At 60.3% G+C, this 57,671-nt stretch carries 51 protein-coding genes and 4 pseudogenes (1 of these 55 running past the window's edge); 32 read left to right on the forward strand and 23 right to left on the reverse strand.

From position 1 onward, the window contains the following. A partial coding sequence (locus AC1Q6I_RS27670; protein ID WP_492618410.1) for a hypothetical protein occupies positions 1-297 on the forward strand: 297 nt, incomplete at its 5' end. A gap of 324 nt (positions 298-621) precedes the next feature. Here AC1Q6I_RS27670 and AC1Q6I_RS27675 read toward each other — a convergent pair. Further along, positions 622-1,146, reverse strand: coding sequence for a hypothetical protein (locus tag AC1Q6I_RS27675; RefSeq protein ID WP_173903819.1), 525 nt, complete (start codon positions 1,144-1,146; stop codon positions 622-624). A 546-nt stretch (positions 1,147-1,692) separates the two neighbouring features. Here AC1Q6I_RS27675 and AC1Q6I_RS27680 point away from each other — a divergent pair. From AC1Q6I_RS27680 to AC1Q6I_RS27720, 9 genes and pseudogenes are all read left to right on the forward strand, one after another. Then, positions 1,693-2,421, forward strand: coding sequence for an HNH endonuclease (locus tag AC1Q6I_RS27680; RefSeq protein WP_256581265.1), 729 nt, complete (start codon positions 1,693-1,695; stop codon positions 2,419-2,421). Positions 2,422-2,833: 412 nt separating this feature from the next. Continuing rightward, positions 2,834-3,058, forward strand: coding sequence for a hypothetical protein (locus AC1Q6I_RS27685; protein ID WP_102624491.1), 225 nt, complete (start codon positions 2,834-2,836; stop codon positions 3,056-3,058). Positions 3,059-3,791: 733 nt separating this feature from the next. Next, entirely contained in the window at positions 3,792-3,992 is a 201-nt protein-coding gene (locus tag AC1Q6I_RS27690) for a hypothetical protein (RefSeq protein ID WP_102624492.1), read from the forward strand. Positions 3,993-4,320: 328 nt separating this feature from the next. Further along, entirely contained in the window at positions 4,321-5,475 is a 1,155-nt protein-coding gene (locus tag AC1Q6I_RS27695; RefSeq protein ID WP_102624493.1) for a Fic family protein, read from the forward strand. A 527-nt stretch (positions 5,476-6,002) separates the two neighbouring features. After that, entirely contained in the window at positions 6,003-6,869 is an 867-nt protein-coding gene (locus AC1Q6I_RS27700) for an SDH family Clp fold serine proteinase (RefSeq protein WP_102624494.1), read from the forward strand. A gap of 17 nt (positions 6,870-6,886) precedes the next feature. Beyond that, positions 6,887-7,081 (forward strand): hypothetical protein, encoded by a 195-nt coding sequence (locus tag AC1Q6I_RS27705; RefSeq protein ID WP_102624495.1) that lies wholly within the window; start codon positions 6,887-6,889, stop codon positions 7,079-7,081. A gap of 445 nt (positions 7,082-7,526) precedes the next feature. Continuing rightward, positions 7,527-7,792, forward strand: a pseudogene (locus tag AC1Q6I_RS27710) (Arm DNA-binding domain-containing protein); the annotation flags it as partial. A 745-nt stretch (positions 7,793-8,537) separates the two neighbouring features. Beyond that, positions 8,538-9,581, forward strand: a complete 1,044-nt coding sequence (locus tag AC1Q6I_RS27715; protein ID WP_069075225.1) for a methyl-accepting chemotaxis protein — start codon at positions 8,538-8,540, stop codon at positions 9,579-9,581. Between the two features lie 68 nt (positions 9,582-9,649). Further along, a pseudogene (locus AC1Q6I_RS27720) lies at positions 9,650-10,346 on the forward strand (PDC sensor domain-containing protein); the annotation flags it as partial. Positions 10,347-10,630: 284 nt separating this feature from the next. Here the strand turns inward: AC1Q6I_RS27720 and AC1Q6I_RS27725 are convergent. From AC1Q6I_RS27725 to AC1Q6I_RS27755, 7 genes are all read right to left on the reverse strand, one after another. Further along, positions 10,631-11,983 (reverse strand): OprD family porin, encoded by a 1,353-nt coding sequence (locus tag AC1Q6I_RS27725; protein WP_024073253.1) that lies wholly within the window; start codon positions 11,981-11,983, stop codon positions 10,631-10,633. 262 nt (positions 11,984-12,245) lie between these two features. Next, entirely contained in the window at positions 12,246-13,013 is a 768-nt protein-coding gene (locus AC1Q6I_RS27730) for an ABC transporter ATP-binding protein (RefSeq protein WP_024073252.1), read from the reverse strand. A 6-nt stretch (positions 13,014-13,019) separates the two neighbouring features. Next, a complete protein-coding gene (locus AC1Q6I_RS27735; RefSeq protein ID WP_024073251.1) occupies positions 13,020-14,351 on the reverse strand; it encodes an ABC transporter substrate-binding protein in 1,332 nt (443 codons plus the stop codon). A 49-nt stretch (positions 14,352-14,400) separates the two neighbouring features. Continuing rightward, complete coding sequence (locus tag AC1Q6I_RS27740; RefSeq protein ID WP_024073250.1) at positions 14,401-15,468, reverse strand: branched-chain amino acid ABC transporter permease; 1,068 nt, start codon at positions 15,466-15,468, stop codon at positions 14,401-14,403. 21 nt (positions 15,469-15,489) lie between these two features. After that, positions 15,490-16,371 (reverse strand): branched-chain amino acid ABC transporter permease, encoded by an 882-nt coding sequence (locus AC1Q6I_RS27745; RefSeq protein WP_102624497.1) that lies wholly within the window; start codon positions 16,369-16,371, stop codon positions 15,490-15,492. Positions 16,372-16,373: 2 nt separating this feature from the next. Beyond that, positions 16,374-17,174 (reverse strand): ABC transporter ATP-binding protein, encoded by an 801-nt coding sequence (locus tag AC1Q6I_RS27750; RefSeq protein WP_102624498.1) that lies wholly within the window; start codon positions 17,172-17,174, stop codon positions 16,374-16,376. An 8-nt stretch (positions 17,175-17,182) separates the two neighbouring features. Beyond that, complete coding sequence (locus AC1Q6I_RS27755; protein WP_024073247.1) at positions 17,183-18,274, reverse strand: AMP-binding protein; 1,092 nt, start codon at positions 18,272-18,274, stop codon at positions 17,183-17,185. 432 nt (positions 18,275-18,706) lie between these two features. Here AC1Q6I_RS27755 and ssuD point away from each other — a divergent pair, with 432 nt between their 5' ends. The 8 genes from ssuD (at position 18,707) to pgeF (ending at position 28,455) form a co-directional block, all read left to right on the forward strand. Then, complete coding sequence (gene ssuD / locus AC1Q6I_RS27760) at positions 18,707-19,852, forward strand: FMNH2-dependent alkanesulfonate monooxygenase (protein ID WP_024073246.1); 1,146 nt, start codon at positions 18,707-18,709, stop codon at positions 19,850-19,852. After that, complete coding sequence (locus tag AC1Q6I_RS27765; RefSeq protein ID WP_102624499.1) at positions 19,849-20,694, forward strand: amidohydrolase family protein; 846 nt, start codon at positions 19,849-19,851, stop codon at positions 20,692-20,694. Before ssuD ends, AC1Q6I_RS27765 begins: the two co-directional genes overlap by 4 nt. Before the next feature lie 79 nt (positions 20,695-20,773). Beyond that, positions 20,774-21,946, forward strand: a complete 1,173-nt coding sequence (locus AC1Q6I_RS27770) for an acyl-CoA dehydrogenase family protein (protein ID WP_069075231.1) — start codon at positions 20,774-20,776, stop codon at positions 21,944-21,946. Between the two features lie 214 nt (positions 21,947-22,160). Next, positions 22,161-23,588, forward strand: coding sequence for an LLM class flavin-dependent oxidoreductase (locus tag AC1Q6I_RS27775; RefSeq protein WP_069075232.1), 1,428 nt, complete (start codon positions 22,161-22,163; stop codon positions 23,586-23,588). A gap of 31 nt (positions 23,589-23,619) precedes the next feature. Next, positions 23,620-24,870: an acyl-CoA dehydrogenase family protein gene (locus AC1Q6I_RS27780; RefSeq protein WP_024073242.1), complete on the forward strand. Its 1,251-nt coding sequence runs from the start codon at positions 23,620-23,622 to the stop codon at positions 24,868-24,870. A gap of 193 nt (positions 24,871-25,063) precedes the next feature. Next, positions 25,064-25,843, forward strand: a complete 780-nt coding sequence (locus AC1Q6I_RS27785) for a PhzF family phenazine biosynthesis protein (RefSeq protein WP_024073241.1) — start codon at positions 25,064-25,066, stop codon at positions 25,841-25,843. 36 nt (positions 25,844-25,879) lie between these two features. Continuing rightward, positions 25,880-27,709, forward strand: a complete 1,830-nt coding sequence (gene ggt, locus AC1Q6I_RS27790) for a gamma-glutamyltransferase (protein ID WP_093235691.1) — start codon at positions 25,880-25,882, stop codon at positions 27,707-27,709. A 23-nt stretch (positions 27,710-27,732) separates the two neighbouring features. Beyond that, positions 27,733-28,455: a peptidoglycan editing factor PgeF gene (gene pgeF, locus AC1Q6I_RS27795; RefSeq protein ID WP_102624501.1), complete on the forward strand. Its 723-nt coding sequence runs from the start codon at positions 27,733-27,735 to the stop codon at positions 28,453-28,455. Between the two features lie 55 nt (positions 28,456-28,510). On the opposite strand, the gene ddlA is transcribed toward pgeF, so the two are convergent. Together ddlA and AC1Q6I_RS27805 are read right to left on the reverse strand one after the other, a co-directional pair. Next, positions 28,511-29,605: a D-alanine--D-alanine ligase gene (gene ddlA, locus AC1Q6I_RS27800; RefSeq protein ID WP_102624502.1), complete on the reverse strand. Its 1,095-nt coding sequence runs from the start codon at positions 29,603-29,605 to the stop codon at positions 28,511-28,513. Between the two features lie 43 nt (positions 29,606-29,648). Continuing rightward, positions 29,649-30,287, reverse strand: a complete 639-nt coding sequence (locus AC1Q6I_RS27805) for a LysE family transporter (RefSeq protein ID WP_024073237.1) — start codon at positions 30,285-30,287, stop codon at positions 29,649-29,651. Positions 30,288-30,425: 138 nt separating this feature from the next. Between AC1Q6I_RS27805 and AC1Q6I_RS27810 the strand changes: the two genes are divergently transcribed. After that, positions 30,426-31,235, forward strand: coding sequence for an AraC family transcriptional regulator (locus tag AC1Q6I_RS27810; protein WP_102624503.1), 810 nt, complete (start codon positions 30,426-30,428; stop codon positions 31,233-31,235). Between the two features lie 40 nt (positions 31,236-31,275). Here the strand turns inward: AC1Q6I_RS27810 and AC1Q6I_RS27815 are convergent, their stop codons facing one another. The 3 genes and pseudogenes from AC1Q6I_RS27815 to AC1Q6I_RS27825 all read right to left on the reverse strand — a co-directional run bounded on the left by AC1Q6I_RS27815 (position 31,276) and on the right by AC1Q6I_RS27825 (position 32,426). Next, the gene (locus AC1Q6I_RS27815; RefSeq protein WP_024073235.1) at positions 31,276-31,851 is read right to left on the reverse strand and encodes a flavin reductase family protein; all 576 of its coding nucleotides are present in this window, start codon (positions 31,849-31,851) and stop codon (positions 31,276-31,278) included. A 50-nt stretch (positions 31,852-31,901) separates the two neighbouring features. Then, positions 31,902-32,008 (reverse strand): annotated as a pseudogene (locus tag AC1Q6I_RS27820) (methyl-accepting chemotaxis protein); the annotation flags it as partial. 85 nt (positions 32,009-32,093) lie between these two features. Continuing rightward, entirely contained in the window at positions 32,094-32,426 is a 333-nt protein-coding gene (locus AC1Q6I_RS27825) for a DUF2790 domain-containing protein (protein ID WP_102624504.1), read from the reverse strand. Between the two features lie 225 nt (positions 32,427-32,651). Between AC1Q6I_RS27825 and AC1Q6I_RS27830 the strand changes: the two genes are divergently transcribed. From AC1Q6I_RS27830 to AC1Q6I_RS27840, 3 genes are all read left to right on the forward strand, one after another. Further along, the gene (locus AC1Q6I_RS27830) at positions 32,652-33,971 is read left to right on the forward strand and encodes an OprD family porin (protein ID WP_024073233.1); all 1,320 of its coding nucleotides are present in this window, start codon (positions 32,652-32,654) and stop codon (positions 33,969-33,971) included. Positions 33,972-34,310: 339 nt separating this feature from the next. Then, positions 34,311-34,985: a heavy metal response regulator transcription factor gene (locus AC1Q6I_RS27835; protein WP_024073232.1), complete on the forward strand. Its 675-nt coding sequence runs from the start codon at positions 34,311-34,313 to the stop codon at positions 34,983-34,985. After that, positions 34,982-36,385 carry a heavy metal sensor histidine kinase gene (locus tag AC1Q6I_RS27840; protein ID WP_102624505.1) on the forward strand — a complete coding sequence of 468 codons (1,404 nt, stop codon included), beginning with the start codon at positions 34,982-34,984 and terminating at the stop codon, positions 36,383-36,385. The genes AC1Q6I_RS27835 and AC1Q6I_RS27840 overlap by 4 nt, the downstream gene beginning before the upstream one ends. A gap of 115 nt (positions 36,386-36,500) precedes the next feature. Here AC1Q6I_RS27840 and AC1Q6I_RS27845 read toward each other — a convergent pair whose 3' ends face one another. The 4 genes from AC1Q6I_RS27845 to AC1Q6I_RS27860 form a co-directional block, all read right to left on the reverse strand. Then, positions 36,501-39,644 (reverse strand): CusA/CzcA family heavy metal efflux RND transporter, encoded by a 3,144-nt coding sequence (locus AC1Q6I_RS27845; RefSeq protein ID WP_024073230.1) that lies wholly within the window; start codon positions 39,642-39,644, stop codon positions 36,501-36,503. A gap of 18 nt (positions 39,645-39,662) precedes the next feature. Beyond that, positions 39,663-40,769, reverse strand: coding sequence for an efflux RND transporter periplasmic adaptor subunit (locus tag AC1Q6I_RS27850; RefSeq protein ID WP_102624506.1), 1,107 nt, complete (start codon positions 40,767-40,769; stop codon positions 39,663-39,665). A 17-nt stretch (positions 40,770-40,786) separates the two neighbouring features. Then, positions 40,787-42,010 carry a TolC family protein gene (locus tag AC1Q6I_RS27855; RefSeq protein WP_146015767.1) on the reverse strand — a complete coding sequence of 408 codons (1,224 nt, stop codon included), beginning with the start codon at positions 42,008-42,010 and terminating at the stop codon, positions 40,787-40,789. Between the two features lie 108 nt (positions 42,011-42,118). Continuing rightward, positions 42,119-43,024, reverse strand: a complete 906-nt coding sequence (locus AC1Q6I_RS27860) for a cation diffusion facilitator family transporter (protein ID WP_024073227.1) — start codon at positions 43,022-43,024, stop codon at positions 42,119-42,121. A gap of 216 nt (positions 43,025-43,240) precedes the next feature. On the opposite strand from AC1Q6I_RS27860, the gene AC1Q6I_RS27865 reads away from it, so the two are divergent. After that, complete coding sequence (locus AC1Q6I_RS27865; RefSeq protein WP_102624507.1) at positions 43,241-44,611, forward strand: GntT/GntP/DsdX family permease; 1,371 nt, start codon at positions 43,241-43,243, stop codon at positions 44,609-44,611. A 3-nt stretch (positions 44,612-44,614) separates the two neighbouring features. On the opposite strand, the gene AC1Q6I_RS27870 is transcribed toward AC1Q6I_RS27865, so the two are convergent. Further along, positions 44,615-45,904 carry an MFS transporter gene (locus AC1Q6I_RS27870; RefSeq protein WP_102624508.1) on the reverse strand — a complete coding sequence of 430 codons (1,290 nt, stop codon included), beginning with the start codon at positions 45,902-45,904 and terminating at the stop codon, positions 44,615-44,617. A 185-nt stretch (positions 45,905-46,089) separates the two neighbouring features. Between AC1Q6I_RS27870 and AC1Q6I_RS27875 the strand changes: the two genes are divergently transcribed. Continuing rightward, a complete protein-coding gene (locus tag AC1Q6I_RS27875) occupies positions 46,090-47,508 on the forward strand; it encodes a short-chain fatty acid transporter (RefSeq protein WP_024073224.1) in 1,419 nt (472 codons plus the stop codon). Between the two features lie 37 nt (positions 47,509-47,545). Here AC1Q6I_RS27875 and AC1Q6I_RS27880 read toward each other — a convergent pair whose 3' ends face one another. Both AC1Q6I_RS27880 and AC1Q6I_RS27885 read right to left on the reverse strand, forming a co-directional pair. After that, positions 47,546-47,890, reverse strand: coding sequence for a HepT-like ribonuclease domain-containing protein (locus AC1Q6I_RS27880; protein ID WP_024073223.1), 345 nt, complete (start codon positions 47,888-47,890; stop codon positions 47,546-47,548). Continuing rightward, positions 47,887-48,177, reverse strand: a complete 291-nt coding sequence (locus AC1Q6I_RS27885; RefSeq protein WP_024073222.1) for a nucleotidyltransferase family protein — start codon at positions 48,175-48,177, stop codon at positions 47,887-47,889. The genes AC1Q6I_RS27880 and AC1Q6I_RS27885 overlap by 4 nt, the downstream gene beginning before the upstream one ends. 143 nt (positions 48,178-48,320) lie before the next feature. Here AC1Q6I_RS27885 and AC1Q6I_RS27890 point away from each other — a divergent pair. From AC1Q6I_RS27890 to AC1Q6I_RS27905, 4 genes and pseudogenes are all read left to right on the forward strand, one after another. Then, a pseudogene (locus AC1Q6I_RS27890) lies at positions 48,321-48,598 on the forward strand (hypothetical protein). A 94-nt stretch (positions 48,599-48,692) separates the two neighbouring features. After that, positions 48,693-50,393 (forward strand): acid phosphatase, encoded by a 1,701-nt coding sequence (locus AC1Q6I_RS27895; RefSeq protein WP_102624509.1) that lies wholly within the window; start codon positions 48,693-48,695, stop codon positions 50,391-50,393. A 122-nt stretch (positions 50,394-50,515) separates the two neighbouring features. After that, positions 50,516-51,685 (forward strand): hypothetical protein, encoded by a 1,170-nt coding sequence (locus tag AC1Q6I_RS27900; protein WP_024073219.1) that lies wholly within the window; start codon positions 50,516-50,518, stop codon positions 51,683-51,685. A 142-nt stretch (positions 51,686-51,827) separates the two neighbouring features. Next, positions 51,828-52,352 carry an SET domain-containing protein gene (locus AC1Q6I_RS27905; RefSeq protein ID WP_024073218.1) on the forward strand — a complete coding sequence of 175 codons (525 nt, stop codon included), beginning with the start codon at positions 51,828-51,830 and terminating at the stop codon, positions 52,350-52,352. Here AC1Q6I_RS27905 and can read toward each other — a convergent pair. Next, entirely contained in the window at positions 52,349-52,993 is a 645-nt protein-coding gene (gene can, locus AC1Q6I_RS27910; protein WP_010213394.1) for a carbonate dehydratase, read from the reverse strand. The two genes, AC1Q6I_RS27905 and can, sit on opposite strands and share 4 nt — an antisense overlap. A 154-nt stretch (positions 52,994-53,147) precedes the next feature. Here can and AC1Q6I_RS27915 point away from each other — a divergent pair, with 154 nt between their 5' ends. Beyond that, a complete protein-coding gene (locus tag AC1Q6I_RS27915; protein WP_024073217.1) occupies positions 53,148-53,450 on the forward strand; it encodes a hypothetical protein in 303 nt (100 codons plus the stop codon). A gap of 121 nt (positions 53,451-53,571) precedes the next feature. On the opposite strand, the gene rimI is transcribed toward AC1Q6I_RS27915, so the two are convergent. Beyond that, positions 53,572-54,024 (reverse strand): ribosomal protein S18-alanine N-acetyltransferase, encoded by a 453-nt coding sequence (rimI, locus tag AC1Q6I_RS27920; RefSeq protein WP_003188286.1) that lies wholly within the window; start codon positions 54,022-54,024, stop codon positions 53,572-53,574. After that, positions 54,017-54,760, reverse strand: a complete 744-nt coding sequence (locus AC1Q6I_RS27925; protein ID WP_051448866.1) for a hypothetical protein — start codon at positions 54,758-54,760, stop codon at positions 54,017-54,019. The genes rimI and AC1Q6I_RS27925 overlap by 8 nt, the downstream gene beginning before the upstream one ends. Before the next feature lie 187 nt (positions 54,761-54,947). On the opposite strand from AC1Q6I_RS27925, the gene mksB reads away from it, so the two are divergent. The 3 genes in view from mksB to mksF are tightly spaced (each overlapping or abutting the next) and all read left to right on the forward strand, a layout consistent with a single transcriptional unit that may run on beyond the window. Then, positions 54,948-56,225: an Mks condensin complex protein MksB gene (gene mksB, locus AC1Q6I_RS27930; RefSeq protein ID WP_069075245.1), complete on the forward strand. Its 1,278-nt coding sequence runs from the start codon at positions 54,948-54,950 to the stop codon at positions 56,223-56,225. Further along, positions 56,215-56,922, forward strand: coding sequence for an Mks condensin complex protein MksE (gene mksE, locus AC1Q6I_RS27935; protein ID WP_024073214.1), 708 nt, complete (start codon positions 56,215-56,217; stop codon positions 56,920-56,922). Before mksB ends, mksE begins: the two co-directional genes overlap by 11 nt. After that, a protein-coding gene (mksF, locus tag AC1Q6I_RS27940) for an Mks condensin complex protein MksF (RefSeq protein ID WP_024073213.1) crosses the window boundary here: on the forward strand, positions 56,919-57,671 show its 5' portion. 2,088 nt of this gene lie beyond the right edge of the window; 753 of the gene's 2,841 nt are visible here — the first part of the coding sequence; the start codon lies at positions 56,919-56,921; its stop codon lies off the right edge, out of view. Before mksE ends, mksF begins: the two co-directional genes overlap by 4 nt.

The following is a 57,671-nucleotide window of genomic DNA, read 5'->3' on the forward strand; positions in this document are numbered from 1 at the left end:
CTGCTTCATCGGGAAACTCGGTGGGTGGGGTCGCGGTATTTTGCCAAATCAGAAAGTTTTTTTCAGAGTTTCCCTAGAATTGCGAAAGAAGAGCCCAAGGCTCAATGGATGAGATCACTACGGGACCGAGCGGCGCAGTTGGCTTCGATGGCTCATGATCAAAAATTATTTACTTCAGAGATTGCCTCCGTAGTAGATCGAACACGAAGCCTACTCAAGCTTCCGATTACCCAGCCATTCGTGCCGTTGAACAACGAGACCTCCCTCACCGAGTCGCCCGACGCCCGCCAACCTTGATAATTGTTAACAGGCTAGGGGTTGGGCAACCGCTCACGGGACTAACTTTTGCTAACAGTCCGCGAGCGCTCTCATCGACTCCAGGCCGATCCGATGTCAACATTTCTCAACATCACGCCAGGCCCCGCACTCGATCCAATGTCAGGTTTTGTAAGGTTCCGATGCGCGCTCGATGACAAGTAGCTTCGGCAGGCCAGTGGCAGGACCTGACCCAAAAAAAAGGTTAAGTTTTGTTAAGTCGCCGGCGCTGACCAGATCGGGCGTATCCACACCAGACAAATGGCAAAAATCATCTTTCTCTTTCGGGCATACGGTAGACGACCGTTAAATAAAGTCCCGCCGTACCTTGCGCAGCACTTCAGACACCTCACGAATTACGTAACCGCAACCCTGTACGAACGCATCGTCCACTTCGATAAGTGTCGCCACCTCAGAAACGTCACCCTCAAAGAAAAACGCCTCATCCGGGAGTTTCATCCGGAATGGTAGGGACTGAGCCTTGGCAACAAGCGCGTCATAGCTGCGACCTCTTCCGTGTTTAAGCACATTGATGGCTGCCACTAGGTCCTGAAAACGCTCCTTCAGTTCGGCTTCGCCTTGCTGGCCCAACATGGCTTCCACTTCGCGGAATCCATCCCTGCAATTGAGACAGCCTTGTAAAGTGGCTTCGAAGATCGAGAACATCCCAACCGCAAAGATCATTTTCTGCAGCTGTATCATCTGGAGAGCTTTCACTAGGGGGGTAGCCGCACTCGTGTGTAGAGCCTCAACCGTTCTTTCATTTGCGCCCCGCAACGCCTCAAGGGTAAACGCTGCGCAATGTTCAGCAAGCTCATCAAAACTATGCATAGGTCTTCTCATGTATGAGTTGGCAGGCCGGTCTGACTGAGAGACGACTTATCCGGATGCCGTTGGTAACTCCTTTAACCCAAGCAGCTTCTCTCAAATAGCACTGGACCTGCGTGAAGGTCCAGCCGTCATGTAGTCGCTCAGCGCCAGCATGGCCCCTAGATTGCACAGCAATCTTCGCAAATTGCGCACAGGAAGTACGCAGCTCAGTACGCACGGTTGGTACGCATTTTGGGTGCGCACCGGCAGTAGGTTCGCACTGAGGTTCGCAACAGCCAACGCGTGAACCATGCCGCCCGCCAGTTATCAAGAGTTATGGTTCCAGGCGCTGGTTTCCACTGTGGTTTACAGCGTTTTGCAGTGGTTTCCACTGGCAACCGGAAGAATCGCCTACCCACACACGACCGTACTTAGGAACTGCCGCATTTGGCGCGCGCTGAGTTAAATCGTTAGCGACTCATCTCCAGACCTGAGGGTTCGGATATGATCGTGGCTAGACTTTTTCTGAGCAGAAACGATATGCCAAGGACGAAGGTAACAGAGGATATGTATCAGGCGGCGTGTCGCCTGGGGGCCGATGTTTGGAATCTCAAAACCACGGATGCTAAGGCTCGTAGGGAGCTACAAGATGACTTCGGTTTCAAAACAAAGACCGCTAATGCCTACCTTCGCGCATATGATGGTCTGCGCAGCGGCAGAACCCTCAAGCTGACACCTCAAGTAGAGGCGCTCCGGTACATGATTTTGCATTTGACTACTAACATAGGCGCTTCAGCCCTGCTCCCCGCGTTGCAGTCGTTGAGTGGACACATTGAGTATCTCGACTCTTTTGAATCTACCAAGCTGGCCGAAAACTCCTCACTACGTCTTCTATACGAGGAGCTACTGCCAGGGTTATCACCCATGGTTAAGCTCTCCGATGAAGACGATCTATTTTCGCAGCAGGTAGCTCAGTCAATTGCAGACACTGCTGCTAAACGAGCCCATCGTCTTGAGCGAGCCAACCCTGTTCCTAAAGCAAGACATCTCATAGTAAAAACATTTCGCCGTAATCCTGATGTCGTGGCTGAGGTTCAGCTTCGGGCGAACGGAACCTGTGAGGGGTGTCGCTCACCCGCCCCATTTGAGCGGCCGGATGGAAGCCTCTACCTGGAGGTTCATCACATCAAACGCTTAGCTGATGGCGGACACGATACCGTAGCTAACGCCATAGCCTTGTGCCCGAACTGTCACCGGGAACGGCACCACGGCCGCCAGCCAGATCCGGCACTATAGTTCTCTCCACTTTGACCACACTTTGACGAAATGCGAGGCAGCCATCAGACCAGACCCACGCAGGGTGGGCGTCTGAGGCTTATCGCGTGACCAGCACGTCAAACAAGCGCACCGTGGCCACTGATACCCCTGACAGACCCCAGACGGATACGGCACTTTCGGCCCGCCTACTCTTACCTGGCCTTTACCGAATCGCTGGCGAATGTGAGACAGGCATGAGACGGATTCGGCGAGCGTGGCCGCCTGAGAACCCGCAGTGGCCCCTGTCGGCGGGGCTCACGCATTAGAATGCGGGGAAATCCCGTATTACATCACCAGGCTACTTTGCCGCCGGCAGACGCAAACCACGTACAGGTGATTCCAGGCATTCACGGCGCCGGTGCTACGCTCTCTCGAAACACGGAGAGCCACCATGACGGACACCAAATTGATCGCCAGCCTGTTCGACGGCCTCACTCAAAACCAACTTGCCCTGGGCGCCGCGGTTGAGGAGCTTTCTAACTGCGTCGAGCAGCGCGGATCGGCGGACATTGCCAACAACGTGCGCGGCGCGCTGGAAACGCTCGATGAGAACCTGGTGTTCATTCGCCAGGGCATTGCTGAGCTGGCCGTCGCCGGCAGTCTGGGCCAGTCGTGACGCTGGTTAGGATTCTGGACAGGCTCTGGACGGCTGGAGAAGCCGCAGTTCTTCCGGCCCGGCCCGCAGGCCAAAGCAGATCGGGATGCGGCCCGATAGCTACCTCGTCCAGAAACAGGGGCGAGCCGCGACATTCACTGACGGGAAATCCTTGACCAGCCTTGACGGAACCTTGACGAGACTTTAGACAGGTCTTGACGGATTTATCTGACGTCACCAGCAGCTGGATCGTTCAAAGCCAAGCAGGGCAAGGCTTTGCGGGCATTCTCGCAGCTTGGCCAGCACCATCCTCGTCAAGAATTTATGAGGTGGCCGTCAAGGCTGCTGTGTATGAATATCAAGGCCCACGCTGGCGGGATGGGGTGGTGAAATACCGGGTCAGACAAATGCTCAGCGCGTCAAGCAATACTAGACAGACCCTAGACGGATTTTTCCAGAGAGACCGCGGCCGAACGCCTCGCAGCCCAAGCAACAAAACGCTTACAGCTTTAAAAGTAGCTTGATGGCGCTTGATGCTCGTCAAGTATTTACCCGGGTTTCCAGCGACCTGACAGCAGGTCGGAGCAGGTGGTAAACGAGTCGTTCACCCTGGAGCGGAAACTGGTCAGCGCACCAGCCTAGCCAACACACGGTTTCAAGGTAGTTGCTCACGCTCGCTGGTAACATCTGCAGGTCATCTGCTGGCCCCAATTCGTTCAGGCGCCAGCATCAACCGCGCACCGAGGATAGAGCCGTGTCCGTTATTGACTGTGATTATCTACCAGCCGACAAGGTGGTGTTTCCGCCGGAGCTGGCGCTGCTGATCGTCAGGAAGGCCAGCGCAATGGCGGCAGCATTCGAGGAGCAAGCGCTCGACCAGCTCACCAAGGACGCCCGGCGCGCCCTATCGCGAGGAACTGAGCCAAGACGAGTCATCAGGGAAATGCGCTTGTAGGCGGAAAATGGAACTGTCGTGGCCTCGGTAGTTTTTCAAGTACCTACCATACCGGAATGGGAGGTCAGCCATTGCTGCCTGACTTGAAGGCTGACGCCGATCACGACGCTCAGAGGCGTCATCATCCCGACGTGCTGAAAGCGTGTCCTAGCCGTAGAAACCCCGCTAACTACCGAGGTTTCTCACTTAATCATTACTCATTTTTGAGTTAGCTTAAGGCTGAATTCCAGATAATGTTTAGCGTATGCTAAGCGCATACCGTTAATTACGGTGGTCTCCCTGGTTTTTTTCAAGATAATTTTTCGGCCGGTTTGAGATAATTTTCTATATGCCTACGTTTACCCACCACGACCTTGAGCTTCTCAATCCCTCCTTCGACTCGGACCTAGTCGATGTACTGAGCGAGCTGGAGCATCTGCGTCGTCTAAGGCTTGAAGGCGATACGCCGCCGCAGGTGTTCTACCAACTCAAGTCGCTTTTCCATGCGCTGGAAAGCCTAGGCTCTGCGCGGATAGAAGGCAACCACACTACTTTGGCGGACTACATAGATAGCAAGGTAGGAGGTAAGGCCCAGGACACTGATCAATTGCGCGAGGTTGCCAATATTGAAAAGGCAATGGATTACATTGAGCAGATCATGACGCCAGGCGCTGCGCTTACCGAGCAGACGATTCGAGAGCTACACGCGATGACCGTAGACGATCTGGTTCGTGAAGGCGACAAGACGCCAGGAGCCTATCGCAGCGGGGGTGTCAGAATATCCCAGTCTGATCACCTACCACCCAACTTCATCCAGGTTCAGGCTTATATGCAGGAACTTGTCGAATTCGTGAATCACGAAGACTCCCCGAAATATGACCTCATGAAGGTCGCACTCGCTCACCATAGATTTGGATGGATACATCCATTCGGCAATGGCAATGGTCGCGTGGTCAGGCTGCTGACCTACGCACTCCTGATGAAATATGGTTTCAACGTCAGCACAGGGGGCCGCGTCCTAAATCCTACGGCCGTATTCTGTAATGATCGTGAGCGCTATTACGCAATGCTGGCCACCGCCGACAGAGGAACAAAGGAAGGGCTAGAGGAGTGGTGTACATATGTGCTGGAAGGCATTCGTACTGAGCTGGAGAAAGTCGATCGCCTCACGGACTACGCATATCTGACCAAATGCATACTCGTCCCTGCCGTGGCCTTCGCACGGGAGCGAGAATGGATCACTGAGACGGAAGAGGCAGTGCTATCGGCCGCAATAAAATTGAAGGTCGTAAAATCTGCTGATGTAGCAGCCGTACTCCCTCAGCAGACGAGCAATCAACGGACTTACCTGATCAAAAAACTGGTAGACCAAGGGATGCTTTTACCGCTAAGCGCAGGCGCGAGGCAGTACACAATCGGATTTTCTAACAATTATCTAATTCGAGGTGTGATCAAGTCACTCAGGGAGCAAGGGTTCATACCTGAGCCGCTGGAAAAACCATAAGCATCGATATAAAGAAACTGTGAGCGGAAATAGCCCCTCCCTATGCCACTTGAGGCTGACGCAACTTGATGACCACTACCCTGATCCGGGGTGGTGCTGGCGCGGGGGAATGGCAAGAACGCCTCGGTGTGGTGGAAGTGCCAAACTACTGCCGCACCATCTCCGCAAAATATGGAGATGCCTCCTGAATAGCGATAGGCCAGATAAACGATCCCTTTCGTTCTTTCAAGCAGCTTGTCCAAGACCTCGACGGCAAGGTCAGCACCAACCGACACGCCACCAACGCGCACATTGACCTGGCCATTGGGATTCGGCCTGGGCGTCTCTCGGAATGGGTTCATTCTCAGCCTATGGCTGGAAAAGAGGCCAGCGTACGCCAGCCCAATCCTTGCGCTCGCATCTTGAAGAAAAGGTAGCAAAACCCTCTTGGGCTGCAGACCGACGGTGGCGTGTTGACATTACGCATTGATTGGCGCAAAAGTTCAGCTATAACAAACACACACGCATGCGCATCAGGGAGAGATAATGTGCCAAGCCTCGACATCCATGTTCTTGGTGTCCTAAGCCACTACCGAAATATTATTTCCACGCACTTTAACTGCCCGGTTTTGTCATATACCGGTCCTATTCACCCTGCGGTTCAGGGGGCTTACGTTGCTGCGGTTGAAGAGGTCGTACGTCAGGTACAGCCAACGCACGCCGCAGGAAGGATATGCATTGTGCTTGCGACACCAGGTGGTGTCGTGGAAGCAGTTGAGAAAATGGTTGAAGTAACACGACACCATTTCTCAGAGGTGTTTTTTGTCGTCCCCACCGCAGCTATGTCAGCCGGCACCATTTTCTGCATGTCTGGCGACAAAATTTTCATGGACTACACCTCATCTCTAGGACCTATTGACCCTCAGGTTCCTCTATCAGACGGTCATCTCGTTCCTGCCCTCGGCTACATTGATAAGGTCAACGAATTGATCGACAAATCAGCGCAGGGCAAGCTCACTGACGCTGAATTTATGATGCTGCAGCGCCTTGATTTGGCAACGCTACGTAGATATGAGCAAGCCAGAGACCTATCGGTGAGCCTACTCAAGCAATGGCTCGTCAAATACAAATTCAAGGACTGGGCGCAGCATTCCTCAACAAACCCTGGCCAGGCGGTAACCGATGAGGAAAAGGAGCAGCGCGCAGAGCAGATCGCTAAAGACCTGAGTGACAACAATCGCTGGCATTCTCACGGTCGCATGATTGGAATCAACACGCTGACCAGCGGTCTCAAATTGAAGATTGAGGACTATACGCAAGAAGCTGAGCTCAGGCAGAATCTGCGCGTCTATTCTGAGCTGCTCGCTGAACATGCTGAACGTCAGCAGTCATCGTTCATGCTTCACTACAATTAACCCAACGAGGAACGATAATGACTCTCGATAAGCGCACTGCGCAGGCTCTCTCAAAAGAAGCTGATCGCCGTTCCGGGCAAGACGTACAGCGATTGAATGAAATTAATGACAGATTCGAAAGACTGGTCAAAGCGGGTGCGGTTCAGCCTGAGCGATACAACATTGCTCCCATCAATCCAAGCTCGATGCTGAACGCCTACACGGTAGCCTGATTGGACAAGCAACGCTAAGAGCCCCGTCAAACGGGGCTTTTTTTTGGGCTGAAAAGTAATACCGGTGAATAGCGCTTATTGTGCACATCACTGAAATATGATGTGCCACATCCCACCACTCGTCTGATTCTCAAGTCGAAGCCTGCGGAGTTTTCAGACACCTCTGCAGCTAGGTGAATTACGGAAGAACCGCGCCAGCAACTGGCACCATGTATCCCAGCATGTATCCCTAACAAAAACAAAAACTAAAATTTCAATAAAATACAAGCATTTACAGATTCAGTTCAAATGTCTGTGTATCTACAGCAGTCTATGAATCACCTCAAGAAGCCCGCCTAGTGCGGGCTTTCTTGTTTCTGGCTGTTCACCTCTATCCCCCTATCATCCCCCTCCGCCTATGCCCACGTGTATGTTTCACAAATAATTGAACTGAAGACATACAAGGATGAAACGCACCGATATCAGGCGACGCGCCCTCTCGCTGGCACGACACTTTCCAGCCTGGAGCCTGAGGCCGGGGCATACCGCGAACTAGACAGGCCAGGGCTGTATTTCAGGGTCAAGCCAAACGGCCAAAAGTCCTGGGAGTTACGCTACAAGAAGCCGGACGGCAAATGGTCATGGCTTGGTCTTGGCGGCTACCCGGAAGTGGGCGGCGCTTTCGCTCGGCAGAAAGCGGCTGATCTACGCGCAGACGCATCCCAATCAAGGGCCGGTGGTGCGCAGCGATTCATCCTTACTGGTCGCGCTTCACTATGAGAACCGTCCCGATCTCGTAAAAAATCGCGCCGAGAACAAGCGAAATTCCATAATTCGCCAGCACATTTGGCAAAGGATCACCTCGGTAGAGTTTCCAAAGGTGAAACGCTGCCATACCAATTGCGTAACCCCTCATATACTGCCAAAAACTAAGCTTCATCGTCTTTTCCCTTAGCTGATGATATTCCTGATGATCCGTGCAAGACCAAGTGGATTTCACGGGTAGCAACCCAACTGACAACCAGAACCAGAGCTATCTATCCGATCTGAACGATGCTCATGTGATTGCTCCACCCGAAGCAACTCCCTGCACTGCACTGAGTTTTCTGAATGAAACCGTCTAGGTTCGGCGCTTGATGCGCACAGGGTCAACCCTATGCGGCACGGCTGCCCTGCCCTCCTAGGACTGACCACGTCAAGAATGCCGTATTCAAACTGCTGAGTCTCTAGGCTCTTGCCAGCGCTCAGGGGTGCCCCATTCCTTACGACCCAAGCCAAGAGGGATCCGGGGCTTGAATATTTGGATTTATTTTTTTCGGATTCACCTAATGGCCCAATGAAATCAGCCGATCTTGTTGTGAGAGGGGTCCCAACCTTCATTCGATTAGAGGGCAGCTATAGCCCAGTTTTGTATTTTCTTCGTTCATTGATAAGCAACCCACTGCCGCCATCAATAACTGGTAGAAGCAGAAAGAAAATGATCGAACCCGAACGGATCGTCTCCCTTTCCCGGGAAGTGGAGTCTCTGGCGAATCGTGGTGTCAGTGATATACAGGCAATCACTCGCCAAACTCGGTTGCTGGCAATCAATGCACTCATTGAAGCCGCGCATGCAGGCAAGGCCGGGATGGGGTTCTCGGTTGTGGCCGAAGAAGTCAAAAATATCTCCGAACGTATCTCGAAAATTGCCAGCGGGCTGACCGAAGACTTGCAGGTTTCGGTCAATGAACTGACAGCGCTCGGTCGCGGTATGTGCTTTGACGTACGGGGTCAGCGATTGGCTGATCTGTCGCTTAACATGATCGAGATCATCGATCGAAACCTTTACGAGCGCACATGCGACGTGCGCTGGTGGGCAACTGATGCATCGTTGGTAGACGCGCTGACCAATCGCTCACCAGAAAGCTGCGTCTATGCCAGCGAACGCCTTGGCATCATTCTCGACAGTTACACCGTGTACTTAGATATCTGGGTCGCTGACAGCAGTGGACGAATCATAGCGTCGGGCCGACCGGGGACCTTTGGCAGAGTCATCGGAGCCAATGTCGCGAACGAGCCTTGGTTTAAAAGAGCAATGCTTCACTCTTCAGGTGATCAGTATTTCGCTGGCCAAGTAACTGCCGAGCCGCTTCTGAACGGCTCACAAACCTGCGCATTCAGTGCTGCTGTGCGCAGCAAGGCCGGTAAACAGACGCCTGTGATTGGCGTTATCGGGATTTTTTTCGACTGGAAAAATCAAGCCGATTCCGTTCTAAAAGGAGTTCGCTTGAGCGAAGAAGAACGCCCGCGAAGTCGATTGATGATAATCGACGACAACCACAGGATAATTGCTAGCTCAGATACACAGAATCATCTGGGCGAAAGCGTCGAGTTAAAGACTAAAGCCACCCAATCGAGCGGATACAGCGTCCTGAGTAAAAACCTCATTCAGGGCTACTCGATAACGCCAGGCTTTGAAACATATCCGGGTATGGGGTGGCTAGGCGTAATCGAACAGCATTTGCCCTCGATTGACGCGTAACCCAAAGCGCTTGAGCGTTACCAACGCGCTGGACGAGCACTGCTAGCTCGCTTAGCAGATCTCTAAGCCTGGAAAACTATTTGACTGAAATGGGTGACTCTACCTCCACCAATATTCGCAACCTGCTGGAGGGGCGGATTAATTTGGTGAGGAATCTGGCGCAGAACATTGCCAGGGAGCCTGCCAATGCCGAGACGCTGATGGATGAGAGCGTCGTGACCTCAAGTTTTCTCACCTACTACCTAGGCAAGGTCGACGGCAGTTTCAGTATTCGTCCGAACACCAAGATGCCCGATGGTTATGACCCGCGCTCCCGCCCTTGGTACAAGGACGGTATGAACGCCAGCGGCGCCATACTGACTGAGCCCTATATTGATCTGGCCACCAACAAGATGGTCATTAGTGTCATCAGTAAGGTTTCCAGCAGCATCCGGCGATCTGGCGCTGGATGGCCTGATGGAACTCATCAACTCGTTGAACTTTGGCGGCATGGGGTATGCGTTCCTGGTCAACGAGCAGGGCAAGATACTGGTCCATCCGGACAAAGCGCTGGTCATGAAGTCGCTTTCGGATTTGTACCGTACACACACACCGAAACTTTCCGGCGAGCTGACCGAGGTCCAGTTCAACGGGCAAGCCCGCTTGCTGACCTTCGCACCAATCAAAGGGCTACCTTCCGCCAACGGGTACATCGGCCTCTCTATCGATAAAGACAAGGCTTACGCGACGCTGAGCCAATGCCGATATTCGGCGGTGATTGCCACCAAAGATGCTCGAGGAGCGACAAGTCGGCGCGCGGGATTCGGTCAGCACCATGGGCGACAGCCAGCGCCATAGCCAAGACAGCATGGAAATCGCCAACCTGGTCGGCGAGCGCTTGAACAGCAGGCGGCACGGCTGAAGCATCTGGTGTGCAGTTTCCGCATCTGACCTATTCCAAGCACCGATCCATAGACGTTCACAGCCGCCTATGAATCCCCAAGAAGCCCGCCTCGTGCGGGCTTTCTTGTTTCTGCCATTCCACTCTGTGGCAGGAATGGATGGCGCGGTTACAGCATGCGCAAATCCAACGGGTATTCGACGATGACCCGCAGCTCGTCAACGTTGGAGTCGTAATTACCGAAATCGCCTCCCACACGGTGCGTGGCTTGAAGTACCTGAAGCTTCAAGTCCTTTGCCGGGCCGCTCTGAACGACGTAGCTCGCCCAGAAATCGCGCTCCCAGTGCTTGCCGTCACTGACGCTATTGAACGCCGTGTAGCCGCCCGTTGCCCGTGTGCCATCAATGTTGTCACCGCGCAGGTAGCGGCCCGTGAGGCTAAGCCCCGGTAGACCCAACCCGGCGAAGTCATAGGTATAGCTGGCCTGCCAGGAGCGTTCGTTGGGGTTGTTGAAGTCCGACCATTGGGAGGCGTTGTCGAGTTCCAGGTCGTAGGTGTTCCACACGTAGTCGAACGGCGAGTCACCGCGCACTTGCTCGTATGCCAGCAGAAAACGGTTGAATCCGACATTCAGCCCCAGGTGAGTACTCCAGCTATCGTTATCGATTTTCCCGAGCAAGGCCTCGCCACTGTCACGGGTGCGGTAGTAATTGAGCCCCGTATCCCACGTGATGGTGGGGGTGAGCCTTTGCTTGAAGTCGACCCGGGCAAAGGACTGGTTCCAGACGTTATCCAGGCGGCTGGTGTGCAGCTTGAAACTCCAGTTGTCGTTGAAACGATAATCCGCGCCGATGTACTGGACATTATCCGCCCCGGTCAAGCGACCACCGTAGACCGTGCCCAGGTCGCCGCTATGGTTGACGCCGCTGCGATCGCTGGACGCCGTCAGTTTGCCGCCCTCAATTTTCAAGCCGGCGATGGAGGTGTTGTCGAAGATCAGACCCGTCAGGGTTTGCGGCAACAGGCGGATATCACCGGCATGGAGTACCGGGCTGGTTGGGGATACATCGCCGTATTTGACCACCGTATCGAACGCTCGCACCTTCACGGCGCCGCCGGCCTTGCCCCACTCATCCTTGGGCTCGCCGTTATTGTCGCCTTTACGCGGAATCAACCCCGGCCCGCCGACACCGTTGCCCACCACGCCATCACCGCCGTCGAGCTTGACCCCGAACTGCCCGTAAGCATCGACCCCAAAACCCACGGGGCCCTGGGTAAAGCCGGATTCAAAGCGCCCGATCACCGCATGCGCCCATTCCGCCCGGCGACTCTGGGGCGCGCCCGTGTGAGGGTTGGTTGCACTGCTGCCATTTCGGAAGTCCTGACTGAAATAGAAATCCCGGTTGAGAATGTTCAAATGGCTATCTTCAATAAATCCATTTTCATTTTTATCACTGTCGGCCCATGAATAACCGGGCGTGGTAACGGCAAAAAACGCAGACAAAGCGGCCACTTTACGCATGATGTTCTCTTCAAATTATTAAGGCGGTAGGGATGCAAAAAATGCTGATCCTTTCGCAACAATCCGAAAATCATGCCAATCCAATAACAGCATATATTTCAATTAGTTAGACCAACTTAAAGACTATTTTTCGGGCGTATTAATCCGCACTTTGTGAACTCGGTGTTGCACTGCAAACACTTGGCACACGTTAAACTTGTCTGGCGCACAAACAAAAAAAGGAAAGGCTTATGGCCTTTCCTTTTTCAACACGCAACACCGCCTAAGCCTGCGCAGCGCCCAGGTAATAGTTCTGCATTTGCTTACGTGTCGCCAGTTCGGCTGCCGAACCTTCATCCACTACCCAACCGTTCTCCAGCACAAACGCGTAATGCGCGTAATCCAGGGCGATGTTGATGTTCTGCTCGGCCACCAGCAGGCTCAACCCCTCATCGCGATTGAGCCGGGCAAGGATCTCGAAGATTTCTTCGACCACCTGGGGCGCCAGGCCCATGGACGGTTCGTCCAACAACAACAGGCACGGCTCGGACATCAGCGCGCGACCGATGGCGACCATTTGCTGCTCGCCACCGGAGGTCAGGCCCGCCAGGCGTTTGCGCAGCAGGCGTAACCTGGGGAAGTAGCCGTAGATGCGCTCCAGACGCTGGTTCAATACCTTGCGCGACGGTCGCCCGGAAAAGCCGCCGATCAGCAGGTTCTGCTCGACCGTCAGGTGGGTGAAGCAATGTCGCCCTTCAAGCACCTGGGCCAACCCCGACAGCACCAGGTTGGCGGGGTCGCTATCGGTGACCACTTGCCCTTGGTAAACCACCCGGCCCTCGGTCACTTCGCCGCGCTCTGCGCGCACCAGGCTGGAGATGGCCTTGAGGGTGGTGCTTTTGCCCGCACCATTCGCCCCGAGCAACGCCACCATCTGCCCCTTGCCGACCTTTAGCGTTACGCCGCGCAAGGCGAGGATCGACTGTTCGTAGAAAACAACGACCTGCTCGACGCTCAGCAAGGGCGGGGTGGCGTATAGGCTCTGGCTCATCGGACCTTATTGCTCCTGGCTGCAATTGCGCGGGGTGATGCCTTTTTCCTTGGCGTACTGGGCGGCGGAAGCCTCGATGATCGGCCGCAACAACGCACGGTCGGCCTGGACCCAGTCGCTGATCAGGTTCCAACGCTGGCCGTCCCATTGCTGAAAGCGCACCGCACCGCCGCCTTCATGATCGGCGCACGACAACTTCAACGGCTGCACCAGGCCCTTGGCGCCCAATGCCTGCAAGCGCGCATCGTCGAGGTTCAGGTGTTCGAAGCCCCAACGCACCTGCTCGCCGGTCAATGGCTTGGCGCCGTATTTTGCCTGTGCAAGGCGCACGGCTTCGACGTTGAGAATGCCGTTCACCACACCGAGGTTGTAGTACACCGTACCGAAGCGCTTCGGATCGGCCAGGTTGCCCTTGCCGGCGTCCACCACGCTTTGCTTGATGCCCTGCAGCACCGGGAAATCTGTGCCGGAAGGGTGGGTAGTGATGGAAATGAAGCCTTTGGCGGCCGCGCCTGCCGGCACCACGTCCTCTTCCGAGTTGCTCCAGATGTTGCCGATGATGTGATCCACCGGGTAACCGACCTTTTGCGCGGACTTCAGCGCCACCGGATTCATCACCCCCCAACCGCGCAGGATCACCCAGTCCGGCTTGAGGCGACGGATATTGAGCCACTGCGATTGCTGCTCGTTGCCGGGGTGCGGCACTTCCAGCAGGGTCAGTTCGAAACCGGCGTTTTTCGCCAGGGTTTCCAGGACGCCATTGGTTTCCTTGCCATACGGCGAGCCGTGGTAAAGCACGGCGATCTTCTTGCCTTTGAGTTTGTCGGCCCCGCCTTCGCGCGTGCCGATGTAGTTGATGATTGCCGAGACTTCCGAATACGGGTTGAGCTGCAGCGGGAACACGTAAGGGAACACGCTACCGTCGGTGGAGTCGGTGCGACCGTGGTTGATGGTGATCAGTGGCAATTTGTCGGCGGTCGAACGTTCCAGCGTCGCGTAGGCAATGCCCACCGACAACGGGTTGGTCGCGGCGGCCGGCGCACCATTAAGGCCACCCTTGAGGCGCTCGTAGCATTCCACGCCCTTCTCCACCACATACTCCGTTTCGCACTCGCTCCAGGTCAGCTTGACGCCGTTCACCCCACCCTTTGCGTTGATGTATTGCAGGTAGTCGATAAAGCCGCCGAAGAAGCCGGTGCCACCGGCGGCGTAGGGTCCGACCCGATAGCTCTGCAAGGGGAAGTACTGTTCGTTGTCGGCGTGAGCGCCGGCACTGAGCCCGGCGGTGATCAAGGCCAAGCCTAATAGCAGGCGACGCAGCGGTGTGCGGTGAGTCATGAAGGCAATTCCTCGTGAACGAAGGATGGGGGGTCAGGGATGAGAACAATCAGTAACGCAACGGCCAGATCCGGGCCCGTTGGCGAAAGCGTTGCCACAGTCGGGCCAGGCCCTCGGGTTCCTTGATCAGGAAAGCGATGATCAACGCGCCAAAGAGCATTTTCTGGATGTTTTCCAACTGACCGGAATCGATCAGCCCGCCGGGCAACAGCCCGAAGAGGTTGGCCAGCAGAATCGGGAACAACACGATGAAAGCGGCGCCCAGGACATTGCCGAGCACACTGCCCAGGCCGCCGATAATGATGATGAAGAGCACTTGAAATGAGCGGCTGAGATCGAAGCCGTGGGGCTCCACCGTGCCCAGGTAGGCAAACGCCCACAGCGAACCCGCAACCCCGAGGTAAAAGCCACTGATGGCAAACGCCAGCAGCTTGGCCTTGAACAGGCGGATGCCGATCACGGCGGCGGCGGTGTCCATGTCGCGCACAGCCATCCAGTTGCGGCCCAACTCGCTGCGCACCAGGTTTTTGCCCAGCCAGAACAGCACCACGACCACCGCCAGGGTCAACAGATAACGCCCACGGGGCGAACTGAAATCCAGCCCCGCGATGAGCAGCGGTGGCGAGGTGATGACCCCGGAGGCGTTGTCGTTGGTAAACCAACTGAACCGGGTCAGTACCCACTCCACCACGAACTGCGCGGCCAGGGTCGCCACCAGCAGGTAAAAGCCCTTGATCCGCAGGCTCGGCAAACCGAAGACCACAGCCACCAGCGCAGCGATCACCCCACCCAGCGCGAAACTCACCAGCAGCGGCAAACCCGGCACGCGCAATTGCAGGTTGTAGGCGGCGAACGCACCCACCGCCATGAACGCCGCCGATCCGAGGGACAGCTGCCCGGCATAACCGGTCAACAGGTTCAACCCCAGGCCCGCCAGGGACAACACCAGCAGCGGCAGCAGAATCGCGCTGAACCAATAGTCATTGCCCAGCCAGGGCACCGCAATGAAGGCAAACCCCAAGAGCAGCCACAGGCCCACGCGGTCCTGGCGCAAGCGGAACGTGCGCCGTTCCATCGCATAAGAGGTGCTCAGTTGACCGGCTTCTCGATAAAGCATGAAGGCATTCCTTGAAAAAAATCAGACCCGTTCGATCGCCCGCTCGCCGAACAACCCGGCAGGCCGCACCAACAGAAACAGCAAGGCGAGGACGTAAGGCACCCAGTTTTCGATGCCGCTGCCGATGACCGGGCCGAGGTAAATCTCCGCGACTTTTTCCGCCGCACCGATGATCAGCCCGCCGACAATCGCCCCGCCGATGGAGGAAAAACCGCCGATGATCAACACCGGCAAGGCCTTGAGCACCACCAATGACAAGGAAAACTGCACCCCCAGACGAGCGCCCCAGAGCAACCCGGCCACCAGCCCGACAAAACCTGCCACCGCCCACACCAGCGCCCAGATGCGTGGCAGGCGGATGCCCACGGCCAGGGACGCCAACGGATCATCGGCAACCGCGCGCAGCGACAAACCGACTCGGGTCCGGTTGAACAGCAGCGACAAGGCGATCACCAAAGTGGCCGCCGTTCCGGCAGCAAACAGGTCGAATTGCGAGAGCAACATGCCGCGGATTTCCAGCGGCTCATCGGCGATGCCCAATTCCAGACCGTGGACTTGAGCCCCCCATAGAAACTGCGCAAAACCTTCGATCATGTAGGACAGCCCGAGCGTGGCCATGAACAGGATGATCGGTGCTCGATTGACCAGGGGCCGCAGCACCATTTTTTCGATCAGCAACGCCAGCACCACCATGCTCGCCAGCGTGATGACAAACGCCCACGCGAACGGGAAGCCGCGTTCGAGCAGGCTGACAAAGGTCAGCGCGGCGAACAGCACCATCGACCCCTGGGCGAAATTGAACACGCCGGAAGCCTTGTAGATCAGGACAAAACCAATTGCCACCAGGGAGTACATGACGCCCGCCAGCAGCCCGCCAATCAGCACCTCGAAGAAAAATTGCATGTTCAGTGGCTCTCCGCACGGGAACGCCGCGTGCCCAGGTAAGCGGCAATCACATCGGGATTGGCACGCACTTGCTCGGGCGTGCCATCACCGATCTTGCGGCCGTAATCGAGCACGACCACGTGGTCGCACAAGCCCATGACCACCCCGATGTCGTGTTCGATCAGCACCACGGTGGTGCCGAACTCGCGGTTGATGTCGCGGATGAATTGGCTCATCTCGTCCTTCTCTTCAGCGTTCATGCCGGCCATGGGTTCATCCAGCAGCAGCAACCTCGGCTCAGCGGCCAGGGCGCGGGCCAGTTCGACACGTTTCTGCAAGCCGTAAGGCAGCTTGCCCACCAGCACATGGCGCCAGGGGTGGATGCGCAGGAACTCGATGATTTTTTCCGCGCGACGGCGCTGCTCGTCGTCCTCGCGAGGCGCACGGCCCAGGCGCAGCACCTGCTCGATCCAACTGCTGCGGAGCTTGAGGTTGCGGCCGGTCAGCACGTTGTCGAGCACGCTCATGCCCTTGAACAGCGCGATGTTTTGAAAGGTCCGCGCAATACCGCGCTCGGCGGCCTGGTGCGGGCGCATACGCCGCCGGGCCTGTCCGGCATAGGTGACAATGCCGCTCTGGGCCTGGTAGACGCCGTTGATCACATTGAGCAGCGAACTTTTGCCCGCGCCGTTGGGGCCGATCAATGCACAGATTTCCCCGGCCTTCACGGCGAAACTGATGGAGGTAATGGCCTTGACCCCCTTGAACGACAGGGAGATGTCATCGAGCCGCAGTAATTCGGATTCAGTGGTTGCGCTCATGGGGCTCGTCAGACGGATTGAGAAATCAGGGGGATGCGGGTATCGGCAGGTTCCTGCCGGGCGGAAGGTTCCTGCCAGTTGCCTGGGTGGATGCCCAGGGCACCAAAAAAAGCGGCGCTCTCTTGGCTCAGCGCGGGGCCGACCAGCAACGGCACGCGCAGGCGGCTCATGCCCAACACATCGAGCAAGGGTCTGCGGATCAGCCAGTAGCCGAGCCAGCGGCGGAAAGCCTGCGCGTCCGGCACCATCGCCCAGCGGTACAACCGATGACCGAGCGTGCCGGGTAACGGCAGACGCTCTCGCGCCCACTGCTCCAGACGGGCATAGGACTCACGCGTGCCCAGCACCAGGGTTGGCCCCAACTCACGGCGGTCGGTGTCGCGCGTGGCCATGGCTTCCGGGAAATTCAGGCAGAACCCGGCGCAGAGCCAGGGCGCCAGCAGGTAACGCGCCTGACCGCTGGCGGCGAACACACGGGCCGCCAAGGCTTCTTCGGCGCCGCTCAGGTGCTCGCGCGCTACCAGCTTGCGGGCGCCCCCCAGCAGCTGCGCATGGCTCAACCGTAGGGAAGGCCCGTGCGTATCGGCATGGAACACGAAGGCGATAGCCGCCGGTTCAGTCGCGCAGACCGGCGGTTCCGCCGCCACGCCAGAGAACAAATCGGCGTAAGCGCTCAACCCCTTCCCTTCACCGGCATTCAGGCCGCGCCCGTCGAGGAACAGCAGCACACGGGGTGGAAGATCGGCATGCCGGACCTGCTGCACGGCATCCAGGGCTTCGGCCAGCACGAAGCTCGGTCGCAGGCGGGCCAGCAATGCGCGGTTGTCGCGTTCGGGGTCCAGCAACGTGACACTGCCGCCCAGCCACTGCGCGGCCAGGGCCAGCAACAAAGCTTCGGAACGCGCCTGGCTGATGATCAGTAAATCGTCGTGGCGACCGAACCCGCGCTGATGCAGCGCTGCCGCAAGACGGCCAACATCCTGCGCCAACTCGCTCCAACTGCGGGCGTGCCAGATGCCCAGGCGCTTGTAGCGCAGGGCTACCGCCGAACCTCGGGTTTGGGCTTGCTGTAACAACGCCAGCGGCAGTGTCTGGGCCATGGGGACTCTCCTTCAGAGTGCTATACAGCCACTTTTGCAGTCTCCATGCCAAGATTTAAATTGTTATTTATCAACTAGTTATATTCATTTTGCGGAAACAATCATGTATTGATTTGGCACAGCCTGCTTAAAGCCTGTTGCCCAGCGAACACTTCTCTCTTTGCGCACAACTGTTTGCCGGGCAACAGCGTTTCAACACTTGCCCGCTTCCAGCGACAGTCATCGCCCCACATAAACCAATCATCACCTTATAAATCAATAAGTTAACGAATTGGTACGATGCTTGCTCTCTTGGAACTATCGGCCACAGCCACAGACTTGTTCCAACAAGCGCCTCTATAGAGCCGTGCCGGCCCTGCGTTGCACAACCTGCTGCCGTCTTACCTTACCCAAGGCAGCGGGCTTCTTATTTTTGCAGCGAGGAGCGTGTTGATGAGTCTTGATATCTTTTGGTTTCTGCCCACGTCCGGCGACACCCGTTATCTGGGCCGATCCGACAGCGGCCGCCCGGCCACCAACAAATACATGCAGCAAATCGCGGTAGCCGCCGAGAGCCTGGGCTATGACGGGGTGTTGATTCCCACCGGCAGCAGTTGCCTGGACCCGTGGATTACCGCCGCCAGCCTGGTACCGGTCACCCATCGCCTGAAGTTGCTGGTGGCGCTGCGCACCTCGCTGGGCAACCCCACGGCGTCGGCCCGTCAGGCGGCCACACTGGACCAGGCCAGCAACGGCCGCTTGCTGCTCAACGTCGTACCCGGCGGCGATGCCACCGAGTTGGCCGCCGACGGTATTTTCCTCGACCACGACCAACGCTACGAAGCCGCTGGCGAGTTCCTGACCGTTTGGCGTCGCTTGCTCAGTGGCGAGGTGGTGGATTTCACCGGCAAGCATGTGCGCGTCGAAGGGGCGCAGAACTTCTTCAAACCCATACAGCAACCGCACCCGCCCCTGTATTTTGGCGGGTCGTCCCCTGCTGCCCATGAACTGGCGGCCCAACAGGTCGACGCCTACCTGACCTGGGGCGAACCGCCGGCGGCCGTGGCCGCGAAAATCGCCGATGTGCGCGAGCGCGCGAAAAAATATGGGCGCACGCTGCATTTCGGTGTGCGCCTGCATGTGATCGTGCGTGAAACCAACGAGCAGGCCTGGGCGGCGGCCGAAGAACTGATCAGCCACCTCGATGACGATGTCATCGCCGACGCGCAAAATAATTACGCCAAGATGGACTCCGAAGGTCAGCGCCGCATGGCCGCCCTGCATGGTGGACAGCGCGACAAGCTCGAGGTCTCGCCCAACCTGTGGGCCGGTGTCGGCCTCGTGCGCGGAGGCGCCGGCACGGCGCTGGTGGGCGACCCTCAGACCGTGGCCAAGCGCCTGCAGGAATATGCCGACCTCGGCGTAGACCGCTTTGTACTGTCCGGCTACCCGCACCTGGAAGAGGCTTTCCGCTTTGCCGAACTGGTGTTCCCACTGTTGGGCAAACAGCCTGTCACGGTCCGCGACCAAGTACTCACCGGCGGCGCGTTCGACGTGCGGGCCGGCCACACATCGGTCAAGGACGAGGCCACGGCATGAACGTGATTGATATGCGCTGCCGCCCGGCGTACCTGCACGATTTTTTCGGCGCCACCCCAGGCAGCGCCGAGACCGCCACCGCCCGCTGGCTGAACCGGCGGGTGGGCACGCGTGGCGACGACGAGCACTTCGCCCGCTCGCGCACACCCCAGGGGTTTCTCGATGAAGTGCGCGACGCCGGGTTGAGCCGGGCGGTGGTGGTCGGTCGGCACACGCCCGGCCAGCATCTGCCCAACGACCTGATTCACAGCATCGTGCGCGACCACACTGAGTTGCTCGGCATCGCCAGCATCGACCCGGCGCTGCAGGGTATCGACGGCGCGCTGGGCGAGATCGAGCGCGCCATCTCGGCGCTGGGCCTGGCCGGGATCGACCTGGAGCCAGGGTTTGGCGAACCGGCCAGGCAGCCGGATGACCCGTTGTACTGGCCGATCTACGAGCATTTGCAGGCACACGGCATTCCGCTGTTTCTGATGAGCGGGCCGACCACCCCGGACCCCGCCTTCAACAACCCCGAACACCTGGCCAAGGTCGCCCGGGCGTTCCCGCAGCTGTCGATCGTCTGCTACCACGGCTACTGGCCCAACGTGCAGCAAGCGCTGGGCGTGGCGTTTCGCTACCCGAACATCTACCTGGTGCCGGACATGTACCTGTTCCAGCCCGGCAGCGACGCCTACGTGCAGGCGGCCAACGGCTTTCTGGCAGAGCAGTTGCTGTTCGGCTCGTCCTATCCGTTCCGCCCGATTCGTCAATCCATCGAGGATGTCCTGCGCCTGGGTTTCAAACCCGAGGTACTCGACAACGTCCTCTACGGCAATGCCGCCCGGCTGTTTGGGCTGTAGAACACCTCGCGCTACACGCTGGGACCGGCCGTCATCCAGGGGCGGCCCGGCGCCGTTTTCAACTTCAAGGAGTTCCCCTGTGACCACCCCCAACGATCCTGTGCTCGTCGCCCGCCGCCTGGCGGCCGACTGGGCCAGTACGGCTGCCGAGCGTGACGAGCGCGGCGGCACGCCGAAACGCGAGCGTGATGCCCTGCGCGACAGCGGCCTGTTGACCCTGAGTATTCCCCGTGAATTCGGCGGCCTCGGCGCCAGTTGGAGCGACACGCTGAACATCGTGCGCGAGTTCGCCAAGGTCGACAGTTCGATGGCCCACGTGTTTGGTTTCCAACACTTGATGCTGGCCACTGTGCGCCTGTTCTCGCGGCCCGATCAGTGGCAGCCCTGGCTGGAACAAACCGTCCGCCAGCGCTGGTTCTGGGGCAACGCCCTCAACCCGCTGGACACCCGTACCGTGGCCACGCGTATCGACGGCGGGCGGGAGTTTTCCGGGATGAAGAGCTTTTGCTCCGGCGCCAGCGACTCCGACCGGCTGATTGCCTCGGCGTTGGAGGACAGTGGCGCAGGCAAACTGCTGATCGCCGCGATCCCTACCGACCGCGTCGGCATTACCCTGCTCAACGACTGGAACAATATGGGCCAACGCCAGACCGACAGCGGCAGCGCCCGTTTCGAACGCGTGCGGGTGGCCGAGGATGAACTGCTGCTGGACCCGGGCCCGCTGAGCACGGTGTTTTCCGGGCTGCGGCCGCTGTTGGCGCAACTGACGTTCGTCAACCTGTTCCTGGGCATTGCCGAAGGCGCCTTTGAGCAGGCGCAGCACTACACCACCCACGAAGCACGCGCCTGGTTCAAGTCCGAGGTCGACCGGGCGGTCGACGACCCATATGTGCTAGCCCACTACGGCGAGTTCTGGGTCGGCCTGGAGGCGGTACGCGCCCTGGCAGAACGGGCCAACGCGTTGTTCGACAACGCCTGGAACCGCGGCGAACAGCTGCGCGCCGAGGAGCGCGCGAACCTGGCCCTGGCCATCGGCAGCGCCAAGGTCCATGCCACCCGGGTGGGCCTGGACCTGAGTTCGAGGCTGTTTGAGGTGACAGGCGCCCGCGCCACCCATGCCTCGCGGCGCTTTGATCGCTACTGGCGAAACCTGCGGACCCAAACCTTGCACGACCCGGTGGACTACCGCATCCGCGAACTCGGCGAGTGGGCCTTAAAGCAGAAACCGCCAACGCCGAGCTTCTATTCCTGAGGCTCGCGATCACGGCCAGGCAGGGTCGGTGTTCGCCACCATTCACCAAAACAACAAAGTGTTACCCAGTGATAGGCGCCCAGCCCAAAAGCCGGCAAAAACCCAGGTATTACAGCCCTTTAGCACTCGGCATGAACTATGCAATCACCCCTTTAAACCACGATTGGACCGCCGTGCGTGCCCCATGAATCAAGACAACTGGAGTTAATCGACTATGGCTTCCCGCATAATCCTCAATGCGTTTGAAATGACCTGCGTGAGTCATCAGGCCGCGGGCACCTGGCGTCACCCAGACAGCCAGGCATGGAAATACAAAGACCTTGATTACTGGGTGGAGTTGGCCAAGCTGCTTGAGCGCGGCTATTTCGACTCGGTGTTTATCGCTGACGTCGTCGGCGTCTATGACATCTATCGCGGCTCGGTGGAAACCTCCTTGCTTGACGCCGATCAGGTGCCGGTCAACGATCCCTTCTTTCAAGTGCCAGCCATGGCCACCGTCACCAAGCACTTGGGCTTTGGCGTGACATCGGCGCTGACCTATGAACAGCCTTACGCCCTGGCGCGAAAGTTCTCGACCCTCGACCATCTGACCAAGGGCCGCGTGGCGTGGAACGTGGTGACCTCGTACCTCAACAGCGCGGCGGTCAACCTGGGCCTCAAGCAACAGATCTCGCACGACGAACGCTATGACATCGCCGATGAGTTTCTGGACGTGACCTACAAACTGTGGGAAGGCTCCTGGGATGAAGACGCGGTGCTGCGTGACCGTGAGCGCGGGATCTTTACCGACCCGAGCAAAGTCCACCCGATCGGTCACAAGGGCAAATACTACGATGTGCCGGGCATCCATTTGTCCGAGCCGTCGCCACAGCGCACCCCGGTTATTTTCCAGGCCGGCGCCTCCAGCCGTGGCCGCGCCTTTGCCGCCAAGCACGCCGAAGGGGTGTTCATCAGCCCGGCCACCGCAGAACAGGCGCGCGAGGTGTCCGATGACATCCGCAACCGCGCCGTGGAAGCGGGCCGTAGCCGTGATTCGGTCAAGGTGTTCACGCTGTTGACGGTGATCACCGCTGAAAGCGATGAAGCCGCGCAAGCCAAATACCGCGACTACCTGAGCTATGCCAATGGCGAAGGCATGTTGTCGTTTTATGGCGGCTGGACCGGCATCGACTTTTCCGAATACGACCCGGACCAACCCCTGGAGGCGATCGACAACGACAGCATCCGCTCGGTGCTGGAACTGCTCGCCACCGCCGACCCCGACCGCAAGTGGACGCCACGCGACATCATCAAACACCGCAGCATCGGCGGCCTAGGCCCGGTGTTGGTGGGCGGCCCGAAAACGGTGGCCGACGAGATGGAGCGCTGGGTGGACGTCGGCGGTATCGACGGCTTCAACCTGGCCTATGCGATCACCCCGGGCACGTTCGAAGACCTCGTTGAGTTCATCGTTCCGGAGCTGCAACGCCGGGGCCGTGTCCGCACCTCCTATGAGGGCGACACCCTGCGCGAAAACCTGCTCGACGGCACTTCGCCGTATGCCGCCGACGACCATCCGGCGGCACGTTATCGCGGTGCATTCAAAACCGGCGCCAACGCCACCGATCACACCAAACCGTCCAAATTCTCTGACCTGACTTGACGCTTATCTGCGCTGAAGAGGAATCCATTCCATGTCCAGTTTCGCCACGCTGAACACACTGTCTGTCGGTACGGATTACGCAGCGCTCGCCGCGCGTTTTCGGCCGATCTTTGCGCGTATTGCCGAGGGCGCGGTCGAGCGCGAACGCACTCGCACACTGCCGTTCGAACCGATCAAATGGCTCAAGCAAGCCGGGTTCGGCGCCGTGCGTGTCCCGGTCGAATTCGGCGGGGCCGGCGCCTCGCTGCCGCAACTGTTCCAACTGTTGATTGAACTGGCGGCTGCCGACTCCAACGTGACACAAGCCCTGCGCGGGCATTTTGCGTTTGTCGAAGACCGCCTCAACGCCCAGGCATTCAGCCCGCAGAACGCCTGGTTCGGGCGGTTTGTGGCCGGGGAGCTGGTCGGCAATGCCTGGACCGAAGTCGGCGACGTGAAGATCGGCCAGGTGATTACCCGCATCAGCCGCCAGGGCGAGCAATGGGTCGCCAACGGCACCAAGTTCTACAGCACCGGCAGCCTGTTCGCCGACTGGATCGACCTGTACGCCCAACGGGATGACACCGGTGCCGATGTGATCGCGGCGGTCCGCGTGCAGCAACCGGGTGTGCGTCAAAGCGACGATTGGGATGGCTTCGGTCAGCGCACCACCGGCAGCGGCACTTCCGTGTTTGAAAACGCAGTGGTTGAAGACGACCACCTGATCGACTTCTCCACGCGCTTTAAATACCAAACGGCGTTTTACCAACTGACCCTGCTGGCCGTCCTGGTCGGGTCGGGGCAGGCGGCCGTGCGAGAGGTGGCCCAACAGGTACGTGTTCGCACCCGGGTGTTCAGCCATGGCAATGCCGCGGCGGTGCGTGACGATGCGCAGGTGCAGCAGGTGGTCGGCAAGGCCTCGGCGCAGGTCTACACGGCCGAAGCGGCTACCCTGCGCGCCGCACAGGCCTCACAACGCGCCTACGTGGCGCACTTCGCCAAGGATGCGCAAGCCGAACGCGAGGCCAATATTGCGGCAGAGCTGGAGTCGGCCCAAGCGCAAGTGGTGATTGCCGATCTGGTGCTTCGCGCCACCAGCGACCTGTTCAACGCCCTTGGCGCATCCGCCGCACGCACGAGCCTGCAACTCGACCGACACTGGCGCAATGCGCGCACAGCGGCCTCACATAATCCATTGATCTATAAAGAGCGGATCATCGGTGACTGGGAGATCAATGGCACCGAACCGCCCTACGTGTGGCAGATCGGCGGTGGCGGCCAGCAAAACCACGCGCAGAAATAGCGCCGGACTGTGTAAACCGCGACCTGAAAATGCCCCGGCCTGTCGGGGCATTTTTTCTGAGACACAGAAAAAACTCCGCCGCCCCCTTCCCTGCAGCTTGCATGCGCGCAAAAAAACACGCCTTCTGTATTTTGACGCTCCCCAGAGCCCGCTGTTAGTGTCCAGCCTCCCACCACGCATGGAGTACACCACGGTGAAACTGGACATCTACCAAGTCGACGCCTTCAGCCAACACCCCTTCGGCGGCAACCCCGCTGCGGTGTGCCCACTGACCGAATGGCTGAGCGACGCGCAACTGCACAACATTGCCGCCGAAAACAACCTCTCGGAAACCGCGTTCTTCGTGCCCCGTGGCGACTTCTATGAGTTGCGCTGGTTCACCCCGCAAGTCGAAGTGGACCTGTGCGGCCATGCCACGCTCGCGGCGGCGTGGGTGTTGATTCACCAGTTGCCGGATGCGCCTCAAGTGCTGCGTTTTGCCACTCGCAGCGGTGAGCTGCGGGTCACGCGCGAGGGTGATGAACTGGCGATGGATTTCCCTGCCAAAGCGCCGCAACCCTGTGAGCCGCCCGCCGGGATGTTGAGCGCCCTGGGGATTGAAAGCGCCGAGGTGTTCGGCACCGATGACTACATCGTGTTGCTGGAGGACGAAGCCCAGGTCGCCGCGCTCACGCCAGACTTTGCGCGACTCAAGGGCCTGCCCAAGCGTGGGATTGCAGTGACGGCCAAAAGCGCGCGATTTGATTTTATCTCTCGTTGGTTCGGGCCGAACGTGGGCGTCAATGAAGACCCGGTCACCGGTTCGGCGCACACGTCGCTGGCACCGTTCTGGGCCGAGCGCCTGGGCAAGTCGACCCTCACGGCGGAGCAAGGCGGCACACGCAAGGGCCAGTTGCGTTGTGCGCTCAAGGGCGACCGGGTGATCATTTCCGGCAAGGCGGTGCTGTATATGCAAGGCACGATTTACCTGTAGAACGCAGTAACCCACGAACAACAGATCATTCTCAAAATGAACGGAGTTCAGCGCGTGTTTTCGATTTACCGCCGTCAGTTGACGATCATTGCCGCAGCCCTGGCCCTCGCGGCCTGCCACCCCCCCGTCAACGAACAGCCACCGGCGCCGGAGTTGGGGTCGGGCTATCGCGCCGACCTCACCACCCAGCACGCCCAGCACCATATGGCGGCCGCCGCCAACCCGCTGGCGGCCGAGGCCGGGCGTGAAATGCTGCGCCAGGGCGGGTCTGCCATCGACGCGGCGATTGCCATGCAGGCCGTGTTGACCCTGGTGGAACCGCAATCGTCCGGCATCGGCGGTGGTGCGTTCATCATGCTGTGGGACGGAAAAAACGTGCACGCGTATGACGGCCGTGAGACGGCACCGGCCGGGGCGACTGAGCGCTTGTTCCTGAAGGCCGACGGCCAGCCGATGGCGTTTACCGATGCGCAGATTGGCGGGCGTTCGGTGGCGACGCCCGGTGTGTTGCGTGCACTGGACATGGCGCACAAAAAGACCGGACGCCTGCAATGGGCCAAGCTGTTCGAGCCTGCGATTCGTCTGTCGGAACAGGGCTTCGCGATTTCCCCGCGCTTGCACAGCCTGATTGCCGCTGACCGCTTTATCCCGCACTCGCCAGACATGGCCGCCTATTTCTTGAATGCCGATGGCACGCCGAAAGCCACCGGCACCCTGCTGAAAAACCCGGCGCTGGCCGCCGTATTCAAGCGCATCGCCCAGGATGGTCCGGACGCGCTGTACAACGGCCCGATTGCCGAGGAGATCGCCCGCAAGGTGCAGGGCAACCACAATGCAGGCAGCCTGTCGGCAACCGACCTCAAGGGCTACGCGGCAAAGGAACGCGTGCCGCTGTGTAGCGATTACAAGCGCTGGAAAATCTGTGGCATGCCACCACCGTCGTCGGGCGGGATTGCCATCGCGCAGATCATGGGCACATTGCAGGCGCTGGAGGCCCGCGACCCACGCCTGGCCATCGCCCCCATGAGGCCGGTGAAGAGCGCTTCGCCGGCCGGCCTTGAGCCGGTACCCGAAGCCGTGCACCTGATCGCCGAAGCCGGTCGCCTGGCCTTTGCCGACCGTGCGCTGTATGTGGCCGATGCAGACTTTGTACCGGTGCCCGTGGCCGGCCTGGTCGCGCCGAGCTACCTGGCCCAACGCGCCGCGCTGATCGGTGAACGCAGCCTGGGCATCGCCAAGCCCGGCCAGCCGGCCGGTATCCAGGTGGCCTACGCCCCCGACCGCTCGCCGCTGCGCATCTCCACCTCGCAGGTGGTAGCGGTGGACGACTGGGGTGGCGCCGTGTCGATGACCACCACGGTGGAAGCCGCGTTTGGCTCGCACCTGATGGTCCAGGGCTTTGTACTCAATAACCAGATGACCGACTTCTCGTTTATTGCCGAAGAAAACGGCCAGCCGGTGGCCAACCGCGTACAACCCGGTAAACGCCCGCGCTCGGCCATGGCGCCGACCCTGGTGTTCGACCGCCAGAGCGGTGAGCTGCTGGCCACACTGGGCTCGCCGGGCGGGTCGCAGATCATCGAGTACGTCAGCAAGTCACTGGTGGCCATGCTCGACTGGAACCTCGACCCGCAAGCCGCCATCAGCCTACCCAACTTTGGCAGCCGTAATGGCGCAACCGAACTGGAAAGCGGTTTGTTCAGCCCCGTGTTGAAACAGGCACTCAAGGACAAGGGCCATGCGCTGAGCGAGATTGAGATGACCAGCGGTATCCAGGCGATCATTCGCACGCGCGACGCCCAGGGTAAGGTATCGCTGAGCGGCGGCGCGGACCCTCGACGGGAAGGCGAGGCATACGGTGACTGAGGTCAATCAGCGGAGAAAGCCCCTTGCAGCAGGCCAATAATCTCGGCGCCCTCGCGGGTGTCGACCATGGTTTTTGTTTGATCGACGACCCATCGCGGCCAGATGAAGTATTCATCTGCAAGCAAGTGCACAGCGCCGCGGTGATTGAGTGGCAGGCGGGCCAGGTGGCCAATACGATCGAGGCGGATGGGGTACATACAGGCCATCACCAGCCGATCGCAGTGATCACCGCCGATTGCCTGCCCATTCTGTTCGCCGCCAAAAATGGCGAACGCGTAGCGGCCGTTCATGGCGGCTGGAAAGGCCTGCAACGCGGGATTGTCGCCACTACCGTGCAGCACTTTGCCGACGCAGGGATTGGCGTCGATCAGTTGCTGGTCGCCATCGGGCCATCGATCAAACCGTGTTGTTATGAAGTGAGCGAAGGGTTCATTGCCGAGTTCCAGGCTGACCAGGGCCACTTATGGCAACACGACCGGGCGCCATGGAGCATTGAGCAACCACGACCGCTGCTGGCGCCGCACATCACGCCCCCCCAAGCAAGACACACAGACAGTGCCTGGTTTGACCTGAGCCGGTATGGGCTGATGCTGCTGCAAGCGGCCGGGGTTCGGCGCGAACAGATCGAGGTGAGTGAAGTGTGTACGTATTGCACGTCGCCGCTGTTTGCCAGCTACCGCCGAAGGACCCATCACCCGCAGGAGACGAAGACGCTGATCTACTCGTGGATCGCTCGCAAACCCTGAGCGCGTACATCCCACCTGTGGCGGGGCCACTCGTCACAGCGCCCTCTCGGTATGTTCAGCGGCTGATTTTCAAGCCCTTGCGCCCCGCATGCCGCTCCAGCGCCAGCTCGATCAACCGGCTCACCAACTCGCTGTAACTCATCCCCGCCGCCTGCCATAACTTGGGGTACATGCTGATACGGGTAAAACCGGGCAGTGAATTGATTTCGTTGATCAACACTTCACCGTCATCGGTGAGGAATACATCGACCCGAGCCAACCCTGCGCACCCGAGCACCTCAAACGCCTCGATCGCCAGGCGGCGAATTCGCTCGCTGGCTTCAGTGCTGATATCGGCCGGGACCACCACCTGGGCGGCCTGGTCGTCGATGTACTTGCTGTCGTAGGAATAGAACCCGCTGCTCACCACGATCTCGCCGCAGCCGCTGGCGATGGGGTTATCGTTGCCGAGTACGGCGCATTCGATCTCGCGCCCCTGGACAGCGGACTCCACCAGCACTTTCTCATCAAAGCCCAAGGCCAGTTCGACGGCCGCGTGGTATTCGGCTTCGTTGGCGACCTTGCTCACCCCCACCGAGGAGCCTTGGTTGGCCGGTTTGACGAACATCGGCAGGCCTAGCGTATTCACGGCCGTTTCAAACGAGGTGCGGGCCGCGTTACGGCGCGTGAGGGTGATGAACGGGGTGACGGCAATGCCGGCGTCGCGCAGCAGGCGTTTGCTGACGTCCTTGTCCATGCACACCGCCGACCCCAGTACGTCAGAGCCGACAAAAGGCAAGTCGGCCATGCGCAGCAAACCTTGCAGGCAGCCGTCCTCGCCGAGGGTGCCATGGACGATGGGGAAGATCACATCGATGTGTTCCAGCAAACCACTGCCTGAGGTTTCCACCACTTGCTGGTTGGCCTTGCCGGGCACCACCGCCAGTTCACGATTGGATTGGTTGAGGGCGATCAGGGCCGGGTTTTCCTGGTTGATCAGGAAGTTCGAGGTGTCGTTGAGGTGCCAGTGGCCGGCCTTGTCGATGCCGATCAGGATGGGCTCGAAGCGTGACCGGTCAAGGGCATCGACAATGTTGCGCGCCGATTGCAGCGAGACTTCGTGCTCGGCCGAACGGCCACCAAAAATAATCCCTACGCGCAACTTGCTCATGATCCGCCTCGCTTTTGAAAGTAAGGCTTCTTACCACGGGTGGTCAGCGATTCGCTACCAGATGTGCGCCAAACAGCATGTAGCACCCACCGGCAAAGCGGTCGAGCCATTTACGCGAACGGCTGTAGAGGTTGGCCATGCGCGCGCTGGAAAACACCAGCGCCACGCTGGAGTACCAACTGAACGACAAGGTCGCCATGGTGATCACCGCCAGGGTCAGCAGCATCGGAGACGGTGACGGCGGCATGGTGGATGCGAAGATGGTCGCGACGAACAGTGCGGCCTTGGGGTTCGACAGGTTGCCCAACAAGCCCAGGCGCCAGGCGGAAAATAACGAACGCCGGGGTTCGTCCGGCAACAGGCTCTGGCCCATGGCCGGAGCCGAGCGCTTGAACAGTTTCAACCCGAGGTAGATCAGGTAGCAGCCGCCGATGATCTTGAACGCCAGGTACAGCATCGGCGCGGCGGTAAACAGCGACTTGATGCCCAGGCCACCCGCCAACCCCCACATGATCGTCCCGGTGGCCACACCTGCCGAGGCCACCACGCCATGGCGGCGCGAACAGCTGGCGGCGAGCTGCGCCGTGTTGAAGAAGTTGGGGCCGGGCGTGACCACTGCCACCGTCCACAGCAGGGCCAGCGAGACCAGCGGCGCCACGTAGGCGGGGTTGAGAACATCCATGGGAGCAACTCCATCAGCACAGGGCACGAACCGCGATCATAGGCCTCGCCTGCCCCCTGCACAATCGTACAAGACCCCGGCAGACAAGGGACGCAGACTGGGTTAACGTGTTTCCACCTCTTTTTGTGACAAGTCACCATGGGTAAACCCACCCCCACTCTCGACTGGCTGCACCGCGCCCCGCACGCCAGCGGCCTGGACCGTATCGAGGCGTACTTTGCCGGCTTCGCGTTCGACCCGCATCGCCATGACACCTACGCCATCGGCCGTACCTTGTTCGGCGTGCAGAGTTTTCATTATCGCGGCGACATGATCCACAGCCTGCCCGGCACGACCATGGTGCTTCACCCCGATGAGACCCACGACGGCCACGCCGGCAGTGACGAGGGCTTCAAGTACCGGATGATTTACGTAGAGCCGTCGCTGATCCAACAGATCCTCGGCGGCAAGCCGTTGCCGTTTATCCCCAACGGTTTATCCACCGACCCAAGGCTGTTCCGCGCCAGCGAAGTGTTATTGCAAAACCTGGATAACCCTATCGACCCGTTGCAGGAACAGGACGCGATGTTCAATCTGGCCCACGCGCTGAGTAACGCCTCCGGTGCCATTATCAGCCGCAAGACCTTCGATTACGTGGCCGCCGAGCGCGCCCGCGAATTTATCCACAGCGCCCTGGGCCGCAGCATCACGCTGGATGAAATCGCCGATCACGCCGGGCGCGATCGCTGGGCCTTGTCGCGGGATTTCCGTTTGCTGTTCGGCACCAGCCCCTACCGTTACCTGACCATGCGCCGGCTGGATCTGGTGCGTCACTTGCTGGCCCAGGGCCAATCATTGGTGGATGCGGCGATGACCGCCGGCTTCACCGACCAGAGCCATATGACCCGGCAATTTCGCAGCACCTACGGCATGCCGCCATCGCGTTGGGTGAAGATGCTCGGGCGCTGACCGCGCCCGCGTTGAAACACGCTCAACCACGGGGACATGCCTAGAGCTGATGCCCATCAATCGGCTGGCCGATGGTGAGGAAATGCCCACCCGCCACATGGTGCAAGGTGCGCAGCTCATCAAAACCTTCGAAGTGCCAGCGGCCATCACTGAACACGCGCTCGTCGGCATAGGCCGCGACCACTTCGCCGAGGAACAGGTCGTAGGTCTGCTGGTTGTGGGGTTCGGGCAGCAGCCGGCATTCCAACCAGGCGACGCAGCCTTCCAGCAACGGCGCGTCGGTGTATTCCCCTTGGAAAGTGTGCAAGCCATAGGCGGCGAACTTGTCGCGCTCGGTGCCGGTAGTGTTGCCGACAGTCTGCACCAGGTCGGCCTGCGCCGCGCAAGGCACTTGCAGCACGAAGGTACCGGCGCCTTCCAGCAGTTGGCGGGTCCAGGTGGCTTTGTCCAGCACCACAGCGACTTTCGGCGGTTCAAAGTCCAGCGGCATGGCCCAGGCGGCGGCCATAATATTGCGCTGGCCATTATGCGCCGCGCTGACCAGCACGGTCGGGCCGTGGTTGAGCAAGCGGTAGGCCTTGGACAGCGGAACGGGGCGACGGTGGGTAGGGCTCATGGAGGGTCGGCTCTTCAAACGTGAAAAAGCCTACGATACCTCAAGCACAAGCCCTGCGGGTCGGCTCGCGCCGCCTTGATGGCCGCGTTGAGCGCCAGCAGGTTGGTCTGTTCGGCGATGCACTGATGGTCTTGACGATGCTGCCGATCACTTGGGACTGGGCATTCACTGCCCTGCATCGGCGCTGCCGGCGTTTTCTGAAGAGCCGTTCCAGGCTGCACCCCATTGTTTTTCCAGAGCCATTAACTGCCGTTGTTTCGGCACACGCCCATCACTTGGTATTCCAGGGTATTGAGCTTGCCGTTGGAGTCTTCATAGGTCATCCGCGACGGTACAGCGTTGCACGAGCGGATCGGCGGCGTCACGTTGACCACCTTGGCAATGTCCAACTCCAGGCCATAGCGATACGCCTGCACCTCGGGCGCCGGCTTGCCCTGTTTCGCGGCGTAGGCGGCCATGGCTTGTTCGTTGCGCTCCATCATCAGGGCGAAGGTACGGTCACCGCCGCCTTCGGCCAGCGCACCGAATGACAGAACGGCAATGAATACACCCAGGGCAGTTTTATAAAAGTTCATCACAGGTTCCTCGACTGAAAGTTCAGTGCCGAGATTAACCAGCGAACCCTGACGCCATGTTCACTGGAACATTACTTATCTGTTAGGTGGCCGCAAGTTTCCAGAATTGTAATGTCCGCGCCACGCAGCCGTTATCTTCGGTTTGCAACTATCAGCCTGGGCCAGATCAATAAGAACGCCCACCTCCATAAGAAGCTGATAACTGCCAACACCGAGGAGCTGAACATGCGTATCCGTTACGTCACACTTCCCCTTTCACTGTGTGCGGCCTTGCCCCTGGCAGCCGTGGCCGTGGAAGACACACCCGAAGGCTTTATCGAAGGCAGCAGCGTGAACGTGCTGGCGCGTAACTTTTACTTCAACCGCGATGATCGCAAGGGCCAGTCCAGCCCCACCGGCAATGGCTATTCCGAAGCCTGGGCCCAGGGCTTGATCGGCAAGTTCGAATCGGGCTTCACCCAAGGCACCGTAGGGTTCGGCCTGGACGCCTTTGCCATGGTCGGCGTAAAGCTCGACTCGGGCACCGGCCGCAGCGGTGGCAAGGGGTCGTTCGGCGTCCTGCCGGTGGACAGCAGCAACCACCCCGAGGACAACTACAGCAAAGTCGGCGGCGCCGCGAAACTGCGCGTGCTGGATACCGTGATCAAGGCCGGTGACGTATTCCCGCTGACCCCGGTGGTGGCCTACGGCGATTCGCGTGTATTGCCCGAGAGTTTTCGCGGTGTGACCTTGCAGAACACCAGCCTCGAAGGCTTGAGCGTGCAAGGTGGGCGCCTGAGTGGCATGAGCCAGCCCAACGAGAGCGGCATGAACAAAGGTTTCGCGACGTTTTATGCCGGCCCGGTCGACTCGCCCTGGATCGGCTATTTCGGCGGCGATTACCAACTCAACAAGCATCTGAGCGTCAGCCTGTACAGCAGCCGCCTGAAAGACGCCTGGGACCAGTACTACGTCGGCAGCGCCGCCAGTTACCCACTCAATGACGACGTCTCGCTGTTTGGCGACGTCAACTATTACAAGGCGGTGGATGAAGGCAAAAAGCTGCTCGGGCAATTCGACAACAACATCTGGAGCGCCCGCCTCGGGGTGAAGGTTGGCGCCCATAGCCTGGCCGTGTCGCACCAGCGCAACAACGGCGATGACGACTTCGATTACCTGCGCCAGTCGGACTCGATCTTCCTCAACAACTCGATCCAGTACAGCGATTTCAACTCGCCCAAGGAGCGCTCGTGGATGGTGCGCTACGACCTGGACATGCAGGCCTTCGGCATTCCCGGCCTGTCATTCATGACCCGTTACGGCAAGGGCACCGACGCCGACTACAGCAACGCCAACGCGGTGTATATGCGCCGCGATGGCGCCGGCAACCCGCTGACCGACCAACGTCGCTGGGAGCGGGATATCGAAGCCAAGTATGTGGTGCAAAGCGGCAATTTGAAGGATCTGTCGCTGCGACTTCGCCAGGCCACCGTGCGCTCAAGTTCGTTTGAATCCGACTTGGAAGAAGTCCGGGTGATTGTCGAATATCCCTTGGCGGTGCTCTAAGACACCCGCTTACATTAACTTGCCGATGCCCTACATCTGTTCACAAGTTGAAGTCTGTCAGAACTGTAATATCGGCCTCACCTTCCCGTTAAGTTGCACTTTTTATACTGCACATCGAACACATCTCATCTCTGCGGCTTTTGTGTAGCTCCTTTGGAACAGAGATGAATTTTTACGCCCCAGCCGGGGCGTTTTTTTTGTGTGCCGGTTCAGTGACGAATCGTCGCACCGGCCTGACGCGGCTTGACCCTAAAGTTACTTCAGGCTTCAGAGTTTTCCTACGCCCATTCAAGCCTCTATGAGGTCATCTCCTTTCGTTTCACTTGAAGGTAAATCCCCATGCGTATCCTTGTGGTTGAGGACGAGCAGAAAACCGCCGACTACCTGCAGCAAGGCTTGACCGAAAGTGGTTATGTCGTCGACTGTGCCGCCAGCGGCATCGATGGTCTGCACCTGGCCAGGCAGAACACCTATGAACTGGTGATCCTCGACGTCAACCTGCCCAACACTGACGGTTGGGAGGTACTGGAACAACTACGCCGCGACGGCAATCAACGCGTGATGATGTTGACCGCGCGTGGCCGGCTGGCCGACAAGATCAAGGGCCTGGACATGGGCGCCGACGATTACCTGGTCAAGCCCTTCGAGTTTCCCGAACTGCTGGCCCGCGTGCGCACCTTGCTACGGCGCAGCGAACATATTCCGTTGCCCGACGTGCTGCGTGTCGCGGACCTGGAACTCGACCCGCGTCGGCATCGCGCCTATCGCGGCAGCCGGCGCATCGACCTGACCACCAAGGAGTTCGCCCTGCTGCACGTGTTGATGCGCCAGGCCGGTGAGGTGATGACCCGCACGCAGATCATTTCCCTGGTCTGGGACATGAATTTCGACTGCGACACCAACGTAGTGGAAGTCTCCATCAGCCGCCTGCGTGGCAAGGTCGATGACCAGAGTGAGGTCAAGCTGATCCATACCATTCGCGGCGTCGGCTATGTGCTGGAGGCGCGCCCATGAGGACCAGCAGCCTGTCGATGCGCCTGGGCCTGACGGTCAGCCTGATGGGCGCCGGCCTGGTCGTGCTGTTGGCGACCCTGGCCTACCTGGCCTTGACCCACGAACTGGAGAAACTTGCGCGCAGGGGGCTGGAAAACAAGCTGGAGCAGCTGGAGCACAGCCTGCGCCAGGGCCTCAACCTCGACGACATCAGCGCCCGCCCCCATTCGCTGCTGGACCTGATCATGGGCCACGACAACATCTACCTGACCATCATGGGCACCGGAGCCGATGCGCCGGTCTTGCTGAGCGTCGGTGCCAAGCCCCAGCAGCCGCTGTTGCTCGACGTACCCGCCGGCAAGGCCCTGGCCTACCTGAACTGGGTGGACGACCGTGGCAACCGTATCCTCAGTGCCACCCGCCTGCTGCCATTGCACAGCGGGGAAAACGTGCGTGTGTTGCTGTCACTGGATCGCTCCGATGACGAGGCGTTGCTCAGTGCCTACCTGCGCTCCACGGTGATCGCCCTGCCGCTGCTGCTGATCCTGATCGGCATGGGCGCCTGGTGGCTGGTGCAACGCGGGCTCGCCCCATTGCAGCAGTTCAGCCGCGTGGCGGCCAAGGTCAGCACCCAGGACCTGACCCATCGCCTGAGCCTGGACAACCTCCCCAAGGAGCTGGGTGAGTTGGCCCAGGGTATCAATTTCATGCTGCATCGCCTGGATGACGGTGTACGGCAGTTGTCGCAGTTCTCCGACGACCTGGCCCACGAACTGCGTGCGCCGTTGACCAACCTGATGGGCAAGGCCCAGGTCACGTTGTCCCGCGACCGCCCCTTGGAGGAGTACAAGGCCGGGCTGGAATCCTGCACCGAGGAAATGGAGCGCCTGTCGCGCATCGTCTCCGACATGCTGTTTCTCGCCCAGGTCAGCCACCCAGCGGCGCGGGCCGGGTTTAGCCCGGTCTCGTTGGGCGAGGAAGCGCAACGGGTGATGGAGCTGTTCGCCCTGAGTGCCGAAGACAAGCACCTGACCCTGAACCTGCGCGGCGACGCCTGGGTCATGGGGGATCGCCTGATGATTCAGCGAGCCATTTCCAATTTGCTGTCCAATGCCATTCGCCATACGCCCGAAGGCTCCAGCGTGTTGCTGCTGGTGGAGACCTACGACCAGAGCGTGTCGTTGTCGGTGGGCAACCCGGGGCGCGGCATCGAAGCGCACCACTTGCCGCACCTGTTCGAACGCTTCTACCGCGCCGACAGCAGCCGTACCCGCGCCGAAGGTGGCACCGGGCTGGGGCTGGCCATTGTGCAGTCGATCATGCACCTGCATCAGGGGCACGCCGACGTCAGCAGCCAGCCCGGGCGCTTCACGCGGTTCAACCTGGTGTTTCCCCAGCACCTGAAAACAGCGCAGGTCTAGAGTGGGAGGGGGCTTGCCCCCGATAACAGTGTGTCAGCTGACACCTGTATCAACTGACCCACCGCCATCGGGGGCAAGCCCCCTCCCACATGGTTTTGCGGTGTTTTTAAAGAAGTCAGGCAGCCTCCTCTTCACGGCGATGTGCCCACTGGTACAACGCCGGCAACACCAGCAAGGTCAGCAACGTAGAGGAGATAATCCCGCCGATCACCACCGTCGCCAACGGTCGCTGCACCTCGGCGCCGGTGCCAGTGGCCAGGGCCATGGGGATAAACCCGAGGGACGCCACCAGCGCCGTCATCAAGACCGGACGCAGGCGGGTCAACGCCCCCTCATTGATCGCCATTGACAACGAACGTCCTTCCTCACGCAGGTTGCGGATAAACGCGATCATTACCAGGCCGTTGAGCACCGCCACCCCGGACAACGCGATAAACCCCACCCCCGCCGAGATCGACAGTGGAATATCCCGCAACCACAGGGCCATGATCCCACCGGTCAATGCGAACGGAATTCCGGTAAACACCAACAACCCGTCCTTAAGGTTGTTGAACATCATGAACAACAAGCCGAACACCAACAGCAACGCCACCGGCACCACGATGCGCAAGCGCTCGGAGGCTTCCTTCAACTGCTCGAACTGGCCGCCCCAGGTGGTCCAGTAGCCCGCCGGTACTTTGACCTGGGCGCTGATGGCCGCCTCGGCCTCGTCCACGAACGAGCCGATATCCCGCCCACGCACGTTGGCGCTGACGATCACCAGGCGCTTGCCGTTCTCGCGGCTGATCTGGTTGGGGCCGAGCACCAGGTCCAGGCTGGCGACCTGGGACAAGGCGATAAAGCCCAATTGCGCGGACGCGCTACCCGCCAACGCAGGCACCGGGATCAGCAGCCGCGACAAGCCGTCGATATCGGTGCGCAGCGCATCGGACAAACGCACGACCATGTCGAAACGGCGGTCACCTTCGTACAGCGTGCCGGCCTGGCGCCCACCGACGGCGACCGCAATGGTGTCCTGCACATCCCCGACGTTCAGGCCAAAACGTGCGGCTTTGTCGCGGTCGATATTGATGGTCAGCACGGGCAGGCCGGAGGTTTGCTCCACCTTCACCTCCGAGGCGCCGCCAAGCCTTTGCAAGGTCTCGGCGATTTCCCCGGCGGTGGCGTTGAGCACCGCCATATCATCGCCAAACACCTTCACCGCCACGTCGCTGCGCACCCCGGAAATCAACTCGTTGAAGCGCAGTTGAATCGGTTGCGACAACTCGTACGCACTGCCTGGCACGATTGCACTGGCGCGCTGGATATCGGCGATCAGGGCATCCCGCGACTTCTTCGGATCAGGCCACTGATCCTTGGGCTTGAGCATTACGTAACTGTCGGAAATATTCGGTGGCATGGGGTCCGAGGCAATCTCGGCAGTGCCGGTGCGGGCAAACACCCGCTCGATTTCCGGCACCTGGGCCATCAAGGTTTTTTCCAACTGCTGCTGCATCTGCACCGATTGCGTCAGGCTGGTACCGGGCACGCGCAGGGCCTGTTGGGCGAAGTCGCCCTCGCTGAGGCTGGGGATAAATTCACTGCCCATGCGGCTGGCCACCACCCCTGATGCAACGATGGTCAACACCGCCAGGCCGAACACCAGTGGCCGGTGTGCCATCACCCAATCGAGCACCGGCGCATAGGCGCGGCGCGCACTGCGCATCACCAGGTTTTCTTCCTCCTTGACCTTGCCGGTGACGAACAACGCAATCGCCGCCGGCACGAAGGTCACCGACAGAATCATCGCGCCAAGCAGGGCGATCACCACGGTGAAGGCCATGGGATGGAACATCTTCCCGGCGACACCGGTGAGGGCGAAGATCGGCAGGTACACCACCATGATGATCAGTTGCCCGAAAATCAGGGCGCGGCGGGCTTCCTTGGCCGCGGCGAAGACTTCGTGCAGGCGCTCGCTGCGCGTCAACAGGCGGCCGTGCCGTTGCTGGGCATGGGCGAGGCGGCGGATGGCGTTCTCGACGATCACCACTGCACCGTCGACGATAATGCCGAAGTCCAGCGCGCCGAGGCTCATCAGGTTGGCGCTGACTTTGTTGGTGAACATCCCGGTAAAGGTGAACAGCATCGCCAGGGGAATCACCATCGCGGTAATCAACGCCGCGCGGATATTGCCGAGGAACAGGAACAGCACCGCGACCACCAGCAGCGCGCCTTCGAAGAGGTTTTTCTTCACGGTGGCGATAGCTTTTTCGACTAGGTTGGTGCGGTCGTAGACCGTGACGGCTACCACGCCTTCGGGCAGCGAACGGTTGATTTGCTCCAGCCTCGACGCCACCGCCTGGGACACGGTGCGACTGTTTTCGCCGATCAGCATGAACACCGTGCCCAACACCACCTCACGGCCGTTTTCCGTGGCGGCGCCGGTACGCAGCTCACGGCCGATCTCAACCTGGGCCACATTGCGCACACGAATCGGCGTGCCATCGGCCGTGGTGATCACGATGTTGGCGATGTCATCGATGGACGCGACTTGCCCCGGTGCGCGGATCAGCAACTGTTCGCCACTGCGCTCGATATAGCCGGCGCCGACGTTGGCATTGTTGCGCTCCAGCGCCGTGACCAGATCACTCAAGGTCAGGTTGTAGGCGGCCAGACGCTTGGGGTCGGGGGCAATCTGGTACTCCTTGGCGAAGCCGCCGATGGTGTTGATCTCGGCCACGCCCGGCACGTTGCGCAGTTGCGGCTTGATGATCCAGTCCTGGATCACCCGCAGGTCGGTCGGGGTGTAGGGCGTGCCGTCGTCCTTGCGTGCGCCCTCTTCGGCTTCCACGGTCCACAGGAAAATTTCCCCGAGCCCGGTGGAAATCGGCCCCATCGCCGTTTCGATGCCGGTGGGCAACTGCTCACGGGCCACTTGCAGACGCTCATTGACCAGTTGGCGAGCGAAGAACAGGTCGGTGCCGTCCTTGAAGATCACCGTTACCTGGGACAACCCGGCGCGCGACAGCGAACGGGTCTGCTGCAAGCCGGGCAAACCGGCCATGGCGGTTTCGATGGGAAAGGTGATGCGCTGCTCGGTTTCCAGCGGCGAAAAACCCGCGGCCGCGGAGTTGATCTGCACTTGCACATTGGTGATGTCGGGCACCGCGTCGATCGGCAGTTTCTGATAGCTGGCGATGCCGACACCGGCCATCAACAGCACCGCCAGCAGCACGATGATGCGCTGCTCGATGGCGAATTGGATAAGGCGCTCAAACATGAGAAATCACTCGCAGGATCAATGGGCGTGTTCGGCCGAGCCTTTGCCCAGTTCGGACTTGAGGATGAAGCTGCCGACGGTGGCCACTTGCGCCCCGGCGTCGAGGCCCTGGCGTACCTCGACGTAGCCGTTTTCGCTGATACCCAGTTCCAGATGGCGGGTGACGAAACCGTCTGCGGTGCGCACAAACACCGAGGGCTTGTCCTCGACGGTCTGGATCGCGGCTTGCGGTACGGTGACCTTGGCCGGGTAGGTATCCGTGGCAACTTGCACGGTCACAAACAGCCCAGGGCGCCAGGCATCATCGGGGTTGGGCACGCTCACGCGTACGGTGGCGGTGCGTGTCTGTTCACCCAGCAGGTTGCCCACGTAGGCCACGGTGCCGAGTACTTCGGTGCCCATTTCCGTGGAGCTGACCTTCACCGGCTTGCCGACGCGCACCTTGTTCAAGTCCTTGGGAAACACGCCGAACGTGACCCACACCTGGGACAGGTCCGAGAGGGTGAAGGCGTTGCTGGTCTCGCTGACCACCTCACCGACGCCAAGGTGTTTTTCCACTACCACGCCCGCAAAAGGCGCGCGCAGCTCATAACGATTGCCGCCCACCAGCACGGCGCTGCCGCTGAGAGCAGTCATCTTCTGCCGCGCGTTATTCAGGGCAATTTCGGCTTCTTGCAGGGTCTGGCGCGCCAGCAGGTAATCTTGCTCGGCGGAGATTTTGTCCTGCCACAGTTGGCGTTCGCGCTGGAAGGTGGTGCGCGCCAGTTCGACCCGGCGCTCGCTGGCCGCCAGCTCGCTGCGCTGATCGGAAATCTGTTGGCTGGCGATCACCGCCAGCAACTCGCCCTTCTTCACCGCCTGGCCAAGGTTGACCTTCACCGCCTCCACCACGCCGGCCGCGCGGGGCACGATATGCGAGGTGCGGTCTTCGTCGAAACGCACCTCCCCCGGCAATGACAACAGCGTGCTGATCGGCCGGGGTTGGGCCTGGGCCAGTTGAATACCAGCGGCTTCGATTTGCTGCGCGGTGAGCGCCAACGTGCCCTCTTCCTCCTCGGCGCTTGCAAAGCTGGACAGCATCAGGCCAAGGACGACAGCAAGCGCCGCGCCGTGTGTTTTGTTCATAGCAGACTCCAGGAAAATCAGAACCGGGCGAGGTCGCCGTAAATCCGTTCGATACGTACCCAGGCCTCGGTGGCCTGGGCGGTCGCCGTGAGGTATTGGGTGCGCGCGGCGATCAAGGTGCGCTGGGCGTCGAGCACGTCGAGGAAGTTGAACTTGCCCATCTCGAAGCCGCGGGTGGCAGCGTCCACCGCGCTCTGGGCGGCGGGCAGGATCTGCTGGTTGAACGCGCGCACTTCGGTATTAGCGGTTTGCCACTGGTCCAGGGCCTGGCGGGTTTCGGTGCGCAGGCGCAGTTCGGCGGCATTGCGCTGGTCACGGGCCTGGTCGGCGCGGCGCGTGGCGGCGAGCACGTTGCCCTGGTTGCGGTTGAACAACGGGATCGGCATTGACACCCCCACCAGGTTCACCCGCTCGCGCGCGCTGGCGTCGTATTGGCTGCCGATGGACACATCCAGGTCGGGAATACGCTGGGCTTTTTCCAGGCCAATGCTGGCTTCGCCCTGCAGGATCTGCAGTTCGGCCAGGCGCAGTTCAGCGGTCTGTTCAAGGCGCGCCAGCAAGTGCGCGGCGGGCGGCAGTGGCGGTGTGGCAGGGCCTTGGGTGGCGACGGCCTGGAAGTCGGTCGCCGCACTGCCGGTGCTGGCGGCGAGGCGGCGATAGGCGTCGGTCAGGCCCATCTGCGCGCGGTTGAATTCAAGGCGGATCTCCGACAACTGCACCTGGGCGCGAGTGGCCTCCACCGGCGACGACTTGCCGGCGGCGACGCGACCGTTGGCGACCACCAGGCCGCGTTCGGCCAAGGCCAGCGAGCGTTGCGCCAGGTCGAGGCGTTCCTGGGCGCGCAGGGCGCCGTAGTAACCCTCGATGACATCGGCGCGCAACCCATTGCGGCGCTGTTCCAGGCTCAGCGCGGCGGCGTCCTGGGCGCGGGTGGCCACATCAATGCGCGCACCGCGCTTACCGCCCAGCTCCAGGGTCTGGCTGAGTTTGACGCTGGTGGTGCGGGTACTGCGGCGGGTGTCCTCGGCATCCCAGGATGCCACGGGGTTGGGGATCAGGCCGGCTTGTTGGCGAGCGCCCTCGGCAATCCCGATTTCCCAGCGCGCGGCGGCCAGGTCCGGGTTGTTGGCGAAGGCTGTTTGCAGGGCGGAGTCGAGGGTCAGGGTCTGCGCACCGACCCCTTGCGCCGTCGCCAGCAACAGGACGAGCGAGCACAGTAATGTTCTTGCACACGTTGGCATAACGAAAGTTCCAGGCCCATGAATGGCGGATAAATCCAAGCCGGGGCACTGTAGCGTTCGGTACTTATCAGGGCGGTGGGCAGAACATTACAAATCCGTTAGCCAGGATCAGGCATGCACCTCGTCATGTTCGTCATGCTCAAAGCCGTCGCCTTCGACCTGGACCGTCGCATGGGAAATATCAAATTGCTCATGCAGCAATTCCGTCACCTGGGTGAGGATGTGTTGTTCCGTGCCGGACGCCGAATCCGCCACCAGGTGTGTGCTCAGCACGTTCTTGCCACTGGTGAGCGCCCAGATATGCAGGTCGTGCACGTCCTTGACCCCAGGCACACTGCGAATAGCCTGCTCCACCTGATCGATATCGATACCGTCCGGCACGCCCTGCAGCAGCACGTTCATGCTCTCCTTGAGTAACGTCCAGGTGCGGGGCAACACCCAGAAACCAATCGCGGCCGCGACCAGCGAGTCGACCCAGCCCCAACCGGTAAACAGAATCACCACCGCCGCGATGATCACGCCAATGGAGCCGAGCATGTCGCTCCAGACCTCCAGGTAGGCGCCCTTCACGTTCAGGCTTTCGCCGCTGGCGGCGCTGAGCAGGCGCATGGCGATCAGGTTGACGATCAACCCCAGCACGGCAATCACCAGCATGCCGGTGGACTGGATCTCGGCGGGTTCACGCAGGCGTTGATACGCCTCGTAGAGGATGTAGAACGCAACGGCGAACAACAGCAACGCGTTGAACGCTGCCGCGAGAATTTCGAAACGCGCATAGCCGAACGTGCGCTTGCGGTCGGCGGCGCGCTTGGCCACTTGGATCGCCACCAGGGAAATGCCCAGGGCCAGGGCGTCGGTCATCATGTGTGCGGCATCGGATAACAGCGCCAGGCTGCCGGTGATAAACGCGCCGATGACCTCGGCAATCATGAAGCTGCCGGTCAAGCCGAGGGCGATCCATAACAACCGTTCGTGACCGGCGCGTACCTGGGCGTGGCTATGTCCTGCGCTCATGGAAAATCCTCTTGAGACGGGTGCGGCGGATCATAGCGCTATAGGCCAACGTCACCGCTACAGGTTGCAAAATTGTCATCCGCGCGCCAGCAGCGCGTCATCCTTGGTGCACCAAAAGTGCACTTGAACGCTCTGGAACAGTTGTATCAGGTATGCTTTTCGAGCAGGAAACAAAAAGAAACATATTTCCCAACCTGTTCGATAAGGAGTCCCGTCTTGGTGTTATCGACTGCTGCGTGGATGGTTCACGACACCCGCCTCATGTTTTGCGTCCTGTTGGCCATCGCCAGCATCATCGTGCTGATCAGCGCGACCAAGTTGCCGCCGTTCCTGTCGATTCTGATCGGCACCTTTATCGCGGGTGTCGGCGCCGGGTTGCCGCCCGAAGAAGTTGCCAAAGCCTTCAGCAAAGGCGCCGGGGCAATCCTCGGTGAAGCCGGCATCATCATCGCGCTGGGCTCGATGCTCGGCGCGTTGATGGCCGAATCCGGCGCGGCCGACCGCATCGCCACCACCTTGCTCGGATTGGGCAAGGGCAAGTCATTGCCGTGGGTAATGGCGCTGGTGGCCATGGTGATCGGCCTACCGCTGTTCTTCGAAGTGGGGCTGGTGATGATGGTGCCGATCATCTTCGTGATGGCCAAACGTTCGAACCAGCCGCTGCTGAAAATCGCCATCCCGGCGCTGGCGGGCATGACCACCCTGCACGCCCTGATGCCACCGCACCCAGGGCCGCTGATCGCGGTGGGCGCGTTGCACGCCGACCTGGGCCTGACCATGTTGCTGGGCTTCTGCCTGGCGGTGCCGGCGGTGATCCTGGCTGGGCCGCTGTATGGCAACTGGTTGTCCAAGCGCCTGCACGTGGATGAACCGGCCGACATCGGCGCGCTGTTCAGCGCACCGCCCAAGGCCCCGCGCCAGCCGAGCTTTGGCGTATCGTTGCTGATCATTTTGTTGCCGGTGATTCTGATGCTCGGCAGCACCCTGGCCAAAGTCGCGCTGCCGGGCGACAGCACGCTCGGCTTGACCTTGAAGTTCCTCGGTGAACCGCTGATTGCCCTTGGCCTGGCGGTCATCGCCGCCGTCGTTTGCCTGGGCTGGGCCGCCGGCATGCCACGCGCCGATGTTGGCAACACCCTGCGCAAGGCCCTCGCACCTATTGCCGTACTGCTGCTGACCATCGGTGCCGGCGGCGGCCTCAAGCAAACCTTGCTCGACGCCGGCGTCAGCCAGACCATCAGCAAGGTCGCCGAAGGCGCGCACATGCCGTATCTGTTGCTGGCCTGGCTGATCGCCGTGGCCCTGCGCCAGGCCACCGGTTCAGCCACGGTGGCAACCACCACCACCGCCGGCATCCTCGCACCGATGATGGCTGGGCTGGCGGCGACGCAAAGCTCATTGGTGGCCCTGGCCATCGGCGCCGGCTCGGTGTTCTTCTGCCACGTCAACGACGCCGGGTTCTGGATGGTCCGTGAGTACTTTGGCCTGCAGTTGAAGCAGACGATTTGGGTGTGGTCGGTGTTGCAGACCATTGTGTCAGTCGTCGGTTTGGTCGGTACGCTGCTGCTGTGGCACTTCTTGACCTGACGCTCAGGCAGTCAAGGTGTGGCGCTTGCCAAACAGCGCCACACTCCCAACCCCCACCGCGCCCATCACCACGCAATACCCCACGCAAATCCAGGGGCTGGTCGGCATCAACGCGATCAACATCAGCGGCGTGGTACTCGCCCACACTGCATAGGCGATGTTGTAGGTGAAGGAAATCCCCGATACTCGCACCTGCGCCGGAAACAGGCCGACCATCACCGACGGCACCGCGCCCACAACACCGCAACTCAAGCCCGCCAGCGCGTACGCGGCGCCGAGCCAGATGCCGCCGCTGATCAGGCTGGCGTACAGCACGAAAATACCCACCGGCAGCAGCAGACTGTAGACCAGCACCGCGCGCCAGGCGCCGATGCGGTCCACCAACAGGCCGGCGAGCACGCAGCCGATGTTCAGGAACACGATGCCCAGGGCGCTCAAGGCGAAGGTGTGGCTGGGCGTCATGCCGAACGTTTTCTGCATCATGGTCGGGGTGATGACCACCAGGACCACCACCGCGGAAGTGAGCACGCAGGTAAGGATCATCGCCGGCAGCAAGACGGCGCGATGGTCGCGCAATACGGTGCGCAGCGGCAGTTCGGCAGCGGCTTGGCGGCGAGCCTGCATTTCCAGGAACACCGGGGTTTCGCTGAGCCAGCGGCGCAGCCAGACGCCGATCACGCCGAATACGCCGCCGAGCAGGAAGGGGAAACGCCAGGCGTAGTCGAGGATTTCAGCCGGGGTGAAGACCTGCGCCAGCAACGTGGCCGTCAGCGCACCAAGCAGGTAGCCGAAGGTCAGCCCGGCTTGCAGGAAGCCCAACGCGTAACCACGGTGATGACGTGGTGCATGTTCGGCGACGAAGGTCCAGGCGCTGGGGACTTCGCCGCCCACCGCTGCGCCTTGCAATACGCGCAGTACCAGCAGGATCAGCGGTGCGAAATAACCGATTTGCGCGTAGGTTGGCATGATCCCGATAAGCAGGCAGGGCAATGCCATCATCAGGATGCTCAGGCTGAACACGCGCTTGCGCCCCAGATGGTCGGCGAAGTGCGCCATCAGGATGCCGCCCAGCGGCCGCGCCAGGTACCCGGTGACGAAGATGCCAAAGCTTTGCAGCAGGCGCAGCCACTCGGGCATTTCGGGCGGGAAGAACAGTTGGCTGAGGGTCAGCGCGAAAAACACGAAGATAATGAAGTCGTAGATTTCCAAGGCTCCGCCCAGGGCGGCCAGGCCCAGGGTTTTGTAGTCGGAGCGAGAAAAACGCTGCGCCTGTAGAACAGAGGTGGCAGTCATGTTGAGGCTCGGCAGGCAAACAAAATGGCGTGCAGGTTATGAGCTGAGCCGGTTGATGGCAATCGCGGCGGATATATTTGTTTTCCTCATGGATCGATGAAGATAACTGCATTCCCATATCAATGGCCGTAGCGGAACATGCCGTAAAACTGCCAAAACCATAATAAATACAAGAGGAATGACTCGTGGCCAATGCTATCGAAGAAAGCCGCTATGCCCGATTTGCCCTGCGTTGTTCAAACTTCGCCGAGCGCTGGTTCCCTGACTCCTGGGTGTTTGCCGCGCTCGCCGTGATCATTGTGGCTGTGGCGACCCTGGGCATGGGCGCTGCCCCCGCCGAAGCCGCAAAAGCCTTTGGAGATGGCTTCTGGAGCCTTATCCCGTTCACCATGCAGATGGCCTTTGTGGTGATCGGCGGTTATGTCGTGGCCAGTTCGCCGCCGGCGGTGAAGTTGATTGATCGCCTGGCACGCATCCCCAGGAACGGTCGCTCGGCCGTGGCGTGGGTGGCGTTGATCTCCATGGTTGCCTCCTTGCTCAACTGGGGCTTGTCCCTGGTGTTCGGCGGGTTGCTGGTGCGCGCACTGGCCCGTCGTACGGATTTACGCATGGACTACCGCGCGGCTGGCGCGGCGGCCTACCTGGGCCTCGGTGCAGTATGGGCGCTGGGGCTGTCGTCGTCGGCCGCGCAATTGCAGGCCAACCCGGCCAGCCTGCCGCCGTCGATCCTGTCGATCACCGGGGTGATCCCGTTCACTGACACGATCTTCCTGTGGCAATCGGGCGTGCTGTTGCTGGCGCTGATCGTGGTGTCGCTGATCATCGCCTACGCCACCGCCCCCGGTCCGAACAGCGCACGTGACGCCAAGGCCTGCGGCGTCGACCCGGCCTTCAACCTGCCCAAACCGCAAGCCCCGACCCGCCCTGGCGAATGGCTGGAACACAGCCCGTTGCTGACCATCCTGCTGGCGCTGCTGGCAGCCGGCTGGCTGTTCCATGAGTTCTCGACCAAGCCGGCGATCAGCGCCATCTCGGGGCTGAACACCTATAACTTCCTGTTCATCATGGTCGGGGCGCTGCTGCACTGGCGCCCGCGCAGCTTCCTCGATGCAGTGGCCCGCGCCGTGCCGACAACCACCGGCGTGCTGATCCAGTTCCCGCTGTACGGCTCGATCGCCGCGCTGATGACCGTGGTCAAGGGCGGCGACGGCCAGACCCTGGCGCACCACATCTCGACGTTCTTCACCTCCATCGCCTCCCACGATACGTACGCGCTGTTGATGGGCGTGTACTCGGCGGTGCTGGGATTCTTTATCCCGTCGGGCGGCGGCAAGTGGATCATCGAAGCGCCTTACGTGATGCAAGTGGCCAATGACCTGCAATACCACCTGGGCTGGGCGGTGCAGATCTACAACGCCGCCGAAGCACTGCCGAACCTGATCAACCCGTTCTATATGCTGCCGTTGCTGGGGGTGCTGGGGCTGAAGGCGCGGGATTTGATCGGGTTTTCATTCGTGCAGTTGCTGGTGCACACGCCGCTGGTGTTGTTTTTGTTGTGGGCGTTGGGGACGACGTTGAAGTATTTGCCGCCGGTGATGCCTTAATCTGCGGGTGACGCACCTGTTGTTGCAACAGGTGCATTCATGCAGGGGCACTGGGGAGTCGCGCCAATAAATCGGGCAATGCGCTCTGGATTGTGTCCCAAACCACATCAAGGTTGATATCGAAATAACCGTGGGCTATCCGATTGCGCATTCCACGCATGCTCCGCCAAGGAATCTGTGGATGACCCACCGTGAACTCCGGGTGCTGATCCATGATTTTTGTCGACGCTTCACCCAAGATGATCAAACTCATGATCACTGCTTGTTGAGTACGCCTGTCTTCCAGAAACTCCTCTTTGCTCAAGCCTTCGACAAAGGTGATCGCGTCAGTTGCGGCCTGCCTGATGTGATTCAAATAATCCCCAAGGCGGTTCGAGGTCATATCTGCCGAGCCTCTGCCAACACTTTTGCGCGAAACTTCACAGGCAAATCGGCAGGCGTCAGCAAGTCAACATTGACCCCGAGCAGATCCTCAAGCTCGACCTGAAGCCCACCCAGATCAAAAAGAGTGGTTCCGGGGGGGGCGTCGACCAAAAGATCAAGGTCGCTACCCTCTACGTCAGTACCTCGTAACACAGATCCAAACACCCTGGGATTTGAGATGCGAAAACGGCCCACCACTTCTCTGACGGCGGCTCGCTGTAAGTCAAGGGCAGTTGAAGGTTTCACGGTTCACCTCGGTGACAGCCATTATCGAGCCAGTCTAGCAGCGCTCGCCTCCTGTAGACATATGAAGCTCATCACAGCATTTCTAATGCCCTGGCGAAGTATCGGGAAGATTCGGCAGGGTCTTTTGAAACACCTAGGCCGTCATCAATCGGGATGACAACGTCTCCTTCGTTGAGTACAAGGCCCTGCGCGACGATGCTGACCGTCGCATGAGTGCAGTTGTCCAGGCGTTCGGCCGGCATAACAACGTGACAGCGTTCCAAAAAGCCATGGATGTCGCCATGCAACTCCTGCAAACCAGTGTCATTGATGCAAAAAAACCAGACTGACCGACACAGGCGAAGCCATCGTCAAGGATGCGCTGACGGCGCAGGTGGAGTACTTGCGGGCTGGTAGCCAATTGGCATTGCGTCTGCCGTGATCCCTTGACACCCGCCTGTCTTCCTTTCGTCACATTGCATTGCTACCGTCCTGCGAAATATCTTGCAACATCTCGCCAGCAAGGACTCCCCGCAATGAGTGACGATCACGAAGACCGCCCTGCCCCCGACTCCATCGCCCAACCGCCGGTAGATACCAGCCGTCGGCGCTTCCTGGGGGGCGCGGCGGTGCTGGGGGTTGGCGCGACCTTGAGTGCGTGCGGCAATGGCAGCGAAGCACCGGGCAAGCCAGTGGCACGCCCGCTCACACCGCAGGAGCTGGACAAGGCGTTGCACGACCAGGTGAAGACCGTGGTAGTGATCTATGCCGAGAACCGCAGCTTCAACAATCTGTTTGCGGACTTCCCCGGCGTTGAGAAACCGCTGTCGGCGCTTTCTGCCGCCGACACGCAGCAACGCGACCGCGACGGCAGCTTATTGACCACCCTGCCCCCCGTCTGGGGCGGTGTGTTGCAGGTCGGCCCGCAAAGCGTGGATGGGGTGACCTACCCCAGCGAAGTGCAATTCCAGGAAAACCTGCCCAACGCCCCGTTCGCCCTCAAGGGCCCGAACGCCGAAGACCTGCCCTTGAGCCTGGTCACCCGCGACTTGTGGCACGTGTTCTATCAGAACCAGATGCAGATCAACGGCGGCAAGAACGATGGTTTCGTTGCCTGGGCCGACTCCGGTGGCCTGGTGATGGGGCATTACGCCCAGAGCCGTTATTCCCTACGCTTGTGGGACGTGGCCAAGGAGTTCGTGCTCTGCGATAACTTCTTCCAGGGTGCCTTCGGCGGTTCGTTCCTCAACCACCAGTACCTGATCAGCGCCACCGCGCCGTTTTATCCGAATGCCGCGCAGTCGGTGGCCAAGGCGCAGATCGCCACGCTGCAAAGCGATGATCCGACTGACCCGCGCCTCAAACCCCTGGATAAATCCCCGGCCAGCGCCATGACCGGCCCGCCACAGTTCGGCCCCAGTGCGCTGACCCCTGACGGTTACGGCGTGAACACCCTGGCCCCACCCTACTGGCCGACCTGGATTCGCGACCCGGAAAACCCGGACTACGCCAAAGCCGACCTGCCCAACGTGCTGGTGCCGCAGACCCACGAACACATCGGCGACAAGCTATCGAAAAAGAACGTCGACTGGGCCTGGTACGCCGGGGCCTGGCAGGCGACGCTGGACCAATTCAAGGACTCGGGCGGCATTCCGAAGATCCCGAATTTCCAGTATCACCACCAGCCGTTCAACTACTTCAAGCAGCAAGGGCCCGAAAACCGTGCGGAGCGTGACAAGCGCCTGCGCGACGCGGGCTTGGGCGACGAATCCAGCACCAACAAGTTCTTCGCCGACGCCGAGGCGGGCAAGCTCCCCGCCGTGACCTTCTACAAACCCCAGGGCAACCTCAATATGCACGCGGGTTATGCCGACGTGGCCTCCGGCGACCGCCATATCGTGCGTGCCCTGAAGGTGCTGCAGGAGAGCCCGCAGTGGAAAAACATGGTGGTGGTGGTCACTGTCGATGAAAACGGCGGCTGGTGGGACCACGTGGCTCCGCCCAAGGGCGACCGCTGGGGCCCTGGTACGCGAGTGCCGGCGCTGGTGGTGTCACCCTTTGCGCGCAAAGGCACGGTGGACCATACGGTGTACGACACGGCGTCGATCCTGCGCCTGATTACCCGAGTCTTCCAGTTGGAGACCTTGGACGGCCTCAAGCAGCGGGATGACGCAATGATTGCCCGCGGCCAGAAACCCATGGGCGATTTGAGCAATGCCTTGCAGTTCAGCGTGTAGGACGGCTTATCCAATAACGACACACCCGACGATTTAGGACGCGGTTTTCCCGGTCAGCCGCTACTGTGTGGAGGTGGGCTTTCATCCCGCGCAGACGGGCTTTCGCTGACAAGGAATCAAGTATGTTCAAATCGACCAGGCTGTCCTTCGCCCTGGCCGCACTGATGGCCAGTGCGGTGGTACAGGCCGACATCGAAGTACCCCTGGGTAGCCCGCAACGGGTGACCCAGTTGTTCGCTTACCCCAATAACTGCAACGTGATCTGCTTTCGTCCATGGACGCTGGAGCAGACCGTCGAGCATTACCTGAACCAAAGCCTGCAACGCGACGGCTACAGTCGGGCCAAGGTCAGTGTCAAAACCCATGAGGGCCAGGTCGTCGCGACCTTCAGTGGCGTACCCGACAGCTACGGGCACCCGCTGACGGCACTGCTCGACACCGCCGACCTGGCCTACCGGGGCGCCAGCAAACTCAACGTCGACGGCAAGTGGGCCTACAACTGGTACCTGTTCCTGCCGTTGGGCATGGCCCTGGAAAACCGCAAGAGCATTGAGCTGCTGCACTTCCCCCCGGATTACTCACTGACCCAGGCCCAGGATTACCTGGAATCGGCCACCACCGACCGCTGGGCCACCTTGCTCACCGACAATGGCATACCGGCCACCGAAACCCCGGCCTACCAGACCATCATCGACATCGCGCCCATCGCCGCACCGTCCAACGCCGGCAAGGACTTGGAGAGCGTCTACGGTTACTTCACCGACTACCAGACCCGCATGGTCAAGGAACTGAGCGTGCGGCCCAGCGGCTCATTGCCAATGGTCGCGTTCGGCGCGCCGGTGCGCAGCTGGATCAAGCAACAATACGGGCAAACCGTGGGGGTACTGGGCCTGGCGCAAATCAGCCCGGAAGCGGGTAAAACCGTGTCGGTCCTGGGCTCCAACCATCCCAGCTACATCTGGTATGCGGCCAGCCCCGACACCTATGACGGCGACGAGCAGAAGGCTGACGAAGCAGGCTTGAAAGTGATGGGCCAGGACCTGAGTGCCGCCTGCTGGCAAGCCGGGATGGGGCAAAAACCGGCGAGCGATCCGAATGTGCTACTCAAGGCATGCATGAACACCTGGCAGGTCACGCGCAAAGAACAGACCTGTGAATTGTTCTATACCTCGGTGCGCAACCTGAGCCCCGAACAGGCGAATGCCAAATGCGCCACGCCCGCGATCAAGTCACAGCTCAAACAGCTTAAAAACGCCGTTCCCACCCCATCGATCGGCATTCCAGCGCTCTAGAGCGCAAAAAAACCGATTTCTACTGTCAACTCTGACAGTAGAAATCGGTTCAATCTTAAGCGAGTCTTGAGCCGGGCCATCCGCTGCAAGACTGGCAGTCAGACACCATCCGCAGGTCGATGCAGCCCTACCAAGGAGAGTTATGAAGACTCAAGCCATGGATAAGGCTAAAACTGTTGCGACTGACTGCCTCTATCCCTTTGCGACATCGCTGTTCGAGCGCGGCTACCCCTCAACCCGCCAGTTTCAAGTGGTGCGCAACCGAAACGGCGACCCCACGGGGATCAAGGCCCGTGTCGCCTTTGACAGCCGAACGCGCATTGCCAAGGTGTCGGGCTACGCCCTCAGCGAGCGGCGCCAGCACACCTTCCAGATCTCATCGCGTATTCATCTGTACGACCGATGGTTCTGCGGCCTGCTGCGTCACTCTTGCAGCCCGAATGTCTATTTCGACACCCACTATCTGGAGCTATGGGCCGTGGTGCCGATTGCCGTCGGAAGCTGGCTGACCATCGATTACGCCGACAGCGGCGACATCTTGCCCCATCAATTTGCCTGCCACTGTGGCGCGCCCAACTGCCGGGGCTGGATCAAAGGCCGAGAGGAACAGATAAACGCCGAGGGGCTGCGCGTGCTGGAGAGCAAGCGCGGCCCCGAATACCGTTAGGCTTCGCCCAACGGGCGCAGGCGATATTGCGGCGGCAGTTGCTCAAAGCCACTGATGGTGGTGTTCAGGCTCTTCCAGCGGCCATCCTTGATGCCATAGATGCAACCATGGATCGACAGGCTCTGCCCACGGTGCCAGGCGTTTTGCACAATGCTGGTATGGCCGACGTTGGCCACTTGCTGGATCACGTTCAACTCGCACAGGCGATCGACGCGCTCTTCTTCAGTCGGCAACTGGGCCAGCAGGTCACGGTTTTCGTAGTACAGGTCGCGAATGGTGCGCAGCCAGCCGTCGATCAGGCCGAACTGGCGGTCCTGCATCGATGCACGCACGCCGCCACAGCCATAGTGGCCAGTGACGAGGATGTGTTTGACCTTGAGTACATCGACCGCGTACTGGATCACCGACAGGCAATTGAGGTCAGTGTGCAGCACCACGTTGGCCACGTTGCGGTGCACGAATAGATCACCCGGCAGCATGCCAACGATCTCGTTGGCCGGCACTCGGGCGTCAGAACAGCCGATCCACAGGTATTCCGGGGTCTGCTGGCGAGCGAGCTTGGCGAAGAATTCGGGATCTTCCTGTTTGATCGCATCCGCCCAGCGTTCGTTGTTATCAAGCAGGTCTTGTAGTTCGTTCATCAGGGAAAGCCTCAGGAATGATGCGCAGTTTTGTGACTGACAACCCGTCGTCCGGGTCACGCCCTGCCGGTGAATAACAAACATGAATCAGCTTGAATCTTTGGGGCGCAGTGCCTGTCCACACACTATAAGCCCCACAGTATGAGGATTGGCCATGACTGAATCACGACGTCCCTACGGTGCTACCCAGCCCGAACCGATTGATGACAACGAAGATCGCATGGGCTCGATGCGCGAGCTGGACTTTGACGAGGACGCACCCTCCGCGCAGACCGGTGATGATTTGACCCCGGAAAACTTGATCCATGAGGATGGCGCGCGGGATGCCAGGGAGGAAGGCGAAGATAATCCGGCGGATTACGATTTGAGTATCGTGAACGAAGATGAAATTGGCGGTGGTAACGGCCTGGATGAGGCCGAACTGGCGGATATCGATCCGGTAGACGGTAACCGCTGACAAAACGTCGTCCTAGATGTGGGAGGGGGCTTGCACCCCGATGGCGGTGTGTCAGTCACTCGATGAGCTGGCTGGTCCACTGCTATCGGGGGCAAGCCCCCTCCCACATTGGGCTATGTATTTAGTCGACCAGGGTGCAGGCCATGACGACCGCATCTTCGCGCCCACCGACGGCCGGGTAGTAATCGCGCCGACGGCCGATTTCATTGAAGCCATAGCGCTCGTACAGCCGGAACGCGCCGGTGTTGCTGTCACGCACTTCGAGGAAACATTCCCGCGCGTTGGCCGCATAGGCACGAGACATCAGGTGCTCCAGCAGCGCCAGGCCCAGGCCACGGCCCTGGTTTTCCGGCTTGACGGTAATATTCAGCAAATGCGCCTCGTCGAGGATGATCTGCACCACGCCGTGGCCCACTTGCTGCTCGCCTTCAAACATCAACCAGATCTGATATTTGCCCAGCCCATCGAGAAAGATCCCGCGGGTCCAGGGATGGCTGAATGCCGCGTATTCGATTTTCAGCACGGCGTCGAGGTCTGCCTCGGTCATCGGGCGGAAGGATAAAGCCTCACTCATCGGTTGTTTTCCAGCGCGCCATCAGCCGGCGCATGGCTTGCCAGACATCAGCCTTACGCTGTGGCTCTTCCATTAATAATTCCAGGCCCGGCAGGGCCCATACCGAGCCCAGGCCTTCGACCTGCAGCTCGCGGTACCACGCCTCGGCATTGGCCTCACCGGCAAAGCGCACGGCAGGCAGGCCGATCAGCCAGAGGCACACACAGGGTTCGTCTTCCAAACGCGCCGAGACAAAACCTTGGACAAAATCCCGCGCGGCTTCCGGGCCCTGGTCCATCGTGCCGCGCACCAGCAGCGGCCAACGCACGGGGTCGCCGACAATTTGCGGACTGTCGGGCAGGCCGGCGGCGCGCAGCATGTCCTTGAGCAGCATGTAGGCCGGGTCACGGGTCTGGAAGCGCTCGCCGGTAGGCAGTTCCACCAGCAACAGGCAACGTCCGGCCCGTAGCAATTGCAGGGCAAAACGCGGTGGCGGGACGACCGGCGCCTTGACCACGGGTGCCGCCTCTTCAGCGACTACCGGCTTGGCCATCGGCGACGGACGTGGCACCTCGACCTTGGCGCGCTCCACCACCGGCCGCACAGGCGGCTCTGGCTTGACCACCGCCACGGGCGCAGCGGCTTCTTCCCCGGAGGTCTCGAACGCCTCATAGGGCTCGAGCGCCTGCAACAACTCAGGCCGTGACGGGGCGGCAAACGGCAGTTCGGTGCGGGGCAGCCAGTTGACCACCTGCATGGCGGTCAAGTAAGCGCGACGTCGGGACTCGATAAGCACAGCTCGGCCACTTGTGGATAAGTAAAGAACGGGGATTCTACCGCTGTTCGGTAACAATCGCCCACTGCGCACTGACCGGCTGTGGATAAATCCCGCGCCTGATGCAGTACAATCGCGACTTTTAATCGCCAACCAGCCGGCCATTCCCATGATCGAACCCAAGCGCGTCCTGCGCGCCCTCGCCGAACACTGGGCCCTACTTGAGCCACTGTGCGAACACTTCGACCAAGGCACGCTGAGCCTGGGCGAGTTGCGCGCACAACTGGCCGCCCAACAATTGGACAGCACGCCCCAGGACATCACCAGCCTGCTGGACGTGTGGATTCGCCTGGATATCCTGGTACCTGTCGCCAAGAGCCCGAACCGTTTCGAGCTCAATGCGCAGATCCACGACTTCCTCGCCTATCTTCGCAAGGAGCACCGGCTTGGCCTGTGCCTGGAAATCGAAGCTTACCTGCGCCACCTCGAGCGCTTGGCCGGTTATATCCAGGACGCCTTCGACATCCGTGATGGCCACGACCTGGCGCGGCAACTGCGCCTGCTGGACATGCGTGTGCGCGACGTACTGAAAAAACTCGCCAACGACGAACAGGCCCTCGCTGCCGTGGCCGACCGCGCCAAGACCAGCGACCGGCAGATCCCGTTGCGCCAGCGTTATGCCGAAGTCCTGGCGACCTGGGATGAATACGTCGAACCGATGATCCAACTGGTGAACGCCGACGGCGCCTTCGAGCAAGGCGTGCGCAAGGTGGAGAATGTGCTGCTGCGCATGCTCACCGAGCAACAGCGCCTCGGCCACCTGGTGGACGACGACATGCTGCTGCGTACCCACGCGCGCATTCTCGAGATGCAGACCAGCGCCCAACTGACCTTGCGTCACGCACGGGAACTGCTGTTGCCACTGCGTGAAGAAGCACGTCGGCACAACGCCGTGACCCGTGGCGCAGCACTCGCGCTATCGGCCATCCGCCGCAAAGGCCTGGATGCCGTGCCGCAGGCCGCGATGCCGATGTTTACCCGGCCGCAAAGCACCTTCCTTGGCAGCGCGAGTCAGGTCGAGGCCTACGTATACGCCCTGGCGAACTTCGAGCCGAAACCGGCGCGTTTCCCCAAGGCGCACAAGTCCCATAAAGGCGAAGCCCAGCGCGCACCGCGCACGGTCAAGGAAATGCTCGAACGCTGCGAAGACGCGCTGCCGATGCCGGACCTGATGACCTGGCTGCTGGAACAGGAGCCGGACGGCGCCACCGACGAATTGCTGTATTGGTTCTCACGCCTGTCCCGCGAAAAACGCTTCAAGCGCGAGCGTCTGGAACGCCGCGATTACCACACACACGAGCACCAGGTCAGCCTGCGCTCATTCGCCCTGCTCCCGGCCAGCCCTGACGCGGCCGAGCATTCTGCGAGCACTCCTTATGCATCTTGATCTATCCGAACTGTCCCAGCTGGCGCCGATTTTTCGCGAGCTGTTCAAGGGTTACCACGTCAGCCGCCGCGACCCGGAGCTGTACGCGCAACTGTCGAATTTCCAGGATCAGTACCGCACGCTGTTCAAGGCCCTTGGCTTTGAGCTGGTGTGCGATACCCGGGGCTTCTACTACTTCGTACCCGACTCCGCCATTGCCAGCGCGCAGGTGAACAAGACCGCCCAACGCCTGGCGTTGTTCACCTTCATCATCGTCGAGCATTTGGCCGACCAGGGCCGCGACCCGATTGCCGTGCTCGACGGTGGCAGCCTGGGCCGCGACGAACTGCCCTCGTTGTTGGAAAAGTACCGCGACCTGTTTATCCAGGCCGAAGTGCAGACCCAGGAAGAACTCGAAGAAAAAATCATGCGCCGCATGACCCAATTGGGTTTTGCCAGCGAAGACAACGGTATTTATCGCTTCCTGCCGCCGATGCACCGCTTCCTCGATGTGTGCCTGTCGGTGCAGCAGGACCGCGACCTGGCGGCCAGCGTGCACAGCGTGTTGCCGTTGCCTGCCCCGGTGATCATCGACGAAGACAGCGATGAAAAACTGCTGAAGACCGATGACCCGTTGGACTTGAGTGATTTTGACGACGAAAGCGAAGAAGACGCCCTGGCACGCGCCATTGCCGAAGAACAGGAGACCGACGCATGAGCAAGGAACGCTACGGCATCCGCCGCTTCGCCCTATTGAACACTGCCGGCTACAGCCTGGGCCTGTTCCCGCTGGAAGAGCCGCTGTCGGTGTACGGCGCGAACAACCTGGGTAAATCCGCGTCGATCAACGCCTTGCAGTTCCCGATCCTGGCGCGCATGTCGGACATGAGTTTCGGCAAGTACACCCTGGAACAATCGCGGCGCTTCTACTTTGCCACCGACACCAGCTACATCCTCGTAGAGGTCTCCCTGCCCCACGGCCCGCATGTGATCGGCGTGGTCGGTCGCGGCCCGGGAGGCGGCTTTGGTCACCAGTTCTTCGCCTACGCCGGCAAGCTGGACCTGGCCCACTACCAGAAAAACGACACGTGCCTGCGTCAGAAAGAACTGTTCACCAACCTGGAGCGCGAGGGCCTGAAAGCCTACGAACTCAAGCCCGACGAACTGCGTCGCTTGCTGGTGGGCGGCCACACGTCGATCCCGCTGGACCTGACCCTGATCCCGCTGCGTTCCACCAGCGAACAGAGCCTGAAGACCTTCCGCGCACTGTTTATCAACCTGCTGCACATGCGCGAAATCACCGCGGCCAAGCTCAAGCAATTGTTCCTCGATGCGTTCGAGCACAGCCTGCGCTCCGGCAGTGTCGATTACATCGCCGCGTGTGAAGAAGCCTTCCGCGACGTGCGACGCATGGAGCAGGACTACAACTCCCTGGTCGCCGCAGGACCGCTGGTTGAAGCACTGGCC

Source organism: Pseudomonas sp. MPR-R2A5, from assembly GCF_058793055.1.

Excerpts from the sequence above, each read along its gene's own strand:
- AC1Q6I_RS27695 (WP_102624493.1), top strand. The coding sequence starts at position 4,321 with ATGCCTACGTTTACCCACCACGACCTTGAGCTTCTCAATCCCTCCTTC.
- AC1Q6I_RS27925 (WP_051448866.1), bottom strand. The coding sequence starts at position 54,760 with ATGCAGGTGGTCAACTGGCTGCCCCGCACCGAACTGCCGTTTGCCGCC.
- AC1Q6I_RS27755 (WP_024073247.1), bottom strand. The coding sequence starts at position 18,274 with ATGGCCCAGACACTGCCGCTGGCGTTGTTACAGCAAGCCCAAACCCGA.
- AC1Q6I_RS27705 (WP_102624495.1), top strand. The coding sequence starts at position 6,887 with ATGACTCTCGATAAGCGCACTGCGCAGGCTCTCTCAAAAGAAGCTGAT.
- AC1Q6I_RS27895 (WP_102624509.1), top strand. The coding sequence starts at position 48,693 with ATGAGTGACGATCACGAAGACCGCCCTGCCCCCGACTCCATCGCCCAA.
- AC1Q6I_RS27850 (WP_102624506.1), bottom strand. The coding sequence starts at position 40,769 with ATGAACAAAACACACGGCGCGGCGCTTGCTGTCGTCCTTGGCCTGATG.
- ddlA (WP_102624502.1), bottom strand. The coding sequence starts at position 29,605 with ATGAGCAAGTTGCGCGTAGGGATTATTTTTGGTGGCCGTTCGGCCGAG.
- can (WP_010213394.1), bottom strand. The coding sequence starts at position 52,993 with ATGAACGAACTACAAGACCTGCTTGATAACAACGAACGCTGGGCGGAT.
- AC1Q6I_RS27815 (WP_024073235.1), bottom strand. The coding sequence starts at position 31,851 with ATGAGCCCTACCCACCGTCGCCCCGTTCCGCTGTCCAAGGCCTACCGC.
- AC1Q6I_RS27725 (WP_024073253.1), bottom strand. The coding sequence starts at position 11,983 with ATGCGTAAAGTGGCCGCTTTGTCTGCGTTTTTTGCCGTTACCACGCCC.
- AC1Q6I_RS27870 (WP_102624508.1), bottom strand. The coding sequence starts at position 45,904 with ATGACTGCCACCTCTGTTCTACAGGCGCAGCGTTTTTCTCGCTCCGAC.
- AC1Q6I_RS27780 (WP_024073242.1), top strand. The coding sequence starts at position 23,620 with ATGTCCAGTTTCGCCACGCTGAACACACTGTCTGTCGGTACGGATTAC.
- AC1Q6I_RS27825 (WP_102624504.1), bottom strand. The coding sequence starts at position 32,426 with ATGAACTTTTATAAAACTGCCCTGGGTGTATTCATTGCCGTTCTGTCA.
- AC1Q6I_RS27775 (WP_069075232.1), top strand. The coding sequence starts at position 22,161 with ATGGCTTCCCGCATAATCCTCAATGCGTTTGAAATGACCTGCGTGAGT.
- AC1Q6I_RS27730 (WP_024073252.1), bottom strand. The coding sequence starts at position 13,013 with ATGAGCCAGAGCCTATACGCCACCCCGCCCTTGCTGAGCGTCGAGCAG.
- AC1Q6I_RS27765 (WP_102624499.1), top strand. The coding sequence starts at position 19,849 with ATGAACGTGATTGATATGCGCTGCCGCCCGGCGTACCTGCACGATTTT.
- AC1Q6I_RS27810 (WP_102624503.1), top strand. The coding sequence starts at position 30,426 with ATGGGTAAACCCACCCCCACTCTCGACTGGCTGCACCGCGCCCCGCAC.
- mksB (WP_069075245.1), top strand. The coding sequence starts at position 54,948 with ATGATCGAACCCAAGCGCGTCCTGCGCGCCCTCGCCGAACACTGGGCC.
- AC1Q6I_RS27675 (WP_173903819.1), bottom strand. The coding sequence starts at position 1,146 with ATGCATAGTTTTGATGAGCTTGCTGAACATTGCGCAGCGTTTACCCTT.
- AC1Q6I_RS27900 (WP_024073219.1), top strand. The coding sequence starts at position 50,516 with ATGTTCAAATCGACCAGGCTGTCCTTCGCCCTGGCCGCACTGATGGCC.
- AC1Q6I_RS27735 (WP_024073251.1), bottom strand. The coding sequence starts at position 14,351 with ATGACTCACCGCACACCGCTGCGTCGCCTGCTATTAGGCTTGGCCTTG.
- AC1Q6I_RS27740 (WP_024073250.1), bottom strand. The coding sequence starts at position 15,468 with ATGCTTTATCGAGAAGCCGGTCAACTGAGCACCTCTTATGCGATGGAA.
- AC1Q6I_RS27685 (WP_102624491.1), top strand. The coding sequence starts at position 2,834 with ATGACGGACACCAAATTGATCGCCAGCCTGTTCGACGGCCTCACTCAA.
- ggt (WP_093235691.1), top strand. The coding sequence starts at position 25,880 with ATGAACGGAGTTCAGCGCGTGTTTTCGATTTACCGCCGTCAGTTGACG.
- AC1Q6I_RS27835 (WP_024073232.1), top strand. The coding sequence starts at position 34,311 with ATGCGTATCCTTGTGGTTGAGGACGAGCAGAAAACCGCCGACTACCTG.
- AC1Q6I_RS27750 (WP_102624498.1), bottom strand. The coding sequence starts at position 17,174 with ATGAGCGCAACCACTGAATCCGAATTACTGCGGCTCGATGACATCTCC.
- AC1Q6I_RS27830 (WP_024073233.1), top strand. The coding sequence starts at position 32,652 with ATGCGTATCCGTTACGTCACACTTCCCCTTTCACTGTGTGCGGCCTTG.
- AC1Q6I_RS27845 (WP_024073230.1), bottom strand. The coding sequence starts at position 39,644 with ATGTTTGAGCGCCTTATCCAATTCGCCATCGAGCAGCGCATCATCGTG.
- mksE (WP_024073214.1), top strand. The coding sequence starts at position 56,215 with ATGCATCTTGATCTATCCGAACTGTCCCAGCTGGCGCCGATTTTTCGC.
- AC1Q6I_RS27880 (WP_024073223.1), bottom strand. The coding sequence starts at position 47,890 with ATGACCTCGAACCGCCTTGGGGATTATTTGAATCACATCAGGCAGGCC.
- rimI (WP_003188286.1), bottom strand. The coding sequence starts at position 54,024 with ATGAGTGAGGCTTTATCCTTCCGCCCGATGACCGAGGCAGACCTCGAC.
- AC1Q6I_RS27860 (WP_024073227.1), bottom strand. The coding sequence starts at position 43,024 with ATGAGCGCAGGACATAGCCACGCCCAGGTACGCGCCGGTCACGAACGG.
- AC1Q6I_RS27840 (WP_102624505.1), top strand. The coding sequence starts at position 34,982 with ATGAGGACCAGCAGCCTGTCGATGCGCCTGGGCCTGACGGTCAGCCTG.
- AC1Q6I_RS27745 (WP_102624497.1), bottom strand. The coding sequence starts at position 16,371 with ATGCAATTTTTCTTCGAGGTGCTGATTGGCGGGCTGCTGGCGGGCGTC.
- AC1Q6I_RS27905 (WP_024073218.1), top strand. The coding sequence starts at position 51,828 with ATGAAGACTCAAGCCATGGATAAGGCTAAAACTGTTGCGACTGACTGC.
- AC1Q6I_RS27715 (WP_069075225.1), top strand. The coding sequence starts at position 8,538 with ATGATCGAACCCGAACGGATCGTCTCCCTTTCCCGGGAAGTGGAGTCT.
- ssuD (WP_024073246.1), top strand. The coding sequence starts at position 18,707 with ATGAGTCTTGATATCTTTTGGTTTCTGCCCACGTCCGGCGACACCCGT.
- AC1Q6I_RS27680 (WP_256581265.1), top strand. The coding sequence starts at position 1,693 with ATGTATCAGGCGGCGTGTCGCCTGGGGGCCGATGTTTGGAATCTCAAA.
- AC1Q6I_RS27855 (WP_146015767.1), bottom strand. The coding sequence starts at position 42,010 with ATGCCAACGTGTGCAAGAACATTACTGTGCTCGCTCGTCCTGTTGCTG.
- AC1Q6I_RS27915 (WP_024073217.1), top strand. The coding sequence starts at position 53,148 with ATGACTGAATCACGACGTCCCTACGGTGCTACCCAGCCCGAACCGATT.
- AC1Q6I_RS27805 (WP_024073237.1), bottom strand. The coding sequence starts at position 30,287 with ATGGATGTTCTCAACCCCGCCTACGTGGCGCCGCTGGTCTCGCTGGCC.